General features: G+C 63.9%; 54 protein-coding genes (2 of these 54 cut by a window edge). All 54 read right to left on the bottom strand.

Annotated features, from left to right (window positions below; all coding sequences use genetic code 11):
* Positions 1–1,592: the 5' portion of a chemotaxis protein CheA gene (locus FFS60_RS08210; RefSeq protein WP_137821690.1), read on the bottom strand. 637 nt of this gene lie to the left of the window's left edge; only the first 1,592 of its 2,229 coding nucleotides appear in the window; it begins with the start codon at positions 1,590–1,592; its stop codon lies beyond the left edge, outside the window.
* Between the two features lie 11 nt (positions 1,593–1,603).
* Positions 1,604–2,392, bottom strand: a complete 789-nt coding sequence (locus tag FFS60_RS08205) for a protein phosphatase CheZ (RefSeq protein ID WP_028626566.1) — start codon at positions 2,390–2,392, stop codon at positions 1,604–1,606.
* 19 nt (positions 2,393–2,411) lie between these two features.
* Positions 2,412–2,786 carry a chemotaxis response regulator CheY gene (locus FFS60_RS08200; RefSeq protein ID WP_003083073.1) on the bottom strand — a complete coding sequence of 125 codons (375 nt, stop codon included), beginning with the start codon at positions 2,784–2,786 and terminating at the stop codon, positions 2,412–2,414.
* 83 nt (positions 2,787–2,869) lie between these two features.
* A complete protein-coding gene (fliA, locus tag FFS60_RS08195; protein ID WP_028626565.1) occupies positions 2,870–3,616 on the bottom strand; it encodes an RNA polymerase sigma factor FliA in 747 nt (248 codons plus the stop codon).
* The gene (gene fleN / locus FFS60_RS08190) at positions 3,613–4,446 is read right to left on the bottom strand and encodes a flagellar synthesis regulator FleN (RefSeq protein WP_028626564.1); all 834 of its coding nucleotides are present in this window, start codon (positions 4,444–4,446) and stop codon (positions 3,613–3,615) included. Before fleN ends, fliA begins: the two co-directional genes overlap by 4 nt.
* A gap of 70 nt (positions 4,447–4,516) precedes the next feature.
* Positions 4,517–5,866: a flagellar biosynthesis protein FlhF gene (gene flhF / locus FFS60_RS08185; protein WP_137821689.1), complete on the bottom strand. Its 1,350-nt coding sequence runs from the start codon at positions 5,864–5,866 to the stop codon at positions 4,517–4,519.
* Between the two features lie 15 nt (positions 5,867–5,881).
* Positions 5,882–8,005 (bottom strand): flagellar biosynthesis protein FlhA, encoded by a 2,124-nt coding sequence (flhA, locus tag FFS60_RS08180; RefSeq protein ID WP_028626562.1) that lies wholly within the window; start codon positions 8,003–8,005, stop codon positions 5,882–5,884.
* A 444-nt stretch (positions 8,006–8,449) separates the two neighbouring features.
* On the bottom strand, positions 8,450–9,586 hold the full coding sequence (flhB, locus tag FFS60_RS08175) for a flagellar biosynthesis protein FlhB (protein WP_137821688.1): 1,137 nt from the start codon (positions 9,584–9,586) through the stop codon (positions 8,450–8,452).
* Between the two features lie 81 nt (positions 9,587–9,667).
* Positions 9,668–10,444, bottom strand: coding sequence for a flagellar biosynthetic protein FliR (gene fliR, locus FFS60_RS08170; RefSeq protein ID WP_137821687.1), 777 nt, complete (start codon positions 10,442–10,444; stop codon positions 9,668–9,670).
* Positions 10,445–10,446: 2 nt separating this feature from the next.
* Positions 10,447–10,716 carry a flagellar biosynthesis protein FliQ gene (gene fliQ, locus FFS60_RS08165; protein ID WP_137821686.1) on the bottom strand — a complete coding sequence of 90 codons (270 nt, stop codon included), beginning with the start codon at positions 10,714–10,716 and terminating at the stop codon, positions 10,447–10,449.
* A 10-nt stretch (positions 10,717–10,726) separates the two neighbouring features.
* On the bottom strand, positions 10,727–11,482 hold the full coding sequence (gene fliP / locus FFS60_RS08160) for a flagellar type III secretion system pore protein FliP (protein ID WP_028626558.1): 756 nt from the start codon (positions 11,480–11,482) through the stop codon (positions 10,727–10,729).
* The gene (gene fliO / locus FFS60_RS08155; RefSeq protein ID WP_137821685.1) at positions 11,482–11,940 is read right to left on the bottom strand and encodes a flagellar biosynthetic protein FliO; all 459 of its coding nucleotides are present in this window, start codon (positions 11,938–11,940) and stop codon (positions 11,482–11,484) included. The genes fliP and fliO overlap by 1 nt, the downstream gene beginning before the upstream one ends.
* 4 nt (positions 11,941–11,944) lie before the next feature.
* Entirely contained in the window at positions 11,945–12,400 is a 456-nt protein-coding gene (gene fliN, locus FFS60_RS08150; RefSeq protein ID WP_371926388.1) for a flagellar motor switch protein FliN, read from the bottom strand.
* 54 nt (positions 12,401–12,454) lie between these two features.
* Positions 12,455–13,426, bottom strand: coding sequence for a flagellar motor switch protein FliM (gene fliM, locus FFS60_RS08145; protein ID WP_028626555.1), 972 nt, complete (start codon positions 13,424–13,426; stop codon positions 12,455–12,457).
* A gap of 13 nt (positions 13,427–13,439) precedes the next feature.
* On the bottom strand, positions 13,440–13,958 hold the full coding sequence (gene fliL / locus FFS60_RS08140) for a flagellar basal body-associated protein FliL (RefSeq protein ID WP_028626554.1): 519 nt from the start codon (positions 13,956–13,958) through the stop codon (positions 13,440–13,442).
* Positions 13,959–14,147: 189 nt separating this feature from the next.
* Positions 14,148–15,422: a flagellar hook-length control protein FliK gene (locus FFS60_RS08135; RefSeq protein ID WP_137821683.1), complete on the bottom strand. Its 1,275-nt coding sequence runs from the start codon at positions 15,420–15,422 to the stop codon at positions 14,148–14,150.
* Positions 15,423–15,505: 83 nt separating this feature from the next.
* A complete protein-coding gene (locus tag FFS60_RS08130; protein WP_028626552.1) occupies positions 15,506–15,859 on the bottom strand; it encodes an Hpt domain-containing protein in 354 nt (117 codons plus the stop codon).
* A 32-nt stretch (positions 15,860–15,891) separates the two neighbouring features.
* Entirely contained in the window at positions 15,892–17,586 is a 1,695-nt protein-coding gene (locus FFS60_RS08125; RefSeq protein ID WP_137821682.1) for a fused response regulator/phosphatase, read from the bottom strand.
* Positions 17,587–17,597: 11 nt separating this feature from the next.
* Positions 17,598–17,903, bottom strand: a complete 306-nt coding sequence (locus FFS60_RS08120; RefSeq protein WP_028626550.1) for an STAS domain-containing protein — start codon at positions 17,901–17,903, stop codon at positions 17,598–17,600.
* 216 nt (positions 17,904–18,119) lie between these two features.
* Positions 18,120–18,569 (bottom strand): flagellar export protein FliJ, encoded by a 450-nt coding sequence (gene fliJ / locus FFS60_RS08115; protein WP_137821681.1) that lies wholly within the window; start codon positions 18,567–18,569, stop codon positions 18,120–18,122.
* A 6-nt stretch (positions 18,570–18,575) separates the two neighbouring features.
* Positions 18,576–19,928, bottom strand: a complete 1,353-nt coding sequence (gene fliI / locus FFS60_RS08110; RefSeq protein WP_028626548.1) for a flagellar protein export ATPase FliI — start codon at positions 19,926–19,928, stop codon at positions 18,576–18,578.
* Positions 19,918–20,712 (bottom strand): flagellar assembly protein FliH, encoded by a 795-nt coding sequence (fliH, locus tag FFS60_RS08105; protein ID WP_137821680.1) that lies wholly within the window; start codon positions 20,710–20,712, stop codon positions 19,918–19,920. The genes fliI and fliH overlap by 11 nt, the downstream gene beginning before the upstream one ends.
* Positions 20,713–20,722: 10 nt before the next feature.
* A complete protein-coding gene (gene fliG / locus FFS60_RS08100) occupies positions 20,723–21,739 on the bottom strand; it encodes a flagellar motor switch protein FliG (RefSeq protein ID WP_028626546.1) in 1,017 nt (338 codons plus the stop codon).
* On the bottom strand, positions 21,732–23,510 hold the full coding sequence (gene fliF, locus FFS60_RS08095; protein WP_137821679.1) for a flagellar basal-body MS-ring/collar protein FliF: 1,779 nt from the start codon (positions 23,508–23,510) through the stop codon (positions 21,732–21,734). The genes fliG and fliF overlap by 8 nt, the downstream gene beginning before the upstream one ends.
* 14 nt (positions 23,511–23,524) lie before the next feature.
* Positions 23,525–23,857, bottom strand: a complete 333-nt coding sequence (fliE, locus tag FFS60_RS08090; protein WP_028626544.1) for a flagellar hook-basal body complex protein FliE — start codon at positions 23,855–23,857, stop codon at positions 23,525–23,527.
* Positions 23,858–24,155: 298 nt separating this feature from the next.
* Complete coding sequence (gene fleR / locus FFS60_RS08085) at positions 24,156–25,571, bottom strand: sigma-54-dependent response regulator transcription factor FleR (protein WP_137821678.1); 1,416 nt, start codon at positions 25,569–25,571, stop codon at positions 24,156–24,158.
* 6 nt (positions 25,572–25,577) lie between these two features.
* The gene (locus tag FFS60_RS08080) at positions 25,578–26,783 is read right to left on the bottom strand and encodes a PAS domain-containing sensor histidine kinase (RefSeq protein ID WP_137821677.1); all 1,206 of its coding nucleotides are present in this window, start codon (positions 26,781–26,783) and stop codon (positions 25,578–25,580) included.
* A gap of 110 nt (positions 26,784–26,893) precedes the next feature.
* Positions 26,894–28,366 (bottom strand): sigma-54 dependent transcriptional regulator, encoded by a 1,473-nt coding sequence (locus tag FFS60_RS08075; RefSeq protein WP_028626541.1) that lies wholly within the window; start codon positions 28,364–28,366, stop codon positions 26,894–26,896.
* Between the two features lie 218 nt (positions 28,367–28,584).
* Complete coding sequence (locus tag FFS60_RS08070) at positions 28,585–28,881, bottom strand: hypothetical protein (protein WP_028626540.1); 297 nt, start codon at positions 28,879–28,881, stop codon at positions 28,585–28,587.
* A gap of 28 nt (positions 28,882–28,909) precedes the next feature.
* Positions 28,910–29,290, bottom strand: coding sequence for a flagellar export chaperone FliS (gene fliS, locus FFS60_RS08065; protein WP_028626539.1), 381 nt, complete (start codon positions 29,288–29,290; stop codon positions 28,910–28,912).
* 84 nt (positions 29,291–29,374) lie between these two features.
* Positions 29,375–29,773, bottom strand: coding sequence for a flagellar export chaperone FliS (gene fliS / locus FFS60_RS08060; protein ID WP_137821676.1), 399 nt, complete (start codon positions 29,771–29,773; stop codon positions 29,375–29,377).
* Between the two features lie 3 nt (positions 29,774–29,776).
* Positions 29,777–31,216: a flagellar filament capping protein FliD gene (gene fliD / locus FFS60_RS08055; protein WP_137821675.1), complete on the bottom strand. Its 1,440-nt coding sequence runs from the start codon at positions 31,214–31,216 to the stop codon at positions 29,777–29,779.
* Positions 31,217–31,312: 96 nt separating this feature from the next.
* On the bottom strand, positions 31,313–31,678 hold the full coding sequence (locus FFS60_RS08050) for a flagellar protein FlaG (protein WP_137821674.1): 366 nt from the start codon (positions 31,676–31,678) through the stop codon (positions 31,313–31,315).
* A gap of 81 nt (positions 31,679–31,759) precedes the next feature.
* Positions 31,760–32,914, bottom strand: a complete 1,155-nt coding sequence (locus tag FFS60_RS08045) for a flagellin (protein WP_137821673.1) — start codon at positions 32,912–32,914, stop codon at positions 31,760–31,762.
* A gap of 295 nt (positions 32,915–33,209) precedes the next feature.
* Positions 33,210–38,372 carry a glycosyltransferase gene (locus tag FFS60_RS08040; RefSeq protein ID WP_137821672.1) on the bottom strand — a complete coding sequence of 1,721 codons (5,163 nt, stop codon included), beginning with the start codon at positions 38,370–38,372 and terminating at the stop codon, positions 33,210–33,212.
* Between the two features lie 65 nt (positions 38,373–38,437).
* The gene (locus tag FFS60_RS08035; protein ID WP_137821671.1) at positions 38,438–39,184 is read right to left on the bottom strand and encodes a cephalosporin hydroxylase family protein; all 747 of its coding nucleotides are present in this window, start codon (positions 39,182–39,184) and stop codon (positions 38,438–38,440) included.
* Positions 39,181–39,888, bottom strand: a complete 708-nt coding sequence (locus FFS60_RS08030; RefSeq protein ID WP_137821670.1) for a metallophosphoesterase — start codon at positions 39,886–39,888, stop codon at positions 39,181–39,183. Before FFS60_RS08030 ends, FFS60_RS08035 begins: the two co-directional genes overlap by 4 nt.
* Positions 39,885–40,871, bottom strand: coding sequence for an ATP-grasp domain-containing protein (locus tag FFS60_RS08025; RefSeq protein ID WP_137821669.1), 987 nt, complete (start codon positions 40,869–40,871; stop codon positions 39,885–39,887). Before FFS60_RS08025 ends, FFS60_RS08030 begins: the two co-directional genes overlap by 4 nt.
* Positions 40,861–41,724, bottom strand: coding sequence for an NAD(P)-dependent oxidoreductase (locus FFS60_RS08020; RefSeq protein WP_137821668.1), 864 nt, complete (start codon positions 41,722–41,724; stop codon positions 40,861–40,863). The genes FFS60_RS08025 and FFS60_RS08020 overlap by 11 nt, the downstream gene beginning before the upstream one ends.
* Positions 41,724–42,449, bottom strand: a complete 726-nt coding sequence (locus tag FFS60_RS08015; protein WP_137821667.1) for a bifunctional 2-polyprenyl-6-hydroxyphenol methylase/3-demethylubiquinol 3-O-methyltransferase UbiG — start codon at positions 42,447–42,449, stop codon at positions 41,724–41,726. The genes FFS60_RS08020 and FFS60_RS08015 overlap by 1 nt, the downstream gene beginning before the upstream one ends.
* Positions 42,446–43,174 (bottom strand): WbqC family protein, encoded by a 729-nt coding sequence (locus FFS60_RS08010; RefSeq protein WP_137821666.1) that lies wholly within the window; start codon positions 43,172–43,174, stop codon positions 42,446–42,448. Before FFS60_RS08010 ends, FFS60_RS08015 begins: the two co-directional genes overlap by 4 nt.
* Complete coding sequence (locus FFS60_RS08005; protein WP_137821665.1) at positions 43,171–44,295, bottom strand: DegT/DnrJ/EryC1/StrS aminotransferase family protein; 1,125 nt, start codon at positions 44,293–44,295, stop codon at positions 43,171–43,173. The genes FFS60_RS08010 and FFS60_RS08005 overlap by 4 nt, the downstream gene beginning before the upstream one ends.
* The gene (locus FFS60_RS08000; RefSeq protein WP_137821664.1) at positions 44,292–45,515 is read right to left on the bottom strand and encodes a class I SAM-dependent methyltransferase; all 1,224 of its coding nucleotides are present in this window, start codon (positions 45,513–45,515) and stop codon (positions 44,292–44,294) included. The genes FFS60_RS08005 and FFS60_RS08000 overlap by 4 nt, the downstream gene beginning before the upstream one ends.
* Positions 45,512–46,069 (bottom strand): dTDP-4-dehydrorhamnose 3,5-epimerase, encoded by a 558-nt coding sequence (rfbC, locus tag FFS60_RS07995; RefSeq protein WP_137821663.1) that lies wholly within the window; start codon positions 46,067–46,069, stop codon positions 45,512–45,514. The genes FFS60_RS08000 and rfbC overlap by 4 nt, the downstream gene beginning before the upstream one ends.
* Positions 46,060–47,136 (bottom strand): CDP-glucose 4,6-dehydratase, encoded by a 1,077-nt coding sequence (rfbG, locus tag FFS60_RS07990; protein WP_137821662.1) that lies wholly within the window; start codon positions 47,134–47,136, stop codon positions 46,060–46,062. Before rfbG ends, rfbC begins: the two co-directional genes overlap by 10 nt.
* Positions 47,136–47,903 (bottom strand): glucose-1-phosphate cytidylyltransferase, encoded by a 768-nt coding sequence (gene rfbF / locus FFS60_RS07985; protein WP_028626523.1) that lies wholly within the window; start codon positions 47,901–47,903, stop codon positions 47,136–47,138. Before rfbF ends, rfbG begins: the two co-directional genes overlap by 1 nt.
* Positions 47,904–48,053: 150 nt before the next feature.
* Positions 48,054–49,385, bottom strand: a complete 1,332-nt coding sequence (locus tag FFS60_RS07980) for a UDP-glucose/GDP-mannose dehydrogenase family protein (protein ID WP_028626522.1) — start codon at positions 49,383–49,385, stop codon at positions 48,054–48,056.
* Positions 49,386–49,417: 32 nt separating this feature from the next.
* Entirely contained in the window at positions 49,418–50,668 is a 1,251-nt protein-coding gene (gene flgL, locus FFS60_RS07975) for a flagellar hook-associated protein FlgL (protein WP_028626521.1), read from the bottom strand.
* Between the two features lie 11 nt (positions 50,669–50,679).
* Positions 50,680–52,734: a flagellar hook-associated protein FlgK gene (gene flgK / locus FFS60_RS07970; protein ID WP_137821661.1), complete on the bottom strand. Its 2,055-nt coding sequence runs from the start codon at positions 52,732–52,734 to the stop codon at positions 50,680–50,682.
* A gap of 9 nt (positions 52,735–52,743) precedes the next feature.
* A complete protein-coding gene (flgJ, locus tag FFS60_RS07965) occupies positions 52,744–53,904 on the bottom strand; it encodes a flagellar assembly peptidoglycan hydrolase FlgJ (RefSeq protein WP_137821660.1) in 1,161 nt (386 codons plus the stop codon).
* Positions 53,905–53,914: 10 nt separating this feature from the next.
* Positions 53,915–55,015 carry a flagellar basal body P-ring protein FlgI gene (locus FFS60_RS07960; protein ID WP_028626518.1) on the bottom strand — a complete coding sequence of 367 codons (1,101 nt, stop codon included), beginning with the start codon at positions 55,013–55,015 and terminating at the stop codon, positions 53,915–53,917.
* A gap of 11 nt (positions 55,016–55,026) precedes the next feature.
* Positions 55,027–55,740 (bottom strand): flagellar basal body L-ring protein FlgH, encoded by a 714-nt coding sequence (flgH, locus tag FFS60_RS07955; RefSeq protein WP_028626517.1) that lies wholly within the window; start codon positions 55,738–55,740, stop codon positions 55,027–55,029.
* A gap of 18 nt (positions 55,741–55,758) precedes the next feature.
* Positions 55,759–56,544, bottom strand: coding sequence for a flagellar basal-body rod protein FlgG (flgG, locus tag FFS60_RS07950; protein ID WP_028626516.1), 786 nt, complete (start codon positions 56,542–56,544; stop codon positions 55,759–55,761).
* Between the two features lie 45 nt (positions 56,545–56,589).
* Positions 56,590–57,092, bottom strand: partial view of a flagellar basal-body rod protein FlgF gene (flgF, locus tag FFS60_RS07945; protein ID WP_028626515.1) — the 3' portion only. The gene runs 241 nt beyond the window's last position; 503 of the gene's 744 nt are visible here — the last part of the coding sequence; its start codon lies off the right edge, out of view — the gene reads right to left on this strand; its stop codon occupies positions 56,590–56,592.

Here is a 57,092-nt window from a genome sequence, read left to right as displayed (position 1 = left end):
AGCCCCTTCTCCACCGCCTTGGCGCGCAGCACAGCCGCATCCATTCCCTTGCCGTCGTCGGTGATCATCAGGAGGATGTGGTCGCCTTCCTGCTCGGCGGAGAGTACCACCCGGCCGGTGCGCGACTTGCCAGCGGCCTCACGCTCCTCGGGAGACTCGATGCCGTGGTCGACGGCGTTGCGCACCAGGTGCACCAACGGGTCGGCCAGGGCTTCGACCAGGTTCTTGTCCAGGTCGGTTTCCTCGCCCACGAGTTCGAGGTTGATTTCCTTTTTCAGGTTGCGCGCCAGGTCGCGGACCAGGCGCGGGAAGCGGCCGAAGACTTTCTTGATCGGCTGCATCCGCGTCTTCATCACCGCGGTCTGCAGGTCGGCGGTCACCACATCCAGGTTGGACACGGCCTTGGCCATGGATTCGTCACCGCTGTTGGCGCCCAGGCGCACCAGGCGGTTACGCACCAGCACCAGCTCGCCGACCATGTTCATGATCTCGTCCAGGCGCGCGGTATCCACCCGTACGGTGGTTTCCGCTTCGCTGGCCACGGCCGGGCCGGCAGCGCCGTTGCCGCCAGCGGTCGCAGCCGGTTGGCGAGGTGCGGGCGCAGGCGCCGGTTCGGCCTTGGCCTTGACCGCGGGCTTGGGCACCGGTGCGGGAGCGGGAGCCGGGCGGCTCGCGGCAGGCGCGACAACCGATTCTTCGGCAGCGCCGTTGAACTTGCCCTTGCCGTGCAGCTGGTCGAGCAGCGCTTCGAATTCGTCGTCGGTGATGTTCTCGCCGCCGTTCGCGGCTGCGGCCGAAGCAGCAGGCGCGACTGGCGCGACCGGAGCACTCGCGGCCACGTCCGTGGCGCCGTTGAACTTGCCCTTGCCGTGCAGTTGGTCGAGCAGGTCCTCGAACTCATCGTCTGAGATTTCGTCACCCGCGCCGGCCATAGCCGGAACAGCCTTAGCGGCATGGGCGGCGACGGCGGCTTCCGGCTCCACGGCAGCGACGAACTTGCCCTTGCCATGCAGCTGGTCAAGCAGCGCTTCGAATTCGTCGTCGGTAATTTCATCAGCGGCAGCAGCGGCCGGTTCGGCGACGCCACCCGCGTTGTCACCCAGGGCGTCCAGCAGTTGCTCGAACTCGCTGTCGGTGATATCGGCGCTCGCTTCGACGGGAGCAGGCTCCTCGATCACCGGAGCGGGCGCAGGCTCGGCGCCAGCCGGCTCGGCCAGGCGCGACAGTGCAGCCAGCAACTCCGCGGTGGCTGGCGTCGGTTCGCTGCGCTCGCGCACTTCGGTGAACATTTCGTTGACCGTGTCCAGCGCCTGCAGCACCACATCCATCAGCTCGGCATCCACGCGGCGCTCGCCCTTGCGCAGAATGTCGAAGACGTTTTCGGCGATGTGGCAGCACTCCACCAGGGCGTTGAGCTGGAGGAAGCCAGCACCACCCTTCACGGTATGGAAACCACGGAAAATCGCGTTGAGCAGGTCCATGTCGTCCGGGCGGCTTTCCAGCTCGACCAGCTGCTCGGAGAGTTGCTCCAAAATTTCGCCGGCCTCTACCAGGAAGTCCTGGAGGATTTCTTCATCGGCGTCGAAGCTCATATGAGCGCTCCCTAAAAGCCTAGGCTGGATAGCAGATCGTCAACGTCGTCCTGTCCGGACACCACGTCTTCACGTATATCGGCATGGATCTGCGGACCTTCACCCCTGGAAGGACTTTTTTGTTGTTCCAGCTCGGCGCGCAGCGCGTTGTGGTCGTGCTCGATACCGGCATAGCGATCCACCTGGCTGGCCATCAGCACCAGCTTGACCAGGTTGCTTTCCACCTCGGTCACCAGTTGGGTCACGCGCTTGATCACCTGGCCGGTCAGGTCCTGGTAATCCTGGGCGAGCAGGATTTCGTTGAGCTTGCCGGACAGCGCATCGGTGTCGCGCTGGCTGCGGGCGAGGAACTGTTCGATACGGCGAGCCAGCTCTCGGAAACCGTCCGCGCCGATTTCCCGGCGCATGAAGCGACCCCACTCATCCCCCAGTTGCTGGGCTTCATCGCTCAGGCCGTTGAGCAGCGGCGCGCTTTCCTCCACCAGATCCATGGTCCGGTTGGCGGCCTTCTCGGTCATCTTCACGACATAGGAAAGTCGGTCGGTCGCATCGGCGATCTGCGACATTTCCTGGGAGTGCGGCAGGTGCGGGTCGATCTGGAAGTTGACGATGGCGTTGTGCAGTTCGCGCGTCAGCTTGCCAACTTCCTGGTAAAGGCCACGGTCACGGACCTGATTGAGTTCGTGGATGAGTTGCACGGCGTCAGTGAAATTGCCCTTCTCGAGGCTATCTACCAATTCTCGCGCGCGGGTTTTCAGGGTCGACTCGAAGTCTCCCAGCAGGTGTTCGTTCTGGTCCATGGTGCCCTCGCGGCTGACATCAGCCGTTGACCCGCTCGAAGATCTTCTCGATTTTTTCTTTCAGGACCTGGGCAGTGAAAGGCTTGACCACATAGCCGTTCACCCCGGCCTGGGCCGCCTCGATGATCTGGTCGCGCTTGGCCTCGGCGGTCACCATCAGCACCGGCAGGTGTTTCAGGCGCTCATCTGCACGCACCGCGCGCAGCAGGTCGATGCCGGTCATGCCGGGCATGTTCCAGTCGGTCACGAGGAAATCGAAGTTGCCGCTGTGCAGCATCGGCAGAGCCGTGGTGCCGTCGTCGGCTTCGGCGGTATTGGTGAAACCCAAGTCGCGCAAGAGGTTCTTGATGATGCGTCTCATCGTCGAGAAATCGTCAACGATGAGGATTTTCATGTTCTTGTCCAAGTCGACCTCCGTACAGTCTCAAACGCCCCTCTTGCCGGGTGCGCCGTTCAAATCTGGCAGTGGTGTGCCGTTCAGCGCGCGCGCCATTCACCGAGCCGTGCGCGCAGGCGTGCCGCACACTGGCTATGCAATTGGCTGACTCGCGATTCGCTGACCCCCAGCACCTCACCGATTTCCTTCAAGTTCAGTTCTTCGTCGTAATACAGCGCCAGCACCAGGCGCTCACGCTCCGGCAGGTTCGCGATGGCATCAGCCAGCGCGGCCTGGAAGCGGTCTTCTTCCAGATCATGGGAAGGTGAGAATTGGGTGACACCGGCGTCCTCGTGCACGCCGCCCTGCTCGCCGTCCTGCAACAGGTCGTCGAAGCTGAACAGGCGGCTGCCCAAGGTGTCGCTCAGGATGCCGTAGTAGTCTTCGAGACTCAATCCAAGTTCGGCAGCAACTTCCTGATCTTTAGCGTCGCGTCCTGTTCTGGCTTCGATCGTACGGATTGCGTCGCTCACCATACGGGTATTGCGGTGCACCGAACGCGGTGCCCAGTCGCCCTTGCGGACCTCGTCGAGCATGGCCCCGCGAATGCGGATGCCGGCGTAGGTCTCGAAACTGGCACCCTTGCTGCCGTCGTATTTCTTCGAGGCTTCGAGCAAGCCGATCATCCCGGACTGCATCAGGTCTTCCACCTGCACGCTAGCCGGCAGGCGCGCGAGCAGGTGATACGCGATTCGCTTGACCAGGGGCGCATAGCGCTCGATCAGCTGATGCTGCGAATCCCTTGCCTGAGCCTTGCCGTACATACGCAGTCCAGTGGCGGGTGTCATACAGGGCTATCCGCGGAGGGCTGTTTGACCAGCCGCTCGACGAAGAACTCCAGGTGGCCCCGCGGGTTGGCCGGCAGCGGCCAGCTGTCGACCTTCTGTGCGATGGCCTTGAAGGCCAGCGAGCACTTCGAGCGCGGGAAGGCTTCATAGACCGCACGCTGTTTCTGTACGGCCTTGCGCACCGACTCGTCATAGGGAACGGCGCCCACGTACTGCAGCGCGACGTCGAGGAAACGGTCGGTGACCTTGGTCAGTTTGGCGAACAGGTTGCGCCCTTCCTGCGGGCTGTGGGCCATGTTGGCCAGCACGCGGAAGCGGCTCATGCCGTAATCGCGGTTGAGCAACTTGATCAGCGCGTAGGCGTCGGTGATGGAAGTCGGCTCGTCGCAAACCACCACGATCACCTCCTGGGCCGCGCGAACGAAGCTGACCACCGAATCACCGATGCCGGCGGCGGTATCGATCACCAGCACGTCGAGGTTGTCGCTGATATCGCTGAATGCCTGGATCAGGCCGGCGTGCTGCATGGGCGAAAGCTGCACCATGCTCTGGGTGCCGGAGGCGGCCGGGACGATGCGGATGCCCCCCGGTCCCTGCAACAGCACGTCGCGCAGGTCACATTCGCCATTGATCACATCGGCCAGGGTGCGCTTGGCGGTGAGGCCCAGCAGGACGTCGACATTGGCCAGGCCAAGGTCGGCGTCCAACAACATGACGCGACGGCCGAGTTCGGCCAGGGCCAGTGAAAGGTTCACCGACACGTTGGTCTTACCGACGCCGCCCTTGCCGCCGGTCACCGCGATCACCTGTACGGGATGAATACTACCCATTTCAAATACCTTGCCTTAGGGGCCATTTGGCGGTCCAGCACCGCCCCTCGGAGGGGCGGTTCACAATTCTTCAACCGGCGCGACGCGCCGGATTCTGGTAGAGGCCGGCGAACAGATCGGCCATTGCCTCTTCACTCGGATCTTCAGGCGCCTGGAGGCTGACCGCGCGGCTCACCAGTTGATGGCTGCGGGGAACCTGCAGATCATCCGGAATTCGCGGGCCGTCGGCCAGATAGGCTACCGGGAGATGCTGGCCGATAGCCAGCCCCAAAACCTCGCCCAGGCTGGCCGCTTCGTCTGCCTTGGTAATGACGCAACCGACCAGGCCGCAACGTTTGTAGCTGTGATAGGCCGCCTTGAGCACCTGGCTCTGGCTGGTGGCAGCCATCACCAGGTAATTCTTCGCGTTTATCGCCCGGCTGGCCAGGGCTTCGAGCTGCATGGCCAGGGCCGGATCGTTGCCCGGCAGACCGGCGGTATCGATCAGCACCACGCGCTTGCGGACCAGCGGGGCCAAGGCCTGGGTCAGAGACTGACCCGGATCGACCAGGGTCACCGGCACATTGAGGATGCGGCCAAGGGTCTTGATCTGCTCCTGGGCGCCGATGCGGAAGCTGTCCATGCTCACCAGGGCGACGCTCTGGGCGCCGTACTTGAGTACGTAGCGGGCGGCCAGCTTGGCCAGGGTGGTGGTCTTACCCATGCCGGCAGGGCCGACCAGCGCAATCACACCGCCCTCTTCCATCGGTTCGATCTGCGGCGTGCGAATGGCATGGGCCAGGTGTGCCAGCAGCATGCGCCAGGCCTGACGCGGTTCGTTGACCTTGGCCACCTTGTCCAGCAGGGCGCGGGCCAGTTCAGCCGGCAACCCCATGCGCTGCAGGCGGCGCCAGAGGCTGGCCTGTTGCGGACGACGGCTCTGCATCTGGCCCCAGGCGATGGAACCCAGCTGCACTTCGATCAGTTCACGCAGGCCACTCAACTCGAAACGCATGGCGTCCAGGGCAGACTGGTCCACCGCGGCGGATCTGGGCGCACTGACCGGTTCCACCGGGCGGGCCACCGGGCGTGGGCGGCTCATGGCAGCGGCCAGGGCGGCTTCTGGCAATTCCGACTCGATGGCGGTCAGGGGCTGGCCGGCGAACAATTGACGGTCCTTGCCAGCGTCAGCCTGGGCGCGGGTGGTCAGTTCGGCCTGCGCCTCGGCGATGCGTGCCTGAGTCTTGCGCAACTCGGCCTCGAGCGCGGGGTTGGGCTTGCTCGGGGCCGGTGCGGGCATCGGGTAGTCCAGCGCCGCGGTCAGTTCGACACCGCCGGCGACCCGGCGATTACCGATGATGGCGGCATCCGCGCCCAGTTCATCACGCACCAACTTCATGGCTTGACGCATATCGGCGGCGAAGAAGCGTTTGACCTGCATGGTCTTTGACCTCGGTTAGTTCTGCCCCACAGTCGCGACTATGGTGACCTGCTTGTTGTCCGGTATTTCCTGGTAGGCCAGTACGTGCATGGTCGGCACGGCGAGCCTTGCGAAGCGCGACATCATCGCCCGGATCGGCCCGGCCACCAGCAGGATCGCCTGCTTGCCGAGCATTTCCTGGCGCTGCGCCGCTTCCACCAGGGAACGTTGCAGCTTCTCGGCCATTCCGGGTTCGAGGAGAACGCCATCTTCCGAACCTTGTCCGGCCTTCTGCAGACTATTGAGCAATATCTGTTCCAACCTGGGTTCCAGAGTAATCACAGGCAGCTCCGGCTCTAGTCCCACAATGCTTTGCACGATTGCGCGGGCCAGCGACACACGAACCGCCGCCACCAGAGCGGCGGGATCTTGACTCTTGGGCGCCACATTGGCGATGGCTTCGGCGATGGTGCGGATGTCGCGTACCGGCACCTGTTCCTGCAGCAGGGCCTGGAGCACCTTCAGCAAGGTCGACAGCGAAATCATGCCCGGCACCAGCTCTTCGGCGAGGCGCGGCGAACTCTTGGCCAGGTTCTGCATCAGTTGCTGGACTTCTTCATGGCCCAGCAACTCGTGAGCGTGCTTATGCAGCACCTGGTTCAGGTGCGTAGCGACCACGGTGCTCGCATCAACCACCGTGTAGCCGAGGGATTGCGCCTGGTCGCGCTGGCTGGCGTCGATCCATACCGCTTCCAGCCCGAACGCCGGATCCTTGGCGGCGACGCCATTGAGGGTGCCGAACACCTGGCCGGGGTTGATCGCCAGCTCGCGGTCCGGGTAGACCTCCGCCTCGGCCACGCTGACGCCCATCAGGGTCAGGCGATAGGCGTTGGGCAGCAGGTCGAGGTTGTCGCGGATATGCACCGAAGGCATCAGGAAGCCCATCTCCTGGGACAGCTTCTTGCGAACCCCCTTGATCCGCGCCAGCAGTTGACCTCCCTGGTTACGGTCTACCAACGGAATCAGCCGGTAGCCGACTTCCAGGCCTACCAGGTCAACCGGGATCACGTCATCCCAACCCAGTTCCTTGGTTTCCTGTGCGCGCTGGGCGGGCAACAGTTCCTGCTGGCGCTTTTCTTCCTGGACAGCCTCTTCCGTGACCTTCTTCTGCTTCTGCCAGATCCACCAGGCGCCACCGGCAGCCACCAGGCCCAGGCCGATGAAGGACACATGGGGCATGCCGGGCACCAAGCCCATGGCGATAAGGATCGCAGCGGACACCGCCAGGGCCTTGGGCGAGGCGAACATCTGGCGGTTGACCTGCTGGCCCATGTCCTCGGAGGAAGACACGCGGGTCACCATGATCGCTGCAGCGGTGGACAGCAACAGCGAAGGAATCTGCGCCACCAGGCCGTCACCGATGGTCAGCAGGGAATAGATACGGCCGGCGTCGCTGAAGCTCAGGCCATGCTGCAGCATGCCGATGGCCACACCGCCGATGAGGTTGATGAAGAGAATCAGCAGGCCAGCGATGGCGTCACCGCGCACGAACTTGCTCGCACCGTCCATGGAGCCGTAGAAGTCCGCTTCCTGGGAAACCTCGGAGCGGCGCTTCTTGGCCTCAGCCTGGTCGATCAGACCGGCGTTGAGGTCGGCGTCAATTGCCATCTGCTTGCCGGGCATCGCATCCAGGGTGAAACGCGCACTCACCTCGGAGATACGCCCGGCACCCTTGGTGACCACCACGAAGTTGATGATCATCAGGATCGCGAAGACCACAGCACCAACCACGTAGTTGCCGCCTACCACGACATCGCCGAAGGCCTGGATCACCTTGCCTGCAGCGTCATGGCCGTCCTGGCCGTGGAGCAGCACCACGCGGGTGGACGCTACGTTCAGCGCCAGGCGCAAGAGAGTGGCGACCAGCAGGATGGTCGGGAAGACGGCGAAATCCAGGGGGCGCAGGGCGTACACGCTGACCAGCAGCACCACGATCGACAGGGCAATGTTGAAGGTGAAGAAGACGTCCAGCAGGAACGGCGGCACCGGCAGGGTCATCATGCCCAGCATCACCAGGACCAGCAGCGGCACACCGAGGTTGCCACGCCCCATGCCCACCAGGTTGTTGCGGACATTGCCGATCAGTTGCGTACGATCCACTGGTACTCCCCTACCCCTTTCGCGAAGCCTGGCTCCGCACATCCAATCTTTTGACGCGAGAAAGCGCCCTGCCCCGCCTGCTGCAAGAAGCTTTCCAACTTCGTTAAGAGATTGATTAGACGGAAGAAAAATCCGGGAATGAAACGAGGTGGGTCAATGACTTGTGGGGGCGAATTCATTCGCCAAGGGCAGCGCAGCTGCCCCAATGCTGGCGCGTGGGGCAGACCTTCGGCCTGCTTGGCGAATGAATTGGCTATGTCTGCACTTCGTGTTGCAGGCAGCTGCATTGCCCGTAGGAGCTGGCTTGCCAGCGAATGGCCCCGTTTCGCTGGCAAGCCAGCTCCTACAAGGCATTTGGCCGGATGGTAAATCTCTAGCAACAGCTAACGCAGACATAGCGAATGAATTCGCCCCCACAGAAAAACGAGCAGACCAGGGCTGGCGTCACTCGTCGCGCCGCAAATCCGGCGGAATCGGCAGGTTGTTCAGCGGCGCCGGGCGTTTGCCGCGGCCGGAGCGGAACTGCTTGAGCTGATAGACGTAGGCCAGCACCTGGGCCACGGCCAGGTAGAGGCCGGCGGGGATTTCCTGATCCAGCTCGGTGGAGTAGTAGACCGCCCGCGCCAGGGCCGGGGACTCCAGCACCATTACCTGGCTCTCCTGGGCGATCTCGCGGATCTTCAACGCGGTGAAATCATTGCCCTTGGCCAGCAACACCGGCGCACCACCTTTATCGGCGTCGTACTTCAGGGCCACGGCGAAGTGGGTCGGGTTGGTGATGACCACGTCAGCCTGCGGCACGGCGGCCATCATTCGGCGCTCGGCCATTTCCCGCTGCAGACGGCGGATGCGCGACTTGACCTCAGGCTTGCCCTCGGTGTCCTTGTACTCGTCGCGCACCTCCTGCTTGGTCATCATCAACTTCTGCTTGTTGTCCCAGAGCTGGAACGGCACGTCCACGGCAGCGATCAGGATCAGGCCACAAGCCAGCCAAACCGCGCTCCAGCCCACCACCTGGACGCTGTGGAGGATGGCCATGTCCAGGGGTTCATGGGCGATAGCCAGAAGATCGTCGCGGTCCGAGCTGAGCACCGCCAGCGCCACCAGCAGGATCAGCACGAACTTGGCCAGTGCCTTGAGCAGCTCAGCCAGCGCGTGCAGGGAGAACATCCGCTTGAGCCCGGACAACGGATTCATCCGGCTGAACTTGGGCATCAGGGCTTCGGTGGAGAACAGCCAACCGCCGAGGGAAACAGGACCGGCAATGGACACCACGAGCAGGGTGATCAGCAACGGCAGCAAGGCATCCAGCGCCATCTTGCCGGACATCAGCAGCCAGATGCCCATGCTTCGCTCATCCATCAACACCGCTCGCGGCAGGTCGAAGTTGGACTGCATCAGCTTCATCATCATGTCTGCCAGGCCACCGCCGCTGGCCAGCAGGCCACCCGCCCCGGCCAGGGTCACAGCGAGGGTATTGAGCTCGCGGGAACGGGCGATCTGGCCCTTGTCGCGGGCCTCCTGCAACCGTTTCCCTGTGGGTTCCTCGCTCTTGTCCGCCCCGCTCTCACTCTCCGCCATGGAAAACTACCTGCGTTGCCAATGCTGCGTTGAGGACGGCCTCAACCTGCTCATTTACAGTCGTAAACCGAGACGACGTGTTCATCGCGCCCTCGCCAGCTCGCGCATGAGCTGCAGGGCGTCGCTGGCCAGGACCTGGTACTGGGTGAGGATGTCGGCCAGGCCGATCCAGACGATCACCAGCCCCAACGCCAGGGTCAGGGGAAAACCAATGGAGAAGATGTTCAGTTGCGGCGCCGCGCGGGTCATCACGCCGAAGGCCAGGTTCACCACCAGCAGCGCGGTGACCGCCGGCAAGGACAACAGCAGGCCCGCGCCCATGACCCAGCCGAGCTTGCCGGCGACTTCCCAGTGATGGTTGGTCAGCAATCCGCCGCCCACCGGCAGGGTGACGAAGCTTTCGGCCAATATCTCGAAGACCACCAGGTGACCGTTCATGGACAGGAACAGCAAGGTCACCAACATCAGGTAGAACTGGCCGAGCACCGGCACCGAAACGCCATTGGTGGGATCGACCATGGACGCGAAACCCAGGCCCATCTGCATGGAAATGATCTGACCGGCCACCACGAACGCGTGGAAGAACAGTTGCAGCATGAAGCCGAGCAAGGCGCCGACCAGTATCTGCTCGCCAATCAGCAGGATGTTGCCCAGGTTGATGGCGTCCACCTGCGGCATCGGCGGCAGCGTTGGCACCAGCACCACGGCAATGGCCAGCGCGAGGTACAGGCGGACCCTCGTCGGCACCAGTTGGGTACCGATGATCGGCATGGTCATCAGCAGCGCGGCGATGCGGAACAGCGGGAGCAGGAAGCTGCCGACCCAGCCACCGATCTGTGCGTCGCTGAGTTCGAGCATGGTCAGCCGATCAACATCGGGATGTTCTGATAGAGCGTCTGGATGTACTCCATCAGTTGGCGGGTCATCCAGGGGCCGGCCCAGATCAGGGTGAGCAACATCACCAACAGGCGCGGCAGGAAGCTCAGGGTCTGCTCGTTGATCTGGGTGGCCGCCTGGAACATGGCGACGATGAGGCCCACTAGCAGGCTCGGCACCACCAGGATGGCGACGATCAGACAGGTCAGCCAGAGCGCCTCACGGAACAGGTCGACCGCAACTTCAGGGGTCATCGCGAGCCTCCTATACGCCGCCGAAACTGCCGGCAAGGGTGCCGATGATCAATGCCCAGCCATCCACCAGGACGAAGAGCATGATCTTGAACGGCAGGGAGATGATCAGCGGCGAGAGCATCATCATGCCCATCGCCATGAGCACGCTGGCGACCACCAGGTCGATGATCAGGAACGGGATGAAGATCATGAAGCCGATCTGGAATGCCGTCTTCAGCTCGGAGGTGACGAAGGCCGGGACCAGGATGGTCAGCGGCGCCTCATCCGCGCTGGCGATGTCGGTGCGCTTGGACAGACGCATGAACAGGTCCAGGTCGCTGGCGCGGGTCTGCGCCAACATGAAGTTCTTGATCGGCACTTGTGCCTTGGCCACTGCGTCCTGTGCCGTCATCTGCTCGTTGAGATAGGGCTGCAGGGCATCGCGATTCACCTGGTCGAACACCGGCGCCATGATGAACATGGTCAGGAACAGCGCCAGGCCGACGAGGATCTGGTTCGACGGCGTCTGCTGCAGGCCCAGCGCCTGGCGCAGGATGGAGAAGACAATGATGATCCGCGTGAAGCTGGTCATCAGCATGACGAACGCCGGGATGAAACTCAGCGCCGTCATGATCAGCAGGATCTGCAGGCTTACCGAGTATTCCTGCTGGCCTTCCGGATTGGTGGACAGCGTAATGGCGGGCACCGACAAGGGGTTGTCAGCGCCCAGGGCCAGCGGCGCGGCCAGCACCAGCAGCAGCGCGATGAGGAGGCGGTGCAGGGGCATCAATGCTTGTCCTTGCCGAGCAGTTCCATCAGACGTTGGGCGAATTCCGGGCTGGCGACTTCGGCGTCAGCCTGGGGCACGGGCTCCTTCAGCACATGCAGCGGCGTGATACGCCCGGCGCTGAGGCCCAGCAGAATCTGTTCGCCCCCCACCTGGACCAGCACCAGCCGATCTCGCGGACCCAGCGCCTGGCTGGCCACCAACTTGATCACCTGGCCGCCACGCGGCCCAAGTTGCTGTACCCGACGCAGCAGCCAGGCGAGCAGGAAGATCAGCCCCACCACCAGCAACAGACCGAGCGCCAGTTGCCCGAGCTGGGCGGCCATGCCAGTGCCGGCCTGAGCCGCAGCGGCGGCGGGCGCCGGAGCGGTCGCTGCGGTTTCGGCGGTTTCGGCGGTTTCGACGGCGAAGCCGGTCATGGGGAAGAGAAACAGCCCCGCGAGCAGAAAACGGCGCATGGCTTCAGCGCAGCTTCTTGATGCGTTCGCTTGGGCTGATCACGTCAGTCAGCCGGATACCGAACTTCTCGTTGACCACCACCACTTCGCCATGGGCGATCAGGGTGCCGTTGACCAGCACGTCCAGCGGCTCGCCAGCCAGGCGGTCGAGCTCGATCACCGAACCCTGGTTGAGCTGCAGCAGGTTGCGGATGGTGATATCGGTGTTGCCCACTTCCATGGAAATGGACACCGGGATATCCAGGATCACGTCCAGGTTGGGGCCGTCCAGGCTCACCGGACCGTTGGCCTTGGGTACGCTGCCGAACTCCTCCATGGGGGCACGCGGCGAACTGGGGGCGCTGCCGGCACCCTGGTTCATCAGCGCGTCGATATCGTCCTGGGACGCGTCGCCGGCTTCGGCCAGGGCGGCAGCCCATTCGTCGGCCAGGGCCTGCTCTTCGGGAGTGGTAGTGTCCATGTCGTTTGCCATCGCTTGACCTCGGCTGGCTCTGAATTCGTGGGTAGCGCGCAATCAGCGCTGGCGTTCGATCGGTTCGAGGATCTGCAGCGACAGGTTGCCCTTGTGCGACCCCAGCTTGGCCTTGAAGGCCGGCACGCCATTGGCGCGCATGATCATGTGTTCGGGCAGCTCCACCGGAATCACGTCGCCCGGCTGCATGTGCAGGATGTCCCGCAGCTTGAGCTGGCGACGCACCACGGTGGCACCCACCGGCACGCTGACGTCGAGGATGTCTTCGCGCAGGGCCTTGATCCAGCGTTCGTCCTGGTCATCGACATCGGACTGGAAGCCGGCGTCGAGCATCTCCCGGATCGGCTCGATCATCGAATAGGGCATGGTGATGTGCAGGTCGCCACCGCCGCCGTCCAGTTCGATATGGAAGGTGGAAACCACCACCACTTCGCTCGGGCTGACGATGTTGGCCAGGGCCGGGTTCACTTCCGAGTTGATGTACTCGAAGTTCACGTCCATCACGGCGTGCCAGGCTTCGGCCAGGTCGACGAAGGCCTGGTCCAGCACCATGCGGACCACGCGCAGCTCGGTTGGGGTGAACTCGCGCCCCTCGATCTTGGCGTGGCGACCGTCGCCGCCAAAGAAGTTGTCCACCAGCTTGAACACCAGCTTGGCGTCGAGGATGAACAGCGAGGTGCCGCGCAGTGGCTTCATCTTCACCAGGTTGAGGCTGGTAGGGACATAGAGCGAGTGCACGTACTCGCCGAACTTCATCACCTGCACGCCGCCTACCGCCACGTCGGCGGAACGACGCAGCAGGTTGAACATGCTGATGCGGGTGTAGCGGGCGAAGCGCTCGTTGATCATTTCCAGGGTCGGCATGCGCCCCCGGACGATGCGGTCCTGGCTGGTCAGGTCATAGCTTTTGACGCTGGTCGGGTCCGCATCGGTTTCGGTTTCAACCAGGCCGTCGTCGACGCCGTGCAACAGCGCGTCGATTTCGTCCTGGGACAGCAGGTCTTGAACAGCCATGGTTGTACCTTGCCTACTGCAATACGAAGTTGGTGAAGAGCACTTGTTCGACGGTCACCGCGCCCGTTTCCTGCTTGGCCAGCTCCTGCACGGTGGCGGTGGCCTGCTGGCGCAGCATCTCCTTGCCCACCGGCGTGGCCAGGGCTTCGAAGTTCTGGCTGGAGAACAGCATGACCAGCTTGTTGCGCAGCACCGGCATATGCACCTTGAGGGCGTCCATCTGAGCCTGGTCGCGGGTCATTAGCGCAACGCTCACCTGCATGTATCGCTGGCGACCGTTCTGGTTGAAGTTCACCACGAAGGCGGGGGCCAGCTCCTGGTAGATGGCTGGCTGTTTGGCCGGCGCACTGGTGGCTTCCTCTTCGGCCGGTTCGGCGCCTTTATCGCCACCGCTGAGGAAAAACCAGGTAGCGCCCACCGACAGGCCGATTGCCAGCAACAGCGCAGCCACGCCCAGAATGATGAGCTTCAGCTTGCTCTTACCGCCTGCTGCCCCACCCTCTGCCGGGGCCTTCGCTTCTTTCTTCGCCATGCCAATAATCCGTCGCCGAACGGGGCAAGCCCGCCTTTTCCTGGGGAATGAGCAAGTGTTATGCCAGCTCGCCAGCCAATCGGCAGCTCGGGCAATTGCTTTCAGGGCTGCGGATATACCAGTGTCGGGGGGCGGCTGTCACGGGGTTCCCTCTCCCCCTGAAGAGGAGAGGGACCGGGGGAGAGGGCGTCAGGCGTAGAAATCCACCAATCCCCGCCCACCACTTGTCGAGGCCGGGCGGATCTCGCTATGGCTCACCGAGATGTCTTCGTCACTGCCCCCGCCGAAGTCGGCACGGCCGCCGGCAGATCGGCGTTCGCCGTCACCGCCCTGCCCTTGCCAGCCACGGCTCAGGGATTGGTCGGAAACGTTCACGTCGAGCTGGTTCATGCCCTGCTGGGCGAACATATCGCGCAAGCGATGCATCTGCCCTTCCAGCGCATCGCGCACGTTGGCATTGGGACTGGCGAAGGTCACCTGGGTCTGGTCCTGGGTCATGTTCACCCGTACTTCGAGGCGGCCCAGCTCTTGAGGATCAAGCTGGATCTCGGCGGACTTGAGGTTCTGGCTGGACAACCACATGACCCGATCCACCACCGCTTCGCTCCAGCCCCCCTGCTGCATGGCCACCGGTTGTCCCGGCACTAGGGCCGGCGTGCGCTGGGCCTGGGCGGTCTGCTGGCTGATGGCCTGGCTCAAGGCATTGAGACGGTTGGCGAGCAGTTCGTTACGCACCTCCCCCTTGTTCTCGCCAAGCCCATCGGCCAACTCAACTGAAAGTTCGGAGGACGACAGCGCCTTGTCCAGCTCGCCCTCACCGGCTTCCAGCGGTTCATCGGCGAAGGCTGCCAGGGCACTGGCGAAGTCCTGGTCCGCGCCAGGCGCAGCCTGAGCCGCGTTCTGCACCTGCTGGGCTGCTGCCTGAGCCGCCTGGTCCTGGGTCATCTTCACTGCCGGCAAGCCGTTGAGCTGATCGAGGTCCGGGTCGAGGGCGGCTTCGCTCAGGGTGGCCGGCGCCGAGCTGTTCACGGGCGGCGCAACGGGCAGGGCCGACAGTGCGTCGGCGGCGCCATCCGCCTCGACCGGTGCGGCATCGGCGGGCAGTTGGCCAGTCATTCCCATGAGCAGCAACGGGTCCATCACAGGCTCGTCGGGGGCCTCCTTGGCGCCGCCTTCTTCGGCCGGCAAGGGCTTGCCGCTATCGGCAACAACCGGCTGGCTGGCGGCAGGATCGGTCGCAGGCTCGTCCTGGCTTGCCGTCTCATCCGACTTCGTGCTGGCCTGTTTGGCCGCCGCTTCATTGCGTTCAGCGGCCTTGGCCTGACGTTCTTTCGCGTACATCTGGGCGAAGCTGGAAGCCTCGCCCTTACTGGTTTCCGCCGGTTTCTCCGGGGCTTTTGCGGCCGGTGCTTTCGGCTTCACCTCAGGCCTGGCCTGAAGAAGCAGATCGGGGGCAACGGGCATGGGCACTCTCCGCTCGGGTTGGTTCGTGCCAAGGGAAGTGCAAAGGATGGGCCAACATGCTGGCCGAAAGCTGGGGGTGCAGATCAGTGCGCCAGGCCGCGACGTTCTTCCTGCAGCAGGTCGCGGACGATGAGGAACTCCTGCTCGATCTGCGGGATGACGGCAGCCGCATCGGCAAGTTGCTCGCGCCGGGCAATGTCTTCCAGTTGCTTGCACAGCCCCGCCAGCACGGGAGCGCCCATGTTGCTGCAACTGCCCTTGAAGCTATGGGCCGCTAGGCGCAAGGCCTGGCTGTCGTGCACAGTATTCGCCTGCTGGATCTGCCGCAGGCGCTCCGCTGAGTCCGCCAGGAAGGTATCCAGCAGCACTGGAAACTCGTCCTCCATGACTTCCCGCAGGGAAGACAGCACAGAATGGTCGAGATGGATATTGGACAAACCCGTCACTCCCTGTACTGAACGTCGGAAAATTATGCCCGAGTGGGCCAACGGAACTCCACGTGTATGCCCTTGCCGTCTTCAGCGGGCTCGCAACGTGCCGTCAGCTGACTGATCAGGGTGAGGCCTCGACCACAGAGGCTGTCCGTCGACGGCTGCTGAGCCAGGACCGTGCCCACGTCGAAGCCTTTGCCGCTGTCTTCGACATGGATCAGCAACCGCCCTCCCCGGCCTTCCGGGATCAGTTGCAGATGAAAACGCACGTAGCCCTCCTCCAGCCCGGCCAGGCGCTCGCTGCGCTCCCGATAGTAGCGGGCGAAACCTTCAGCGTTACGCTTGAGCGACGAATCCAACCCCAGCACGCCGTGCTCCAGGGCGTTGGAGTAAAGCTCGGCGAGCACCGTGTAGAGGGCGCCCCCCTGATCGCGCAGCCCCTGGACCTCCAACAGCAGTTGCAGCAGAAAAGGCAGCGGATTGAAGCGTTTCAACGTCTGGGCACGGAACTCGAAGGACGCGGACCAGTCCAGGGGGCTGGCCTGGCCACTGTCAGTGAAGGCCAGCTTGGCACGCTCGGTGGACTCTTCGAGCATGCGCACCTCGATCATGCTCACATCGTCCTGGGCATGGCCGCGAAAGGCGCTCAGGGCCAGTTGGATCTCGTCGAACAGACGACTGCCGTCACCGCTGGCGTCGAGCACGGCGCGCAACCGCTCGTCGCCAAAGGTTTCTTCATTGTCATTGCGGGTTTCCAGCACACCGTCGGACACCAGGAGGATGCGGTCACCGGTCTCGATGGGGTAGGACTCGAAATGCGCGTTGAAGCTGCCCTGGTCGAGCACCCCCAACGGCAGGTGGCGCGACACCAGCGGCACCAGTTCGCCGTTGCCGGCGCGACGCAGGTAGCCATCGGGCAGGCCGCCATTCCACACCTCGACCAGGTGTCGCTGGAAGCTCAGGTTGAGGAACGTGGCACAGCAGAACACCCCCACCGGCAGGATGCGTTTCAGCTTGGCGTTCATCTCGCGCAGGATGTCGGCCATGGCATAGCCCTTGGCGGTCATGCCGTAGAACACTTCGGCCAGGGGCATGGCACCGATGGCCGCCGGCAGGCCGTGGCCGGTGAAGTCGCCGAGCAGCACGTGCATGCCACCCGAGGGCTTGTAGGCCGCCAACAGCAGGTCACCATTGAACAGCGCGTACGGCGATTGCAGGTAACGAATGTTCGGAGCGCTGAGGCAACCGGAGTGCGCCACCTTGTCGAACACGGCCTTGGCCACCCGCTGTTCGGTCACCAGGTGCTCATTGTGGCGAGCGATCAGGTCGCGCTGCTGCAACACGGTGTCCTGCAGGCGACGCAGTCGGTCCAGGGCCTTGATCTTGGCTTCGAGGATGACCCGGTTGTAGGGCTTGGCGAGAAAGTCATCGCCGCCCGCCTCCAGGCAGCGCACCAGCGCTTCGTTTTCCGTCAGAGACGTGAGGAAGATGATCGGCACCAGGGCTTCGCCGGCCAGTTGCTTGATCTGGCGGGCAGCCTCGAAGCCGTCCATCACCGGCATCAGGGCATCCATCAGCACCAGTTGCGGCTGTTCCTGCTGGAACAGCGCCACGGCCTCACGACCGTTGGCGGCGGTCAGGGCGCGATGGCCCTGGCGGTTGACGATGGTGGACAGCAGCAGCCTGTCCGCCGCGTTGTCCTCGGCAATCAGGATCGTCAGCGGCGACGGCATGGCAGCGGGCCTCAGGCGATCTGGAACAATTGTTCGAAGTTGGAAATGGCGAGGATCTTGCGGACGTCGGGGTTGCAGTTGGCGAGGCGAATCTGCGCCCGCTCGCCACCGGCGTGATCACGCAGCAGGAGCAGCATGCCGAGAGCGGAGCTGTCGAGGTAGGTGGTGCCCTTGAGGTCTACGACGTAGCGCTTGGGGGTGAAGTTGACGCGCTCGTAGGCGTCGCGAAATTCCTGGTGGGCGCCGAAATCGAATCGTCCCTGGATGGTGATGGTCAGCTCCTGCCCATCGTCTGAGGGCATCGAGGTAATGGCCATGCAAAGCTCCTTGTTCAAGTTCGGAATACGCGTGGTGAAGATTTAGCACCCACCCTTGAGGCAGGGCAACTGGAAAGCGGCGCCGAGGAAGAATTTATGGTTCTGAGATGACGCATTGAAGAACAGATTGTGGACCGTAGGATGGGTAGAGCGGAGCGAAACCCATCAATGCCCGCTGATGGGTTTCGCAAGCTCTACCCATCCTACCGACGCACCCTACTCCTCACCCCTGGCCGGCCGGCGCTGGACCAGCTCGTCCAGCAGCTTCTGCTCGCGCTTGTCCTCGACCGCACGTGCTTCGTCGAGGTAGCGCTGCACGAGTTTGCGTAGCCCCTCGAGTCGCGCGTAGCGCTGTTGCCACGCCGCACGCGCCTTGTCGAGGTTGTCGCGGTGCCATTTGAGGCTCTGCATCTGCTGGCCGATGGCGGACTCGAGCTGGGACAGAAAGCGCTGGTAGTTCATGAGCCATTGGCCGGAAACGCCGCGTCGGCCTTCCTCGATCCACTGCTGCTGGTAATCGGAGCGGTAGCGCTCCAGTTCACCCAGCTTCATCTCGGCCTGGGTCACCTGGCCCTGGCAACGACCCAGCATGCGTGCCGCATCGCGCTCGGCACGTTCGGCCATTTCGACGACCGGCGCCAGGCGCGCCGCGCGACTGCGGGACATGCGCTATCAGCCCTGGATGCCCAGGGAGGCAGCCAGCCGCTGGGCGCTCTGGGCCAGGCTCTCGCTCTCGTCGAGCCCCTGGCGCAGGAAGGCGCTCATGGTCGGCTGGCGAGCAATGGCCAGATCGGTGTCAGGATCGCCGCCGGCGACATAGGCGCCCACGCTGATCAGGTCGCGGCTCTGCTGGTAGCGCGACCAGAGCTGCTTGAAGCGTTGGGCCATTTTCATGTGCTCCGGGCTGACCACCTGGGGCATTACCCGGCTGATGGAGGCCTCGATGTCGATGGCTGGGTAGTGACCTTCCTCGGCCAGACGACGGGATAGCACGAAGTGACCGTCGAGCACCCCCCGCGCGGAGTCGGCGATGGGGTCCTGCTGGTCGTCGCCTTCGGAAAGGACCGTGTAGAAGGCGGTAATGGAACCGCCGCCCTGCTCCGCATTACCGGCTCGCTCCACCAGCTTCGGCAGTTTTGCGAACACCGATGGCGGATAGCCTTTGGTCGCCGGCGGCTCGCCGATGGCCAGGGCGATTTCGCGCTGGGCCTGGGCGAAGCGGGTCAGGGAATCCATCAGCAGCAGGACATTCTTGCCCTTGTCGCGGAAGTATTCGGCGATGCGCGTGCAGTACATGGCCGCACGCAGGCGCATCAGCGGCGCGTCGTCCGCCGGGGACGCGACCACGACGGAGCGCTTGAGGCCTTCCTCGCCGAGGATGTGCTCGATGAATTCCTTCACCTCGCGACCCCGCTCACCGATCAGGCCGACGACGATGATTTCCGCCTCGGTGAAGCGGGTCATCATGCCGAGCAGCACGCTCTTGCCCACGCCGGTACCGGCGAACAGGCCGAGGCGCTGGCCGCGACCGACCGTGAGCAGGGAATTGATGGAGCGAATTCCGACGTCCAGGGGTTCGCTGATGGGGTGGCGCTTCAACGGGTTGATGGTGGGACCATCCATCGGCACCCAGTCCTCGGCCCTCATGCCGCCCTTACCGTCCAAGGCGCGGCCGGCGCCATCGAGCACACGGCCCAGCATGGACATGCCCATGGGCAGGCGGCCGGTATCCGGCAGCGGCACCACGCGGGCGCCAGGCGCGATACCGGAGAGGCTGCCCACTGGCATCAGGTAGATCTTGCTGCCGGAAAAGCCCATCACCTCGGCTTCCACCTGCACGGGGTGGTAGCTGTCATCGTTGATCACCAGGCAACGACTGCCCACCGGCGCACGCAAGCCTTCGGCCTCCAGGGTGAGACCCACCATGCGCAGCAGGCGGCCTTCCACCAGGGGTTGCGAAGGCAGATCGATCACATCGTTGTAACCCGCCAGACGCTTGGCGAAGCTGGCGCGCTCAATACGCATGGTCGAGGCTGTCCGGGGAATCCAGGTCCATGACCAGATCGGCTGATGGCGGATGGACCTTCTGTTCGCGCTGCTGCTCGAAGAGTTGCTTCATGGCCTGGCTCAAGCGCGTCTCGATGCTGGCATCGATACGCGAATGCTCGGTCTCGACCCGGCAACCGCCCGGCTCCAGCGATTCGTCTTCGAGGATACGCCAGGTTTCTTCATGCCGTTCACGCAGCGCCTTCACCTGCTCGAAGTCCTGCGGATTGATGTGGATGCGCAGGTTGTTGGCGCCCATGGGCAGCAACTTCAGGGCCTCACGCAGGACATGGCGGATCTGGCTGGAATCCACGCGCAGCTCGCGCTGGATCACCTGGCGGGTGATCAGGCTGGTGAGATGCACCAGGGACTCCTCGATCTGCCGGTCCTGCTCGGCGATGGGGTCGAGCAACTGCGCCATCAGCGTGTCGAGTTGCGCGAGCCGGGCATTCACAGCGACCTCGGCCTCCTGCCGGGCCTTGAGCTGGCCGGCGTGGAAACCGTCCCGCTCACCGGTGGCGAAGCCTTCGTTGTAGGCGTCCTGGCGGATGGCCTCAAGCTCGTCCAGCGTCAGCGGCTTGACGTCTTCGACCGGCACTTCCTCGATCTGCGGTTCGGGCTCAGGCTCGGGCGCCGCAGCCAACGGCTCTTCTGGTACCGCCGGCTCGGGAGCGTCCGGGTCGAAGCTGGGCAACGACCAGCGGTCAAAGACGTTGACGTCCTTGGCGCGGATCAGTTCGCTTGCCTGTTCCTTGCTGGCCATGGTCGCCGCCTCAGATCATTTCTTCGCCGCCCTTGCCACCGAGGACGATTTCCCCGGCTTCGGCCATGCGGCGGGCGATGGTAAGGATTTCCTTCTGCGCCGATTCCACGTCACTGACGCGGACCGGGCCCTTGGCCTCCAGGTCGTCGCGCAGCAGTTCAGCGGCACGTTTGGACATGTTCTTGAAGACCTTTTCCTTGATGGCTTCATCCGAGCCCTTGAGGGCCAGCACCAGCACATCGGACGAAACCTCGCGCAGCAGTGCCTGGATACCGCGGTCGTCGACATCGGCCAGGTTGTCGAAGACGAACATCAGGTCTTCGATCTGGGTCGAGAGGTCTTCGTCCACTTCGCGGATGGAATCCATCAGTTGGCCTTCGACCGAGCTGTCGAGGAAGTTCATGATGTCCGCCGCGCGCTTCACGCCGCCCATGGTGGTACGGGTGGTGCTGGCGTTGCCGGCGAACTGCTTCTCGAGGATCAGGTTCAGTTCCTTGAGTGCCGAAGGTTGTACGGTGTTCAGCGACGACACGCGCAGGACGATATCCAGGCGCACCTTGTGGTCGAAATGGCTGAGCACCTCGGCGGCCTGGTCCGGGTCCAGGTAGGCGACGACGATGGCCTGGATCTGCGGGTGTTCGTAGCGGATCACGTCAGCCACGGCACGCGGTTCCATCCACTTCAGGCTGTCCAGGCCGCTGGTGCTGCCGCCCAGCAGGATGCGGTCGATCAGGTTGTTGGCCTTGTCCTCACCCAGGGCCTGGGTGAGCATCTTGCGGATGTAGCCGTCGGCACCGACGCCCAAGCTGGTCTGGTCGCCGACGATCTCGACGAACTCACTCATCACCTGCTCCACCTGCTCACGGTGGATGTTGCGCATCTGGGCCATGGCGACGCCAACCCGTTGCACTTCCTTCGGCCCCATGTGCCGGAGCACCTGGGCAGCGTCAGTCTCGCCCAGGGACAGCAGCAGAATGGCGGCCTTGTCGACCTTGTTCAGCTTTGCAGGGGCGCGATTATCACTCATCGGCGTTGATCCATTCTTTGACTACCAGGGCCACGCGGCCAGGATCTTCGGCCACCAGGTTCTTGATGGCATTGAGCTGCGCATCATACCCGTCGCTCGGACTGGGCAGGAGGATGCTTTGCGGTCCGCCAAGGCTGACGCGGTCATCCGACAGCTCGCCGGACAGCCCCATCTCGCCCAGGTCGGCATCGCCGTTGCGGCCGCCTTCAAGATCCTTGCCCTTGCCGCCGCTGATGTTGTTCAGCACCGGACGCAGCACGCCGAACACCAGCACCAGGATGAAGAGCACACCCAGCACCTGCTTCACCACATCCCAGAACCAGGGCTGGGTGTAGAACGGAATGTCGATGACTTCTTCGGCGCCGTCGGCGATGAACGCGGTGTTGATCACGCTGACACTGTCGCCCCGGCTGGCGTCGTAACCCACCGAGTCCTGGACCAGACGGGTGAAGCGGGTGATCTCGTCGGCAGTCCAGGGCACCCGGGTGGCTTCGCCGGTTTGCGGGTCGACCTTGACCTGGTCGTCCAGCACCACCGCGACGGAAAGCCGACGCAGGCGGCCCTGCTGCTGCTTGGTGTAGCTGATGGAGCGGTCCAGTTCGAAGTTGCGCGTGGTCTGGTCGCGCTTGTCGGTGGGATACGGCGCGAGCATCGGCTTGCCGGTGGTCGGGTCGATGATCTGCTGGCCGTTGTCATCCAGCAGCGGTTGGCCCGGCTGCACGCCGGCGGCTGCGGCGCCCGTGGCCTGCTGCGGCGCGGCGCCGGGTGCCGGGGGCTGGTTCGACAGGGCGCCGGGGACGCCCTGCGGGCCGCCATTGTTCTGCCGCTCTTCAGCAAGCTTCTGCTCGCTGCGCAGGGCTGGCTGGTCCGGGTTGAACATCTCGGAGGTGGATTCGACGGCGCTGAAATCGACGTCGGCCGAGACCTCCGCCTTGTAACGACCGCTGCCCAGCACAGGCTGCAGGATGCTGTGCACGCGCTGGGTGTAAAGGGTTTCCATGCGACGGGTGTAGTCGAACTGCTTGCCGGCCATGGTCAGCTCGGACAACTCCTGCTGGTCGGACAGCAAGTTGCCCTTCTGGTCGACGACGGTGACCTGGGACTTCTCCAGTTCCGGCACGCTGGTCGCCACCAGGTTGACGATCGCCATCACCTGGCTCGGCTCCAGGCTGCGGCCGGGGTAGAGCTCAACCAGTACGGAGGCCGTGGGTTTGCGTTCGTCACGCACGAACACCGAGCTCTTCGGAATGGCCAGGTGCACACGCGCACCCTTGACGTTGTTCAGGCTGGAGATGGTGCGCGCCAGCTCGCCTTCCAGGCCGCGGCGGTAGCGGGTGGCTTCCATGAACTGGCTGGTGCCGAGGCCCTGCTCCTTGTCGAGAATCTCGAAGCCAACGGTATTGTCGCTCGGTGCTACGCCGGCGGCGGCAAGCTTCATGCGAGCACGGGCGAGGTCGTCGGCCTTCACCAGCAGGGCGCCGGAGTTGGGCTCGATCTTGTAGGGGATGTCGGCGGCGCCCAGGGCTTCGACCACCTGGTTGGCATCCATCCCCGACAGGCTGCCGTACAACGGACGATAGTCCGGCTGCTGCGACCAGAGCACCACGGCAAAACCGATGGCGACGCTGGCGGCCAGACCGACCAACAGGCCGACCTGACGCAGCATGCTCATCTGCGAAAGGTTATCCAGGAAAGACAGGCCAAAAAGCGGCTTCTTCTCTTCCGGTGCATCTGCCTTGGCGGGGACCTTTGCAACAGCTGCTTCAGCCATTTCTCAATCCGTCCTCAAACCGGCATCTGCATGATGTCTTGGTAGGCCTGGACCAGCTTGTTCCGCACCTGGGTCATGGCCTCGAAGGAAACGCTGGCCTTCTGCGACGCGATCATGACGTCAGTGAGGTCAACGCCCTTCTGCCCGACCTCGAACGCGGTGGCCATTTCGGTGGAGACCTTCTGGGTATCCGCGACCTTGTTGACCGCCTGGCCGAGCATGTCGGCAAAACTCGGCGCTCCGGCCTCCGGCGCTGCCACGGGGGCAGGCTTGGCACGGGCCATCGCGTCCATCTGCATGGAGCGCATTTCCAACATCAGGCGATTGAATTCAACACCCTGGCTCATCACATTCCTCCAACTGCCGCGATTTTTTGACGCTACGCGGTCTGATGAAAGGGTATCTGCAACAAGGGTGCCAAAAGCTCAGGAACGGGTGTTACGGGGAAGCCGCAAGGGTGGATCACGCTTCACCGATCCACCATTCGCCCCCCGGCATCGCGCCGCTGGTGGATGGAAAAGCGCCGCAGGATAGCTTCAAACGTAGGATGGGTAGAGCCTGCGAAACCCATCGGTTCGGGATGATGGGTTTCGCCTCGCTCGCGGAATGCCATCCACCTCTTCCGACGAGAGCTGGCTTCCGCCGTCAACTGGCGTAGAGGTAAGCCTCGACGTCCATGCCGGCATCGCGCATCTGCGCGAGCTTGTAGCGCAGGGTGCGTGGGCTGATGCCCAGGCGCTCGGCGGCTTCCTTGCGACGGCCGCGTTCGGAACGCAGGGTGTCGATGATCATCTGGAACTCGTGGCGGCGCAGGTCATCCCCCAGGGCACTGGGCGCTTCGGCGGGCGCGGCAGCCACCGGCAACGGCACCACGGGCGCGGAAACAGTGACCGGAGCGACTGCCGGCGCGGCGGGCGCAATAGCCATGCCGATGGGGGCGGTCAGGCACAGGTCGTGAGGCTGCACCACCCCTCCCTGCTGCAGGATCAGCGCGCGCTGCACGGCGTTGTCCAACTCGCGCACGTTGCCCGGCCAAGCGTGGGCCAGCAGCGCTGCCCGGGCTTCGCTGGAGAAGCGCACGGCGGAGTGATTCATTTTTTTGACGTGCTTGGCCAGCAGACGCTCGGCCAGCGGCAGAATGTCCGCCGGACGCTCCCGCAGCGGGCGCCAAGCCAGGGGGAACACGGAAAGACGGTAGTAAAGGTCTTCCCGGAAACGCCCAGCCGCCACTTCGCCGGCGAGGTCACGGTTAGTGGTGGCGAGCACGCGGATATCCAGGCTGATCGGCCGGCGCGCGCCCACTCGCTCCACCTCACGCTCCTGCAGTACACGCAGCAACTTGGCCTGCAGGCCCAGCGGCATTTCGGAAATTTCATCAAGCAGGATGGTGCCGCCGTCTGCCAGTTCGAACTTGCCCGGCGCGCTGGCGATGGCACCGGTGAAGGCGCCCTTCTCATGACCGAACAGGGTGGCTTCCAGCATGTTGTCCGGAATGGCTGCACAGTTGATGGCGATGAAGGGACCGTTGGCCCGGGTGGACTGCTGGTGGATGTACTGCGCCAACACCTCCTTGCCGGTGCCGGACTCACCCGAGATCAGCACAGTGGAATCGCTGCGTGCCACGCGCGCGGCCAGTTCGAGCAACTGGCGGCTGGCTGGCTCCAGGGCTACGGGGCCGTCGCTGATGGCCTGACTCACACGCCCCAAGGCATGCCGCGCCACAAGATCCAACAGGGTATTGGGTTCGAAGGGTTTCACCAGGTAATCGGCGGCGCCCTGGCGCATGGCATCCACCGCGCGCTCCACGGCGCCGAAGGCGGTCATCAGCAACACCGGCAACTGCGGGTAGCGCTGACGGACGATGGCCAGAAGTTGGTGGCCGTCCATGCCGGGCATGTTGACGTCGCTGACCATCAGCCCGAAGGACTCCTCACCCAGCGCCACCAGGGCAGCCTCGGCGCAGTCCACCGCACGGTAGTCGTAGCCGCCGATCAGCAAGGTGTCCGCCAGGGCTTCACGCAGGGCGCGGTCGTCTTCGACCAGCAGAATTTTGGCAGTCATCGTCCTTTACTCCTGAAAAACCGAATGTGCCGCGGGAATCAGCGGCAGTACCAGGGTGGCGCAAGTACCGCGACCGGGACGCGAGCGCAGCCGCAGCTCGCCCTGGTGGGCACGCGCCACCGCCTTGACCACGGCCAGCCCGAGTCCGGTGCCGGTGGTCTTGGTGGTGAAGAAGGGTTCGCCCAGGCGCGCCAGGGTGGCGGCGTCGATACCGGGGCCGTTGTCACTGATGGTCAGGTGCAGATCGCCACAGCGCCGGTAGAGGTGGACCTTGAGGCGCAGTTCGCGACCGGCGGCCTGGTTGGCGTTCTCGATCAGGTTGAGCATCGCACCGACCAGGGTGTCGCGATTACACAGCAGTTCGCCCTCGGCGAGGTCGCACTGCCAACGCACGTCCTTGCCTTGCACATGGGACTCGGCCGACGCGCGCAGGGCGGAGAATAGCGCCGACGGCGCCAGGCGGTCCGGTAGCGGCAGCTCGCCACGGGCGAACACCAGCATGTCGCGAACCTGGTGCTCCAACTCATGCAGCCGCTCCTTGAGACGACCAGCAAAGCGCTGCTGCTGATCCGTTGGCAGCACCTGCTGGGTCAGGTGGCTGGCATAGAGCAAGGCCGCAGACAGCGGCGTGCGGATCTGGTGAGCCAGGGAGGCGACCATGCGCCCCAGGGCAGAAAGGCGTTCGTGGCGGGAAAGCTGGTCCTGCAGGCGACGGGTTTCCGTCAGATCGGTGAGCAGAACCAGTTGGCCAGGCTCGGCATTCAGGGAGCGGGTGGCGATGGAAAGACGGCGTCCATCCTTGAGGGAGATTTCATGGCCATCGTCTTCGCGCGGGGCGAAGTTACGCGCGATCACTTCGCGCCAGAGCATGCCCACCAGGGGTTGGCCGAGCAGGTTGCGCGCCACGGGATTGGCTTCGCGCACCACGCCCTGCCCATCGATCACGATGACGCCGCCGGGCAGCAGGTCCAACAGGCTCTGCAGGCGGTTGGCGAGCCGTTCCTTTTCCGCCAGCTCCTGCATGCGCTGGGCACTGACCAGGGCCAACTGGCCCTTCAGCTCGGTGACCCGCGCTTCCAACAGGCTGTAGGACTCGCTGAGCTGGGTCGACATCTGGTTGAACAGCGCAAAGGCTTGTTCAAGACCCGCGCGACTGGCCTGTTCGACGGGGGCGGTTTCCGGATTCTGTGCGGGCGTAACGGCGTGGCTCATGCTCTTCTCTCGCTCCATCGACCGTCAGCAGACGGTCGGTCGAGGGAGATATAGCAATACCCGTGCCTAAAATTTAGTCCTTTAAAAACAACGACTTGGAAAAAGCGGAATTATTCTTCCGCCAATTCCTCGTCGCGACGGCTCATGCCGTACTTGCGCATCTTCTCCACCAGGGTGGTACGGCGAATGCGCAGACGCTCGGCGGCACGGGCCACGACCCCGGAGGCGTCGTCCAGTGCTTGCTGGATCAGGCCCTGCTCCAGGTTGCCGAGGTAATCCTTGAGATCCAGGCCTTCGGGCGGCAGCAGCGCTGGCGCGGCAACACCCGGAAGACCGGCGCCGATGGCTGAACGCTCTTCGATCTCTTCGCGCAGGCTGGCCTTGAGTTGCTCGTCCTCATCATCCACATGGCGGAATTTCTTCGGCAACTCGCTAACGCCGATGACGCCGTAGGGATGCATGATCGCCATGCGCTCAACCAGGTTGGCCAATTCACGGACGTTGCCCGGCCAGTCGTGGTTGCACAGCGACATGATGGCGGCGGAGTTGAAACGGATGGAGCCGCGCTTCTCGTGCTCCATCCGCGAGATGAGTTCGTTGATCAGCAGCGGGATGTCTTCCACACGCTCGCGCAACGGCGCCATCTCGATGGGGAAGACGTTGAGGCGGTAATAGAGGTCTTCGCGGAAGCTGCCCGCCTCGATCATCTGTTCGAGGTTCTTGTGGGTGGCCGCGATGATGCGCACGTCGACGTTCTGGGTCTTGTTGCTACCCACGCGCTCGAAGGTGCGTTCCTGCAGCACACGCAACAACTTGACCTGCATCGGCAGCGGCATGTCGCCGATCTCGTCGAGGAACAGGGTGCCGCCGTTGGCCAACTCGAAGCGCCCTGCCCGGCTGGTGATGGCGCCAGTGAAAGCACCCTTCTCGTGGCCGAAGAGTTCGCTTTCCAGCAGCTCCGCCGGGATGGCGCCGCAGTTGACCGGTACGAATGGCGCTTCGCGACGCTTGGAATGGTAGTGAAGGTTACGCGCCACCACTTCCTTGCCGGTACCGGACTCGCCCAGGATCAGCACGCTGGCGTCAGTGTCGGCCACCTGCTGCATCATCTGGCGGACCTGCTGGATGGCACGACTGGTGCCCACCAGGCTACGGAACAGGTTGGGTTCGCGCTGGCGGCCACGCTCGCGGGCGTGGTCGTACATTTCGCGGTAGACCTGGGCGCGATGCAGGGAGTCGAGCAGCTTGTTGTAGCTGGGCGGCGTCTCCAGGCTGGCCAGCAGGCGACGGCGAAGGTCTTCAGGCCAGTCGGCCTGGACCTGGTCACCGATCAGCAGGACCGGCAGGAACTCATCCCAGGCCAGCAACTGCTTGATCAGTTCGAGCGCACCGCCCTTGGCACCAACCTCGCCCAGCATGACGCACAAGACGTCGCGGCTGGAGCTCAAGGGTCCCGTCACGTCGCGCCAGTCATCACTGCCGCAGTCCAGGTACTCTTCACCGAGGAAATTCAGGATCACCGCGAAGTCGCGGCGGCGATCGCTATTGTCGTCGATCAGCAGAATCTTGGTTTCACGCCACATTGTCTGGTTCTTGCTTTTAGGGCTGAACGCCGTTTTCCACGGCGCATGGGCAGACGGTGCATCTCGAAAGGAGGATCGACCGGCAATTGGCCACTAGTAAAGTGAAAAACCCTTGCCGAGTCAATTTTATGGCGTGCTTTTTTTGGTTCAGCCGACGGAATGGCTAAGCGGTTGTCGGAGCAGTATCGAACTAGTGGCAGATGGGAATCGCAGCGCCATCAGCCGAACAGCTTGTAGACCTTGGCGCCCTGTTGGGCCTGATTGAGCTGGACCAGCTCACCCGCAATACGTTGCTGCTCCGACTGACAGATGGAAACCAGCTCGCGATAAAGGCCAAGCAGTTCTTGCAGGCGACTGCCGAGCGCCTCGACATCATCTACCGCATCGACCATGGCGTCATCGACCACCTGACGGCAGAGCTGGTCCAGCTCACCGATGGCTGCCCAGTCCTGACGAGCCAGCGCATCACGCAGAGCGCTGCCGGTTGCTTCAAGACGCTGGACTGATGCATTCATTGGAATTCTCCTGCCAACCCGGACGGCATCACTGGGCGATGCCATCCCATCCGGTTTTCACGTTACGCAACAACCCTGCTACTTCATCCACCAGCGCAGCGTCGCTTTTCAGGTTCGCTTCGAGCAGGCGGGACACCATGTACTCGTAGAGTGCATCGAGGTTGGCCGCGATATCGCCGCCCTGCTCGAAGTTCAGGCCATCACGCAGACCGCCAATGATAGCGATTGCCTTGCCGATCAGCTCGCCTTTTTGTGCGAGCTGACCACGCTCGATGGCACCGCGAGCCTGGGCCAGTCGGGTAAGGCCGCCCTCCATGAGCATCTGGATCAGCCGATGGGGGCTGGCATCCACGGCCTGGGCCTGGGTGTTCACGGACTGGTACTGCTTGAGGGCCGCCATCGCGTTCATGTTCGCTCTCGCTCGTGTGTCGGGCTTGGATACCTAATGTATCGGCAGCACCCGCGAGAGCTTTAGCCCGCAGCTTTGCGGATATCAGGAAATTTCCGCAGCGACCGGTGCTTCCACTTCCGGACCGATGGAATCCCACGCCTGCTTGATCTCCAGCAGAAGCGCCTCGACCTCTTCGAGAGGGCGCGGCGAGCTGTCCAGGGCTACCTGGGACAACCGGCGGGTCATGTAGTCGTAGAGGGCATCGAGATTCTCGGCGATTTCGCCACCGAGCTGCTTGTCCAGGCTGGCCTGGAGCACACCGATGATGCTGAGGGTCGAGCCGACCGCCATGCCACGCACTTCCGGATTACCGGTCTCCAGGCCGTGACGAGCAAGGGACAGGCGCTCCAGCGCGCCATCCAGCAAGAGCTGCACCGCACGGTAGGGAGTAACTTCCTGGCTGGTCTTGACCTGCTTGTAGGTATCGATTGGATTGGCCATCACTTAGCTCTGCTTGACTACGCCGGGAAGGTTGGAAAGAGCCTGGCTCAGCCGGTCACTGGTCTGGGTCAGGCTGGCGATCAGGGAGTCCATGGCGTTGTACTGGGCGTACAGGCGGGTCTGGACCTTGGCGATGCGCTCATCGAGTTTGGTGCGCTGCTCCTTCACCGAACTGAGGGTGTCCTGCAGGCCGTCCTGGCGCTGGGACAGAATGCCGCCCGTTTCGGTGTAGACGTCCAGCTTGCCGTTCAGACGGGAAGTCAGCCCGTTCTCTCCGGTGAAGAAGCCGGCCACGGACTCGTACTGGGTGCTGAGGACCTTGTCGAGTTTGGTGTCATCGATCTTCAGGGTGCCGTCCTTCTGGGTGGTGATACCCAGGTCCGACAGAATCGAGAGGCCATCCTTCTGGCCGGACGGGTTCACCAGCTCGTTGCGCACTGTGGACATCAGCGAACGTACCGAAGCATCACCCACCAGGGCTCCGGTTACCGGAGCGCTATCGCCGACAGCGGTCACCGATGTCAGGGTCTTGGTGACCCCGACCATCTTGTTGTAGGCATCGACGAACTTCTTGATGTTGCCCTTCACGGTCGACGTGTCCTGGTCGACCGTTACGGTGAACTTCTTGCCGGCCTCCGCGCTCACCAGGTTGAGGGTGACCTCGGAGATTGCATCGGAAACCGTGTTACTGGAACTGCGCAGCGACAGGCCATCGACGGTGAACTCCGCATCCTGGGCCTGGGCGATGTATCCGCTGCTGGCAGCATTGGTGCCGTCGAGCGCGGACAGCGCCCCCGAGGGGCTGGAGGCCGGATTGTTGTCGGCGAAGCTGCCGATACGGAAGGCTTCGAGCCCGGCCGAGGCCTGGACATAGATGTCCTTGCCCGCGCCGGTGGTATTGGAACTGAGCACCAGGCGCGATGAGCCATCCGCCGGGTTGCTGACGATGTTGGCGCTGACGCCCTTGTCCTTGAGCGCAGTATTCAGGCTGTCACGGATTTCGGCGAGGGTCGCGCCGGCGGCGACTTGCACATCGACGCCGCGATCGCTGGGCCCTAGCTTGACGGTGAGGGTTCCGGATGCCGCAGCGGTGGCGTCCTTGGCGAAGGTCGCAGTGCCGACCTTGCTCGCAGTAGCGAGCTTGTCGACAGTGACCTGATAGGTCCCCGAACTCGCTTTATTGGTGGCGGAAACGGTCGCCAGGTCGGTGTTGCTCGACTTGGCCGAACGCTTGGCAAACAGGTCGCTGGAGTTGAGGTCCTTCAGCGCGGTCTGGAACTCGCTGATGGCATTCTTGAGCTGGCCGACCGCGGAGAACTTCGATGTAGCGGTCTTCTCCACTCGGGTCAGCTGGGCTTCCTTGGGCGCTCTTTCCGCGTCCACAAGGGCCTTCACGATGCTGTCGATGTCGATGTTCGAACCGAGTCCGGTTATGCCAGCCATTTTTCCGTTACCTCGCCAATCGTCTGACGCCTGCTCCAATGTTCGATAAGGCAGTCAAGAAACGTGCCATGTCGCACGCAAGTACCAGCCGATGTATCAGGCCTCGGCCTTGAACAGCAGGCTGCGCATTTCCGACAAGCTTTCCGCCAGTTTCAGTGCATCTTCCGAAGGGATCTGGCGAATGACGTCACCCGATTCCGAATCGGTCACCTGCACCACGACCCGGCCGCTGCTGTCGTCCACGTCGAAGTTCAGGTTGCGGCGAATGCTCTGGACGAATTCCTGGATGCTGGAGGCCGCTGCCGCCACCGGCTCGCGGTCTTCCTCGGTCTCGGATTTCTGCCGGACCAGCTCAGCCACCTTCTCAGGGGTTTCCTTCGCCGCCGGACCACGGAGCGGACCATTACCGGCGGGAGTCGCGCTTGCGCCCTTGCTCGTCAGGTTGACTATTCCGATATCCATTGTGCTCACCTCACAAATGGCAAGAAGGGGGGAAGCGCCAAGCACTTCCCCCCGCGTTCAACGCCTTGCCTCGCCCAGGCCTTAGCCCAGGAGGCTGAGGACTGCCTGCGGCAGCTGGTTGGCCTGGGCCAGGATCGAGGTACCTGCCTGCTGCAGGATCTGGTTCTTGGTCAGGTTAGCGGTTTCCGCGGCGAAGTCGGTGTCCTGGATACGACCGCGGGCTGCCGACACGTTCTCCGAGATGTTCTGCAGGTTGCCGATGGTGTTCTCGAAGCGGTTCTGCACCGCACCGAGGTCCGCGCGCTGGGAGTCGATCATCTTGATCGCCTGGTCGATGACCAGCACGGCTTCCTGAGAGTTCTGCACGCTGCTGACGTCGATGTCGGAGATCTTGTCTTCGGTCACGGCGGTAGCGGCAGTGTAGGTACCAGCGGTCACACCGGCCGGCACGCCACTGAAGGTCAGGGCGGTCAGTTCGTTGGCGCCGTCCTTGTCCTGGGAAACGACCTGCATCGCGCCAGTGTCGTCCACGAAGGCACCCACGCCGAGGTTGGCGTCGTTGATCGCTGCGCCCAGGGCACGGGAAACTTCGATACCGGTCGCGCCGCTGGCGATGGTGGTTTCGATGGTGACGGATTTGCCGTCGACGGTCATGGACACGGAAGCGGTGCCGGAAGCGGTGGCGGTACCGGAGGCGGCGGTGATGCTGCCTTCGTAGTACTTGCCGGTCAGCGAGTCGGTGCTCATCTCATCGATGTTGACGCTGATGGTTTCGTTCGCGGCGCTGCCCACCTGGAAGGTGGTGGTGCCGAAGGTGCCGTCCAGCAGCTTCTTGCCACCGAAGGTGGTGGTGTTGGAGATACGGTTCAGCTCTTTCTTCAGCTCGGTCACTTCGGCGTTCAGGGCCTTGCGCTCGTCGTCGCTGTTGGAACCGTTGGCCGACTGCAGGGACAGGTCACGCATACGCTGCAGGATGCTGGTGGACTGCTGCAGGGCGCCTTCAGCGGTCTGCGCCATGGAGATGCCGTCGTTGGAGTTCTTCACCGCAACGCCCAGGCCGTTGATCTGGCTGCTCAGGCGGTTGGATATCTGCAGACCTGCTGCGTCGTCCTTGGCGCTGTTGATGCGCGAACCGGTGGACAGACGTTGCAGGGAAGTATCCAGCGCACGGGAGGAGGTATTCAGGTTGCGCTGAGTATTGAGGGAAGCAATGTTCGTGTTGACGGTCAAAGCCATGGTCGTGTCCTCCAAGGACTGCGTGTTTGCCTGAGCTTGCGACCTTGGGTGGGCATCGCCCAGGCACCCATAAAGTTCGCATTCGTACTTCGTATCGGCGGGGTCCCGGGAAGCTTTAGGGAGAGTGGAAGAATTTTTTCCGTCCCGTGTTTTCCCGCAACAACGCCCACATTCCCTCCTGTTGTCGACCGGTTCCGGAAAAACTGAAGGCTGGCCGTTGCATGCTTTTCCATAAATGAAAACAAAAAGGCCCCGTCGAATGACGGGGCCTTTTCGGTGCGCTGGCGTGACGCGGTCAACGTGACCCGGGTGTCCAGGCCTGGCGCCACAGCTCAAGGTTACGGCCTTCCAGCATCCAGTCGCGATGCACGACCGCCTGCAACTCGTCACCCAAACGCGCAGCAGCATCGAGGTCGGCCAGGTGCATGCGGATGGCTTCCACCCAATCCTTGAAGCGGTTCTTGACGCGGGTAACCGGCAGGTCGCCCTGGTAGCAGCGAATATCGCTGCAGATTACCGGGAACCCACAGGCGCCATACTCCAGCAGGCGCAGATTGCTCTTGCACTCGTTGAACAGGTTTTGTTCCACCGGCGCCAGGGCCAGGTCCAGGTTCAACCGGGCCAGGGCTGCCGGGTACTGCTCGATCGCAACGCCACCGTAGTACTCGTGGATGTAGGGGCGCAGCTTATCCGGGCACATGCCGAAGAAGACCCACTCCACCTCGTTCGCCAACTCCTTGATGACATCGGCGATCAGCTCCAGGTCGCCTGTGTGGCTGGCACCACCCGCCCAACCCACACGCGGTTTGGCCTTGGTACGGCGTAGGCCCTGAACCCCCTTCCACCAGCCCACGGGCAAGCGGTTCTCGACCACGTGGATATCCTCGTGCATACCAGCGAACGCCTCGGCCAGCGCATCGGTGGAGACCACGAAGCGATCCACATAGCTCAGCCCGCGCCGGAAGGACTTGACGATGTCCTTCGGCATATTTTCCCGGTGCACACTCTTGATCGGCAGGTTGGGCAGGTAGTCGTCCAGCTCGTAGATCTTGAAGGCACCGGATAGCGCCTTCATCCGGCGCATGGCCTCCAGGCGCTCATCGCCGATCTGCCGCTGCAGGATGATGGTGTCCGGCTCGTAGCGCTCGAGATCGGTCACGTGCATCAGCCCCACGGACAGGGCGCCGTCCACCAGCCCGGTCTGCTGCAGCGCACTGAAAGGCTGCATCACCCGATAGTGGCCGCAACCGTAGAAGTCCGCCGGATGGGCCAGCACGGTGGGTAGCGGCTTCCACGACGACAGCGGGCGCCAGGAAATCGCGGTATCCGCCAGCTTGAAACCGCCCGGCTGGGCCAGGGAGAAGTTCGGGTTGTAGGCCGGGTCACGGGCCAGCACTGGCAGCCACTTGCCGAAGACCACATCCTGCTCGGCAGCGCCTGCCGCAGTCGGTGCTTCCTCGGGATCCAGCATCAGACGCGCGTTGTTGGCCCAGACACTCAGGAAGCCTGCCTGCCTGGCTCGCAGACACAGGTCCAGGTCCAGGAAATGGTCGGTGACATCGTCAGCCACTCCGCCCAGCTCCAGGTAGAGTTCGCGGGGGATCATCAGGCAGTCACGGCTGACGGCGCTGTAGTCCACATCGACCTGCAGGCGCTGCATATAGCCGGGCGCATCCAGCGCCTCGCCAACGAAGGGACGACCCACCGGACCTTCCAGTCCCAGGACGAGGCCGGCATGGCGCACCTTGCCGTCGGCCCCCAGCAGGCATCCGCCGACGACACCGACTTCCGGCCGCTGGGCATGGTTGACCAGTTCGTCCAGCCAGTCGCCATCGACCACGGCGGTGTCTGGCGAAAGCAACAGCAGGTAGTCCCCGGACGCCTTGGACGCTGCGAGGTTCATCGCCGCAGGCAGGGTGGAACAGGACACCGATGGCCATATCGGCCGCAGGCGCGGCTCACCCATGCCTTCAAGCGCCTTCAGCCAGTCACGAACGTCCACAGCCGCCTGGTCGCTCTCTACCAGCAGCAGTTCGTAGCGCGGATAGCGGGTACTTTCCAGCACGCTCTCCACGCAGCGCTGCAGGCGCGCCAGGTTGCCGCCAGCCATGACCAGGATGGACACCATCGGCTGCTGCGGGTGCCCGTAGCGAATCCGGTACCGGCCCGGCTTGTTCGACGTCACCTGCGGACGCTGGTAGCCGCGCTCGCGCAGGTGCTGGAGGATGGCCTGTTTCTCGCTCTCGAGGTCCGCGAGTGCCGGAGCGTCGGTGATCAACAGCGTCTCGGCCACATGACCCAGCCCGGCCAGGCCGCCCTGGCTGATCAGGCGAAGGATCAGTTCGAATTCCGGCGAGTCGCTGTGCTCCGCGTCGAAGCCGCCGACGTCCAGCAGGACATCGCGGCGGAACAGCCAGTGATGCGCCATACCCGCCGGGAAGCTCAGCAGGTAGTCCAGGTTGAGCGCCGGACGGAAAGCGGCCCCCAGGCTGCCATCAGCCTGGCGGTACATCTCGTCGCAGTAGATGGCGCGGCAATCAGGCGCGTTGAGCAACTCCAGGCAAGCCATGAGCAGGCCGTTGGCGGTGAGTTCGTCACCGGCGCCCACCAGGGTCAGCCAGTCGAAGCCCGCCTTGCCCAGCGCCTCGTTGAGGGGGGCAACCCAATCGTCAGCGGCCACATTGACTACCTGGCCGGCAAAACCTTCCACCGGTTCGGCGGCCACCGTCAGCAACAGCGGCTGAATGTTGCGATAGGTCAGGCGCGACGGTTCGAGAGACGCCAGAGTGGCGGCCAAGGCCGCCTTGTCGCCCTTGAGGTCGAGCACCACGATCCCGACGGAAGGTCCCTGCCCGTGCTGGGCCAGGCGCTCGTCCACCAGGCGCTGCTGGGCGGCGGTCAGCGAACGCTTCGCCAGCCAGTCGTGAAAACGAACGCCCGAACCCGATCCCCCCATCCGACGCAGCATCTCGTCCCGACCCGCACGCACCGCGTCGCTACCGCCGTCGGAATGGCGCGAATAGAGCTCGCGGTACAGCGCCGGATAGTCCTTGAGCGCCTGCTCCGAGCGCCGTGCAGGCTCTACCTGGCGCATCCGCACTTCAACCGTTTCCGCAGGAACATGGTGGAACTCTGCCCGAGCAGCGAGCCGCATCAGGAAGTCCCAGTCCTCCAGGCCGGACAAACTCTCGTCGAATCCGCCGACGCCCGCGATCAGCTCACGCGGACCCGCGAAGGTATTGACCGGGATGTAGTTGTTGACGAACAGGCGATCCCTGGAAAACGCGTCATGGGGATATCGCTGCTCACGAGCAAGCTCGATACGCTCGCCGTTCTCGATGGACTCGGTGATGAACACCGCATCGCTGTACACCACCGAGTCAGGCTGCGACACGAGCGCCTCGGCCAGCACCTGGAAGTGGTCGGGGAGAAACACGTCGTCATCGTCGAGGAAAACGACATACCTGCCTTTCGCCAGCTTGAGCGCGGCGTTTCGCGCCGCCGCGGGGCCCTGGTTGCGCCCCTGGTAGAGGTAGGTGATGGGGAAATCGTAGGCTTGCAGCAGCGACTCCACCGGATCGCCATGGTCGTTCGCCAGGATGACCTCGAAGTCGCGCAGGGTCTGGCGACCGACGCTGGCAAGTGCATCCTTGAGCAATTCAGGGCGGTTGTAGGTGGTCATGATGACGGAGAGCAGCGGCTCGTAGCGCGGGCCGGCAAGCTTCTCCAGCTCGGCCAGGGCCTCGGCGTCGTAATGGCCGAGCGCACAGGCCTTGTGAGCCATGCGCAGCGCAGGTCCGAACTCGCCGAGCTGGCGCAGGGTATTGGCCACGCGCCAGCACGCAGCGCCCTGCCCCGCCTGGTCGTCAGCGAGGTCGGGGAACAGGCGGCTGACGGGATAACGGGCGAAGGCATCCAGTACCACCTTGCCTTCGAAGGCACGGGTCTTGGCGCTGGACAAGCTCTCGCCGTGCTGGCGCCAGTGACAGAGAACCGTCTCCACCTTCTTGAAGTTGGCCGTGTCGGCCAGTCGGGTCCAGATCTGGTAGTCGTGGCAGCGGGTGAACGCCGTGTCGTATTCGCCATGACGCTGGTACAGCGAGCGGCGCACCGCAGTGCCGGGGTTGGGCAGGCAGTTGGCCTGGATCAGCATCGGCAACAGCGACTTGCCCTGGTAATCCGCATAGCGAGTGTGGTGCACCTGGCCGGGGAATCGCTCGTCGAAGATCTCCAGGTCGCCGTAGAACACATCGGCATCCGGGTTCTGCGAGATGCTCCGGCGCAAGGCCGCCAGGGCGCCTTTGGCCTGGAGGTCGTCACTGTCGATCCATACCACGAACGCCCCGCGCGCAGCCGCAAGCCCCGTGTTACGCGCCGAGGCACCGCCACCGTGGTGGTTGTGGAGCAAGCGCACGCGGGGGTCCTGGATCGAACGGATGATCTGCACCGAGCGGTCGGTAGAGCCGTCGTCAACCACCACCAGTTCGAAGTCGGCATCGTCCTGGGCCAGCACCGATTCGATGGCCTGGCGCACATAGCGTTCGCGGTTGTAGACCGGCATGACGACGCTGAAGAAGGGAGCAGGCCCTTCATTCGACGGGGTGACCGTTTGGGCTTCCGGCTTCGGAGTGACACTGGAAAACAGCGCGAAGCGCTTGTCCATCCAGGCCAGCACCTCTTTCACCAGCACCGGTTTGGCTTCGGCACCGAGACTGCGGTGCGAGCAGATGCTCTCGGTGAACAGGGAAGCCAATTCGTGATAGCGCGGCGCAACCTTCTTGCCAGTCATGCGCTCCATGGCCGAGCTGGTGCGGTTGCTGATCTCGCGGCGCAGGTAGAGAGGCTTCTCGACGCGAGCGAACGGACCGTGAGCGGCAAGGTGACAGAGGAACGCCAGGTCGGCGCTCACCACTGGCCGGAACGCCATGTCGATGCAGTCGCGACGAATCAGCTGGTTGACCGCCTCGCAGCGATCCAGGGCATGCAACACGCGAAGGTATCGCTCATCCGCCGCCAGGGGTTCGTCGAACACGTAGTTGCCGCCATTGGTCCGCCCCAGCGCCTGTCCCTGCTCGTCGATCCATTGCGTCTGGGTGTAGGTCAGGCTGATGCGCTCGTCGGCTTCCATCAGCGTCAACGTTTCGGCGAGGAACTCAGGGGCAAGCACGTCATGGCCGCCCAACCACATGAAGTACTCCGAATCGGTCTGCTCGAAGCAGAAGCGGAAATTCGCAGACGCGCCGAGGTTTTCCTCATGGCGGACGTAATGGAAGCGCGGGTCGGCGGCGCAGAACGCCTGGCAGATGCGGCCGGTGTCGTCACTGGAGGCGTTGTCCGCCACCAGTGCCTGGAAATCGACATGAGTCTGGGCGGCCAGCGACTTCAGCGTCTCGAGGACATAAGGGCCCTCGTTGTAGACCGGCAAGCTGACCACAACCCTGCTTTGAAGCTTTTGCATGCAAACCTCGCATTGGAAATCTTGTAGTGACCGACGCTCTTCCCGAGTGCCTGGGTCGCCCAGCGTCAAACCCGCTTCAGGTAACCTTCCGGCGCAACGCTGATTAGCAATTTATGATCCATCCGCTCATCCACCTGGAACTCCGGGTGGCGGCTCAGATACTCGCGAACCGCCGACTTCGGGCTGTTCCCACGTCCCCAGGGACGGCCGTTCTGGAGCTCGTCGGGGGTGTCCTCGACTACGGTATCGAACACCACGCAGTAACTGCCCGGCGTGACCAGGGGCGCGTAAGCCTCAAGCTCCGCCAGCACATGGTCATGGGTGTGGTTGCTATCCAGGGACAACAGCACGCGCTTGCCCTGGGCCTGCCGACGCACCTGTTCGATGACCTCAGGGGCGATGCTGGAACCCTGGATCATGTCGATGCGCCGCGACATCGGATGGGCCTCGATGGCCTCTCGGTTATGGGCACGGATATCGATGTCGATGCCGAGTACCCGCGCATCGGTTGGCCCGCCGCAAGCAGCGTTGAGTTCCAGCAGCGAGGCAAACAGAATCAGCGAGCCGCCATGAGCGATACCGGTCTCGATGATCAGCTCCGGCTGGATGGCCCAGACCAGCTCTTGCAACGCCACGATGTCCTGCGGGTACTGGATGATCGGCCGGCCGAGCCAGGTGAAATTGTAGGAATAACGGTATTTGCCGCCCGCCTCCAGCATCCAGTCCAGGGAGCGCGCCTTCAGTCCCTCGTCCTGACCTGCGGCCTCGATGTTGCGTTGCACTTCGGCTTGGAACTCTTCGTTTGCGCTCACTTTGCGTTCTCTCGCTCGATGATTTCGACTTTGTCGATGCGCCCGCCAATCTGGGCGCCAATGTAGAGGTTTTCCCACAAACGGGGCTCGTCATAGCCCGCCCGCCGCATGGCCTGGACCGTCTCGTCGACGTCATAGGCCACGCGTTGCAGGCGGATCTTTGAACCGTCGAAGACTGCGAATGCCGCACGCGGGTCGCCGTCGCGCGGCTGCCCGACCGAACCGGGATTGCAATACGTCTTCGCGCCCAGGGTCGCCAGCACTTGCACATGGGTGTGGCCGGAAAAATAGAAACGCCAATCGCCGGTGAGCTTTTCCTCGGAAACCCGGTAAAGGTATTGGTCACGCGGATCTTCCCAGCCACCGTGGACGAAGCAGGCATCGCCTTCCTCGTATAGGGATGAAAGGCTCGCCAACAGCGCCAACTGGTCCGCCCGGACCACCCGCGCCTGGTGTTCCAGCAGCGAAGACACCAGACGTGAACGGGGACATCCCGTCCCTTCCGTCAAATAGCCGTCATGGTTGCCGAGCAGCTGGATAGCATCGCGGGCCACCAGAAGATCGATACATTTTTCGGGTTCGGCGTAGTAACCAGTGACGTCGCCGAGGGAAATCACCCGGCTGCAACCGAGCCGATCCGCCTCCGCGAGTACCGCGCGCAGGGCCGGGAAATTGCCATGGACGTCCGAAATCACAGCGATCATAGGTACTCGATATGGTCTTCGATGTAGCGAGTGCAGCGCGCCGGTCGCCAGGATTCAGCGTCCGGCCGCTTCCCGCGGCAGTAGTAGTCGATGCTCATCGCCGCCTCGTTGAAGCCCAGCGCCGCCCGTAGCGACACCGATGCTGACAGGCGCGGATTGATCTCCAGCAGCCAGGCACGTCCCTCTGCCTTGCGGAACTGGTAGTTGGTTGGCCCCACCGGCCGGAAATAGGCAGTCAGCTCCTCGCAAGCGCCTTCGATCAGCGGATCGAAGGCGATGCTTTGCGCCCGCCAGGTAGCGCCTCCCGGCCCCAGGGTGCGGCGCAGGATGGCCGGCCGGCTTGAATGGCCGTCGCCGTAACCGAACAGCCCGACGGTGTACTCCTCATCGGCGCTGCCGATCAGGCGCTGCAACATGAAATTGTCACCGTGCTTGCGCGCCAGGTAGGACATGTCGTCTTCGTCCTCTACCAGGGCCTGGCCACGCCCACCAGAACCCCGGCGCGGCTTGCACAGCAGCGGCGCCGGCCCAAGCTGCTCCAGGGCCTGTCGCCAATCCGGCTCGATACGGGATGGAATGGCTGGAATGCCGGCTTCCAGCAGCGCCTCATGCATCCGCCACTTGTCGCGCGCCAGTTGGATCAGACGGCTGTCGTTGAGTGCCACGGCGGCTCGGGACGCCGCGAACAGCTCCCGATTGTCGTCGAAATAGAACACGTCCTGCTCGATTCCCGGCAGGACCAGGTCGATCGCCTCGCGTTCCAACAGGTCCAGCAGGAAGCGACCATAGGCGGGATCGGCTTCCGACAGCGCCGGCTTGCAGATGAACACATCGCAGGCATGTCGGCCGAAAGCACCGGGGTCGCGGTCCAGGCCAACGACCTGGACGCCCGGCAACAGGCGCAACGACTTGACGATACCCTGGCCGATGATGGCGCCGACGCCCGTCACCAGGACACGCATGGCACGGGACTCAGTGGACATCGAAGACCTCGAAGCGCTGGGCATGGCCACCGTCGCGAATACCGCGCAGACCTTCCAGCAGGCTGGTGAAACGCAGGCTTGAGAACTCCGGCGAGAGTGCCGGAAATAACGTGTGGTGGAACGGCACCTTCTCAGGTGCGATGACCACTTCACCGCCACTGCCGAACACCTCGCAAGCCTGGCGTGCGATGGAAAGGTAGCTATGGCCCTGGGGATGGCAAAGGTCCGTGACCCCACGCAGCCCCTGGTCCGCAGCTAGAACCAGGGCGGCCACGGCATCTCGCACGTGGACGAAGTTGCGCAGGGCATCGCCCGGGGGCAAACGCAACGTGCGGCCGGTGCGCGCGTAGCTGACGATGCGACCGAACCAGCGCTGATGGTTCACGCACTCACCGCGCTCGTCGTAGAGCTGGGCCAGGCGCAAACTGGCGAAACCGAGCCCTTCCCGCTCCAGACCCCACGCGAGTATCTGCTCTGCACGCGCCTTGGATGCACCGTAGGAGCCAAGATCCGGCGCTTGCGCAGTAGAGGACACGCTGCCGGCGTATATCACCTGCCGACAACCCGCCGCTCGGGCCAAGGCCAGAACCTGATGGCTGCCCAGAACATTGACCCGCTCGTTGAGCCAGGCACCCTCGGGCGAGTCATCGCCGAATGCGGAGGCACAATGGAACAGCACATCGGCCTTCAGCACGGGGTAGTCCAGGCACAACTCCGCGCCGCCGAGATCCAGATATACGTCGCATTCGGCACGCCGGCCGACGCCAAGGACGTCCCAGCCGAGCTCACGCAAGCGCTCGCTCAATCGGCTGCCAAGCATCGAGTTGGGCCCCACCACCAGCGCACGCGGCATCAGGACACCTGCACTTCCATCAGCAGACCGACGCAGAGGTCAGGAAAATCCACACCGACCTCGCACATGGCACGCAAGTTTTCTTCGAACTCCGGCATCGTCTGCATGTAGCCGAGCGGCAGCGGTTTGAGGTAGATGCCCTCTTCCCAAGTAACCTGGTAGCCCTCTTCGTGCAGCAGCGCTTTCAGGGTGTCGCGGCAAAACTGACGCTGGTGTCCCAGGGCATGGTCGTTGGCATTGAGCTCGTAGATATCACCGATCTTGCCCATTGCCAGGCCCAGACGACGGTTCAACGACTTGGCATTGGGTACCGCGACATAGAGCCGGCCACCGGGCCGCAGGTGCTTGCGGAAGCGACGCAGGATCAGGCCGGGGTCATCCACATGCTCGAGGATGAAGCCCATCATCACCACGTCGAACTGCTCGTCGCTGCTGAAATGCTCGAAGTAGCCTTCCACCAGCTCGATGGTCAGATCGGGATAGTTCTGGCGGAACAGGTCGATGACCACCGACGCCCCTTCCACCACCACGTGACGCGTGAAATGGCGATTGAACAGCGCGGTGGTATAGCCGTGCCCAAGCCCCAGCTCCAGCAGCGAGCGGTACCCCATGCCGTCGAGGCGGCCAAGGATGCGCGGCGGATACCAGTTGAGGATCAGCTCGTTCTCCAGGGAGGTCACTGCCCCGGGTTTGTACTGCGAGGTCACTTCGTTGAGATTGCTCATGCTCGATCCCGTTCAGCCATTACCGCCCGCCAAGGCGTCACATCCGATTCAATGACAAGCCGCCCATCCCGCCCACAGTTGGCCACCAGGTCGAGGACGGTGACGTAGGGGGTGAACGGCGCAAATTTCTGCGGGTACTCGCGCTTGCGGTAGTCCATGTAGCAAACCTCGATGCCGCCCCGTTCACAGGCTTCGTGATCGAGGTAATTCAAAGCGCCCATGCCGGTCACATAGCGGTCGCCGCCCAGGCGGGTTACCAGTCCCTGGATCAGCTCGCTCTTGCGCCCCGGCACCTCGAGCTGCGAAGAACGGTGCAGCCGCTTGCCTTCCAGCAGGTCGAAGTAGCCAGCGACGGCCTGCATGCCTTCGATCAGCAGGTCGCAGAAACTCAGCTCGCGGCGCAGCAGCACCGACTCAGCGAGGCCCATGGCGTCCTGCAGGTACGGCGTTCCCGCCAGTGACAGCGCCAGGCTGCGCAGATGCTTGTCGCGCCAACCGCCCTCTTCCGAGCATTCCAGGTCGCAGATGCGCGCATCGCGGCTGTGCTGGCGCAGCGGGACGGTCAGCCAACTGCTGCCGGTCGGCGTCTTGTACTGCACGCGATTGATGAAGCCACGGGCGAACTGCACGTCATCGAAGAACACGAAGTCATCGGCCAGCCGCCATTGCTCGAACAACCCCACCCAGGGGAAGTACATCGGCTGGGAAATCACCACGGTGCTCACCGGCCAGCCTCGCGGTGCAGGGACTCGATGACCGCGCAAACCCGATCGATCTCCTCCTCGGACATGTCGTGGAAGCTGGGCAGGTTGACGGCCCGTGCAGCGATGCTGGCCGCATTGCCGCCGTCGGGTTTCCGGTAGCCCTCGAACATCGGCAGGTCCGACAGCGGGTAGAAGAACACCCGCGCGTCGATATTGTCCTCGGCGAAGCGCGCCAGTAGCCGTTCGCGCGAGACACCAAGCTCGGCGGCGAACACCACGGTGGGCATCCAGGCGCCGATGCGGGTTCCGGCTGGCTCCGGGTTGAGGCTGAGGCCGGCGAGACCTTCAAGGCGGTGTCGATAGGCCGTGAGAATCCCGCGCTTGCGCTCGATCAGTTCGTCGATCCGCTCGACCTGGGCACACCCCAGGGCCGCCTGCAGGTTGGAAATCTTGTACTTGAAGCCCAGCAAGTCGGGCCAGAACTGGCGCGTCTGGCCACGCACACGGCCGTGGTTGGACAGGCTCAGCACACGCTCGTACAGCTCATCATCATTAGTGACGAACATGCCGCCTTCGCCGGTCGTCATGGTCTTTGTGCCATGGAAGGAGAACGCCCCGAAACGCCCCAGGCTGCCGGCACGATGCCCCAGGTATTGGGCGCCGATGGCCTCGGCCGCGTCCTCCACCACCGGGATGCCGTGGCGCTCACCGAGGGCCAGCAGCGCTTCCATGTCACAAAGGTTGCCGTACAGGTGCACGGCAACGATCGCCTTGGTTCGCGGCGTGATGGCAGCTTCGACTCGAGCCGGATCCAGGCACCAGGAGTCCTCCAGGATGTCGACGAATACCGGCGTCGCCCCCAGGTGCACGACCGGCGCGACTGAGGCGATCCAGTTGGTATCCGCCAGGATCACCTCGTCGCCGGCACCGACACCCAGCGCCGCCAGCCCCATGTGCAGGGCGCCAGTGCAGCTCGACGTGGCGATGGCATGCTTCACGCCCAAGTGAGATTTGAAGGCAGCCTCGAAGCGCTCGATGTACTCGTAGCAGCGCGGCCCCCAGCCATTGCGGGCAGCATCGGTCACGTACTGCACCTCCAACTCGGAGATGGACGGCCGGGTGTACTGGATACGCGGGTTCATTTGACCTCCAATGTCGGGACGGCCGTGACGAAACGCCCGCCCCACTGGCGAATGCGTTCGTTCTGCCGCATCACCTCATCCGCGATGTTCCACGGCAGGATCAACAGCAGGTCGGGCCGCACGTCGTCCAGCTCCTCTGGGGAGCGGATCGGCACATGGCTGCCTGGCAGGTACTTGCCCTGCTTCGACGGCGCAGCGTCGAACACCCAGGGCAGCAGGTCGGGCTTGACCCCGGCGTAGTTGAGGATGGTGTTGCCCTTGGCTGCGGCACCATAGGCGGCGACTCGTCGCCCTGCCCGCTTCTGCTCCAGCAGGAAGCCGAGCAGATCGTCCTTCACCCGATCCGCCCTGGCCTGGAAACCGCTGTAGATCGCCAGGTCACGCAAGCCGGCGCTCGCCTCTGCCCGCAGTACGGCATCCACTGCCGCCGAGCAGGGGCGCTCGTCGTCCTGGTGGCAGGCGAAAATTCGCAGGCTGCCGCCATGGGTGGCCAACGCCTCGACGTCGCGTACTCGCAGGCCAGCGGCCGTCAGGATGCGCTCGACGCTGTAGAGCGACAGGTAGGAGAAATGTTCGTGGTAGACGGTGTCGAACTGCACCAGTTCGACCAGCCGCAACAGGTGCGGAAACTCCAGGGTCAGGGTGCCACCGGGCTTGAGCACGGCCTTGAGGCCACGGGAGAAATCGTTGATGTCCGGCACGTGGGCGAACACGTTGTTGCCGATCAGCAGGTCCGCCTGACGACCGTCCTCCGCCAGGCGCCGGCCCAGGGCCTCGCCGAAGAATTCGCGCAGCACCGGAATGCCGAGACGTTCGGCCGCGTCAGCGGTGCTCGCAGTGGGCTCGACACCCAGACAGGGAATGCCCGCCGCAACGAAGTTCTTCAACAGGTAGCCGTCATTGGAAGCGACCTCGATCACCAGGCTGTCCGCGCCCAGTCCGAGACTTTCATGCATACGCTCGGCATAGCGGCGTGCGTGCTCCAGCCAACTGCTGGAGGTGGAGGAGAAATAGGCGTACTCGGCATCGAACAGCTCGCCGGCCTCGGCATAGTCTTCGGTCTGCACCAGCCAGCACTGGTCGCAGACCCACAGGCGCAACGGGAAATAGCGCTCGGGCCGGGCAAGGTCGGCAGCGGTCAGGTAGGCATTGGACGGCGGCGCATGACCAAGGTCCAGAAATGGGTGCTGCAGCGCGGTATGGCAATGCCGACAGTTCATGGGGCCAGTCCGATGAAGTCCGGGGTGAGGAAAGGATGTTGGCGATCACGTTGCGACAGGTCGCGCGCCTCCAACGGCCAGGCGATCGCCAGTGCGGGGTCATCGTGGCGCAGACCGCCCTCGGCGTCGGGGCGGTAGAACTCGGTGTGCAGATACAGCAGCTCGCTGTCGGTCTCCAGTACCTGGAAGCCGTGGGCACACCCTTCCGGAATCACCAGCATGCGCTGGTTCTCAGCGCTCAGTTCCTCCGCATGCCAGCGCAGGAAGCTGGGCGACCCACGGCGCAGATCGACGACCACGTCCCACACTCGGCCGCGCGTACAGCGCACCAGCTTCATCTCGGCATGGGGAAAATGCTGGAAATGCAACCCACGCACGGCACCGACGGCGCAGGTGCGGGACTGGTTGATCTGAACGATGCGTCGCTCGCCCAGCAAGGGCGCCAGGCTGTCAGCACAGAACAGGCGGGTGAAGGCGCCACGCTCATCACGATGCGAAGGACAGTCGACGCGCACCAGGCCGTCGATGGGCGTAGTGGCCAGGTTCAAGCCCATACACACTCCGCCTGGCGCGCCGCCTCGCCGAAGCGTTTCAGTTGTTCGAAAGTGGCTGGCCCCTCGCCGGCGAGGTCGCGGCGATACCAGTCAGCGGTTATTTCCAGGGCAGTCTCCAGCGCCCAGACCGGCGTCCAGCGCAGGCGCGCCCGCGCCTTGGCGCTGTCCAGGTAGAGCAGTTGAGCCTCGTGCAGGCCATCACTGGACGTGGCACGCCAACCCAAGGCCGGCCAGTGCCGCTGCAGCGCATCGAGCACTTGCGCCACCGGTCGGTTGGCCTCGGGTGAAGGACCGAAGTTCCAGGCCTCGGCGCAGGCACGATCACCCTCCAGCAGGCGCTGGCCGAGCAAGAGGTAGCCGGAGAGACACTCCAGCACGTGCTGCCAGGGCCGGGTAGCCGAGGGGGAACGGATTTCCAGCTCGCGGCCCGCCTGAACGGCACGAACCAGATCGGGAATCAGGCGATCTTCCGCCCAGTCACCGCCCCCGATGACGTTGCCGGCCCGCGCGGTGGCCAGCAGCGGGCCCCGTTCCTGCCAGAAGGACTTGCGGTAGCTGTCGCAGAGCAACTCCGTAGCAGCCTTGGAGGCGCTGTAGGGATCATGCCCGGCAAGCCCGTCAGACTCGCGATAGCCCCAGGACCATTCATGGTTCTCGTAGACCTTGTCGGTGGTCACTACCAGCACGGCCTCGACGCCTTCTACCTGGCGGCAGGCTTCCAGCACGTTGGCGGTCCCCATGACGTTGCTGGACCAGGCCAGCAGCGGGTCGCGGTAGGACGGCCGGACCAAGGACTGGGCAGCCAGGTGAAACACGATTTCGGGACGCTGGGCCGCGACTACTCCGCGCAGGAATTCGGCGTCGCGGATGTCGCCGCGCAGGTCTGTTACCGGCAGTTGCAGCGCTGTCCAGTGGCGGGCGTCGCCATCAGCCTCCACAGGCAGGGATACGCCAGTCACCTCGGCCCCCAGTTCGACCAGCCAGGCGGTCAGCCAACTGCCCTTGAAGCCGGTATGCCCGGTAACCAGGACCCGGCGCCCGCGATAACGCTCGGCGAATTGGCCCATTACCAGACCTTCCAGGGCGCGCGGCCGCCGTACCAGAGGTCGTTCAACTGATTCTTGTCGCGCAAGGTATCCATGGCCTGCCAGAAGCCGCGATGGCGGAATGCCATGAGCTTGTCATCGGCCGCCAGCTGCATCAAGGGCGCCCCTTCCCAACTGCTCTGGTCGCCGTCGATATAGTCGATGACCGAGGGATCGAGCACGAAGAAGCCACCATTGATCCAGGAGCCATCACCGGCAGGCTTCTCCTGGAAGCTGCCGACCCGCTCCTCATCCAGGCCCAGCGCGCCGTAACGCCCCGGCGGCTGGATGGCGGTCACGGTGGCCGGCTTGCCGTGGGAATGATGGAAATCCACCAGCGCGCCAATGTCGATGTCCGCCACGCCGTCGCCGTAGGTGAAGCAGAACGGCTCGTCGCCGAGATGCTCGCGGACGCGACGCAGGCGGCCACCAGTCAGGGTCTCTTCCCCGGTGTCGACCAGCGTCACCCGCCAGGGCTCGACGTAGCGCTGATGGACTTCCATGGTGTTCTTCGACATGTCGAAGGTGACATCGGACATGTGCAGGAAGTAGTTGGCGAAGTACTCCTTGATCACGTAGCCCTTGTAGCCCAGGCAGATGACGAAATCCTGGATGCCGTAATGGGAGTAGATCTTCATGATGTGCCAGAGGATTGGCTTGCCGCCGATCTCGATCATCGGCTTGGGCTTGAGGTGGGACTCCTCGCTGATGCGAGTGCCCAGGCCTCCGGCAAGAATGACCGCCTTCATCACTACCCCCTTGGGGCCAGGGGAGCGTGCTCTCCCTGGCGTACCGACCTGTCAATTAGTCGGCATGCTGTTGTTCGATGCCCAGGTTCTGCAATAAGCAGGCCACCCGGCCGAGAGGCTTTGGCCGGAGTGAATATCCTGGGGGATCGATCAGGCCGGGAGACGACCGATAGAGTGGTAGCGCAGGCCGTAGCGCTGCATCACGCGGGGATCGTAGAGGTTGCGCCCGTCGAAGATCAGGGCGTCTCTGAGGGTATTGCGGATCAGGTCGAAATCCGGCGCCTTGAAGCTCTGCCAGTCGGTGACGATGGCCAGCGCATCGGCCCCTTCAAGCGCTTCTTCCTTGCTGTCCAGCAAGACCAGGTCAGGCCGCTCGCCGTAGAGGCGACGGCATTCCGGCATTGCCTCCGGGTCGTAGGCGCGAACCTGCGCGCCGGCCCGCCAGAGCTGCTCCAGCAAGGTCCGGCTCGGCGCTTCGCGCATATCCCCGGTGTTGGCCTTGAAGGCAAGGCCCCACAGGGCAATGACCCGGCCGCGCAGATCGCCGCCGTAGTAGTGGTGAATGCTTTCGCCGACCTTGCGTTTCTGCCGCTCGTTGACCGTGGCCACCGCATGCAGGATCGCTGGCTCGTGGCCGGCGGTTTTTGCCGATGCCTTCAGCGCGCTCACATCCTTCGGGAAGCAGGCGCCGCCGTAGCCGCAGCCAGGGTAGATGAAGTCGTAGCCGATGCGCGGATCGGCGCCAATGCCACGGCGCACCGCTTCGATATCGGCACCGAAGAGTTCGGAAAGCCCCGCCATCTCATTCATGAAAGAGATCTTGGTGGCCAGGAAGCAGTTGGCCGCGTACTTGGTCAGCTCGGCGCTGCGCCGATCCATGACCATGATCTTCTCGCGATTGCGGTTGAACGGGTTGTAGAGCTCCTGGAGCAGTTCGATGCTGGCGGGCTCGCTGGAACCGATGATGATCCGGTCAGGCCGCTGGCAATCGCTCACCGCCGCGCCCTGCTTGAGGAACTCGGGATTGGACACCACGTCGATGTGCAGTTCGCGACGACCACGCTCGGCAAGGACCTGGCTCATCAAGGCCTGCAGTTCGTCGGCGGTGCCCACCGGCACGGTGGACTTGTTGATGACGACCTGGTCGTTTCCGGTGACGCTGGCAATGCCCCTGGCCACCTCGAACACCTGGCTGAGGTCCGCCTGCCCTTCGGCATCGGATGGCGTGCCGACGGCGATGAACTGCACCCGGGCATGGCGAACGGCGTCCTCCAGCGAGCCGGAGAAGCGCAGGCGCCCCGCCTGGACATTGGACTGCACCATACCCGTCAGGCCGGGCTCGAAGATCGGCACCTCGCCACGCTCGAGCATCGCCCGCTTGCCGGCGTCGCTTTCAATGCACAGCACGTTGTGGCCAACGTTGGCCAGCACGGCAGCCTGCACCAGGCCGACGTAACCCGCCCCGAAAACACCGATATTCATTCCCGCTCCCCAAGGCTTCGGCGGCGTGCCAATCAGCCCAGCTTATTGAACAGCGTCAGCGACGCGATCTTCACGTAACTCTGCTGCGACGCTTCCAGGATGATCGACTGGAACGACAGCCGCGACAGGGCCTCGGCATAGTCCAGCTCGCGCAGGTCAGCCTGCACGGCCTTGTTCACCAGGGTCACGTCTTCGTTGTCAGTCAGGGTGGACTCCACCACGTTCAGGCGTGCGCCGATGCCACCGCGCACCGAGTCGACCACGGTCATGCCGTTGTCCAGGTTGGTCAGGGCCTCAGCCACGGAATCCCGGACCTGCAGGCTGCCGGCCGGTGTGTCGGGGGCGTTGTCCAGGGTCATGCGCAGGTTCGCGATGGTGTCGAGGATGCCCTGTTTCTGCTGGCTGGCCTGGGGAGTGACTTCGATGGTTTCCCCGCCAACCGGCAGGCCGTCGAACTTGATATTGACGCCCCGGAACACCACCTGGTCGGCGGTGGTGTCATCACTGTCGATGGCACCGCTGCCGAGCACCGGGGTGGTCGTACCCAGTTCGAAAATCTCGTAGCTGTTGGCGTCCGGGTTGCCGAACACGATCTCCACACCCGCATTGGGAAATGGCGGATTGCCGGAAAACGCGACCTCGTCCTGCACCAACGGCGCCGAGGGGCTCAGGGTGGAGCCGGCAGGGCTGTTGGTCAGGGCGCTGTCCAGGCGGCCGGCGTTGATCACGTTCTCGAAGATGGCCTTGCCGTTGTCACTGATGGCCACTTGCAGCGAGCTGGCGATCTGCAGCTTGCGCTGGCCTTCGTCGCCCTCATAGCTGTAGCTGCCATCGGCGTTGCGCACGAAGGGTTGGGTCTTGCCCTGGAAGCCGGAGAAGATGTACTCGCCGCGTGCGTTGCGGGTGTTCATCAGGCTCAGCAACTCATCTTCCCGTTCGCGCAGTTCAGCGGCGATGGACTTGCGGTCCGCAGCGCTGAGGGCGCCATTGCCCGCCTCCCCGGCCAGCTCGCGCACGCGCTGGAGCACCGTGTTGACCGACTCCAGGGTGGCCTCCTCCTGGGTCAGGCTGTTCTTGGCCGCCGTCAGGTTGGAGCTGTACTGCTCGAGGATGCCCTGCTGCTGGTCGAGCTGCAGCAGGCGCACCGACGCCACCGGGTCATCCGCGGGGGTCAGGATGCGATTGCCGGTGCTGATCTGCTCTTGGGTACGGGTCACATTGGCGTAGTTCCGCTGCAGCCCCATCACGCCGTTATTGAATTGCTGGATGGTAGAAATTCGCATGGCCGGGTCCGTCAGCGGAAGGTGTTCATCAGGGTATCGAACAGGCTGCGCGCAACTTGAATCACCTGCGACGAAGCGTTGTAGTACTGCTCGAACTTGATCAGATTGCCCGCCTCTTCATCGAGGCTGACAGCGGACAGGGAATCCCGGTTGTCGGTGGCCTGTTTGAGGATCGCCGCACTGGCTTCGCTGTCGACCCGCGCCTGGGCGGTGAGGGTGCCAACGCGCTCGACCAGGTCGCCGTAGCCGTCGGTGAAGCTCGAACCGGTGCCATTGACCAGGGCATCGACACCAACGGCAGCCTTGGTCTGCAGGTCCGCCAGCTTCAGCGCGTTGCGGTTGTCGGAGACGCCATTGGCGCTGACGGCAAGGCTGAAGCTGTCGCCAGTCTCTGCCCGACCGCTGAAGCTCTGCTTGATCTCGAACGACTGGGTCGTCGGCGGCGTGCCGGTGGTCACCGAAACCGTGTAGCTCAGTTCGTTGGTCTGCCCCGGCGTCACGTTCAGGGTTCCGGAAGCCGGCTGGCTGATGGTCACCCCAGCCGGCAGGCCGGAAAACGACAGGGTGCCGCTGGGCGAGCCTGCGGTGTAGTCCAGGGTGATCGAGGAAATCGCCGCCAGGTGTGCCTGGCTCATGGGCTTGAGCACGTTGTTAATGGACGGCTGACCAATGGCGCCGGTGCCCTTGTTCTGCAGGTTGGCTTCCGAATGCAGCGGCGCAGCGAAGGCCAACTGGTCCGCCTGGTCCAGCACGGCCTTCATGTCCAGCGCACCGGAGCGGGTCGGCTGGAGGATGAACTTGTCGCCGGTGGTGGGCGGCGGCGTGCCCAGGGCAATCTGGAAGCCCTGATCGCGTCCCGCGCTGTCCTTGATGGTCAGCGTGCCGGACGGAGTGCTGTCGGTAACCACCATCTCCTGGTTGTCGCTCAGGCGGCGCACCGTGTAGGGCGGCGTGGCCGTGGCGTCGTATTCCATCTGGTAGTCGCTGGTGGAAAGCAGACTGGTGTTGGTGATGTTCAAGGCCGGCTGGGCATTGCTGTTGCCGGAGAACGCCTTGACCCGCAGCGCCGCCAACGCCGGATCGTTGTAGTCACCGAACAGCGCCGTACCCACTTGCCCTTTCAGGTCCAGGCCTTGGCCCAGTTGGGTGTTGACCTGTTCGGTGATGGCGAGGGCCAGGCGGCCCACCGAGTTGAGACTGGCGTCGAGGGTCTCCTCGCGGTAGCGGACCAGGCCACCCAACTCGCCGCCGCTGAGCAAGGTGGTGACGCCCTGGCGCGAGTCGCCGCTGACGAATTCCAGCTCGAAACGGGTCGGGTCGCCTTTGCCGGGGACGGCCTCCAGGCGGTTCGCCGTGCTACCCACCACCAGAGGCTGACCGGTACCGACGAAGATGCTCTGGGTGCCGTCGCTTTGCGGCACCACGCTGACGCCCACATAGGTGGACAGCTGGCGGATGGCTTCCTCGCGGGCGTCCATCAGGTCGTTCGGTTCCTTGCCGTTGGCCGAGGCGACGGCAATCGCGTCGTTCAGGCTGGCGATGGACCCGGCCAGGCGGTTGACCTGGTCAGTGACGGAAGACAGTTGCTTGTTCAGCGATTCGTTCTGCGCCGCCAGCCTGTCGTAGATGGTGTTGAAACGTCGCGCCAGGCCCTCGGCCTCGGACAGCACCAACTGCCGCGCCGGAATGTTCGCAGGGTCCTCCGCTGCCGTCTGCATGGCGGCGAAAAAGCTCTTCAGCGACGGGCTGATGCCGGTGGTCGTACCGGACAGCAGCGAATCGAGCTGGTCGATCTGACTCTTGTAGGCATCCACGTCACTGCTGAGTGAGGTGGTGTTGCGCAGCTGCGCGGTGAGGAATTCGCTGTAGCTGCGACGGATATCCGTCAGGCTCACGCCACTGCCGATGTAGCCCGAACCGGAGAACTGCGGCAGCGTGGTCGCCTGGGCCGCACTCTGGCGCGTGAAACCGGGGGTGTTGACGTTGGCGATGTTGTGACCGGTGACGGTCAACTGGCTCTGGCTGACGCGCAGCCCGGACAAGCCAATGTTCAGTAAGTCAGCCATGACTCAGCCTCATATCCTGGTGGTCGTGCCGTCGACGGCGGCAACGGCCTGGTAGATCTGCATGCCGCGAGCGATCTGGGTGATCTTGCGGGCGTACTGGGGGTCGGTGGCGTAGCCGGCCTTCTGCAGCTCGCGCACGAACTGCTCCGGCTTCTCCGCGGAATCCAGCGCTTGCTGGTAGCGGTCGTTGTTCTGCAGGAAGCTCACATAGTCGTTGAAGCTCTGCTCGAAGGAGTTGTAGGAGCGGAACGACGCCGCTTCCTTCACCGCCTTGCCGCCTTTGTACTCGGTGGTCATGACCCGCGCCGACTCGCCGTCCCAGCTCTTGTGGGCCTTGATGCCGAACAGGTTGTGACTGCTGGTGCCATCGCCCTCGCGGATGATCGACTTGCCCCAGCCGGTTTCCAGCGCGGCCTGTGCCACCAGGTAGCGGGGGTCGACGCCGATGCGCTCGGCGGCCTTCTCGGCCATCGGCAGCAGCGTTTCAATGAACTCGTTGCGCGAGGCGAACACACGCTTGCCGGCGGATTTGGTGGAATCGACGCCGGCCACCGACTCGCGCTCCGGCGCGGCGTAGGTCTTGGCCGGGGTCCAATCCTTGCCGGCCAGCGATGTACCAGCGACCTGCTCGGGCGACGGCACGATGCCGGCCACCTGACGGTCACTCAGCCTGCTCGGCAGAGATAGCCGACGCTGGTTGAGCAGCCTGGAGTCATCACGCGCGGGGGCGCTGGTCTCTTCGGTCTTCGCCACCGGCTTGCTGCCCTGTGCCGGCCAGTTGGCCTGAACACCGGACTGGACCTGGGCGAAGGGGTTCGGACGATCCGAGTGGCGGGTCTTGGACAACTGACGGGTCAGCACATCGGCCAGGCCCACACCGCCCTGCTTGGACAGGGTCACGGCCAACTGCTGGTCGTGCATCTCCTGGTAGGTCTTGGTCTCGTTGCTGTTCAGGTAGTTGCCTTCGGAGAAGGCCTCACCGGCCTGACGCATGGACTTCATCATTTCGTTGAGGAACAGCGACTCAAACTCCTGGGCCACCTTGCGGATGTTGCCCTCGCTGTCGCGATCCTTGCCGGTCTTGAGTTGGCTGAGCCGGTTCAGGTCGGTGTAGGCGCCGCTGTCCAGCCTGGAGCCGGTGGCGAGACCTGCGGAGAGTTTCGAGTTCATCGCCATGCCCTTAAATCACGATCAGGTCGGCTTGCAGGGCACCGGCCTGCTTGAGCGCTTCGAGGATGGCCATCAGGTCGGACGGTGCCGCCCCCACCTGGTTGACCGCACGCACGATCTCGTCGAGCGTGGTACCGGGGCCGAACTTGAACATCGGCTTGGCCTCTTCCTCGGCATTGACCCTGGACCGCGGCACGACCGCGGTCTGGCCGCCGGAGAAGGCTTCCGGCTGGCTGACGATGGGGTCTTCGGTGATGGTGACGGTGAGGCTGCCGTGGGTCACGGCGGCCGGCTGAACCCGCACGTTCTGGCCAATGACGATGGTGCCGGTGCGCGAATTGATGATGACCTTGGCCACGGCCTGGCCGGCCTCGACCTCCAGGTTCTCGATCACCGAGAGGTAGTCCACGCGCTGGCTCGGGTCCAGCGGCGCACTGACGCGCACGGAGCCGCCATCGATGGCCTGGGCTACGCCTGGGCCAAGCAGTTCGTTGAGCTTGTCGACGATGTTCTTCGCGGTGGTGAAGTCCGGGCGATTGAGGTTCAGGGTCAGGGTATTGCCCTGCTCGAAACCGCTCGGCACCGGGCGCTCGACGGTGGCGCCGGAGGGAATGCGGCCGGACGAGGGAACGTTGACCGTAATCTTCGAACCGTCGCTGCCTTCGGCGTCGAACCCGCCCACCACCAGGTTGCCCTGGGCGATGGCGTAGACATTGCCGTCGATGCCCTTGAGGGGGGCCATCAACAGGCTGCCGCCACGCAGGCTCTTGGCGTTGCCGATGGAGGAAATGGTGACGTCGATGGTCTGGCCCGGTTTGGCGAAGGGCGGCAGGTCGGCGTGGATGGACACCGCCGCGACGTTCTTCAGCTGTACGTTGCCGACGTTGGCCGGCACCTTGATGCCGAATTGCGCCAGCATGTTGTTGAAGGTCTGCAGGGTGAAGGGCGTCTGGGTGGTCTGGTCACCCGTGCCATTCAGGCCCACCACCAGGCCGTAGCCGATGAGCTGGTTGTTACGCACGCCCTGGATGCTCGCCAGGTCCTTCAGGCGTTCGGCCTGAACGGTGCCGGCGGCAATCAGCAGGCAGAGGGCTGATATCAGTCGCTTCATGGTCAGCCTCATCAGAACGGGAACAGCGGGCTGATGAAGAACCGATCGAACCAGCCGGGCTGACTGGCATCAGCGAAGGCGCCAGTGCCGGAATAGGTGATACGCGCATCCGCCACGCGGTTGGACGGCACGGTGTTATCGGTACCGATATCGTCGGCGCGGACCATCCCGGCGATGCGCACCAGTTCGTCTCCGGTGTTCAGGGTCAACCACTTCTCGCCGCGTACCGCGAGGATGCCGTTGGGCAGCACTTCCGAGACGGTGACGGTGATGGAGCCGGACAGGCTGTTGCTCTGCCCTGCCTTGGAGTCACCCTTGGTATCGCGGGTGGCGTTGTACTCCGCGTCCAGGGACAGGCGCGCGGCGTCCAGCGGATTGAGGCCGCCATTGGGGTTATTCACCGAGACGCCGCCGCCGAACAGGGACGTCAGGCCGATGTTGGCGTTGCTGTCCTTCTGGATCTGCGAGTTGGCGTTCTTGCTGGCCTGGGTGCGCTCGTTGAGGGTGATGGTGATGATGTCACCCACGCGGTAGGCCTTGCGGTCGTCGTAGAGGTTGGTCTCGAAGCCGGCCTGGTAGATGGCGCCGTTGGTCTGCGCCGCCGGCAATGGCGTGCGCGGCAGTACGGGCGCGTAGTACGGATCGTTCGGCCGCGGAGCCGGCTGCACACAGCCCTGGATAAAGGCGATACCGAGCAGCGGGAGAAGAATGATCAGCCGGTTCATGGCGACTACCTCAAGGCGTTACAGGTTCTGCGTGACGAAAGCGAGCATCTGGTCAGCGGTGGAGATGACCTTGGAGTTCATCTCGTAGGCGCGCTGGGTGGTGATCATGTTCACCAGCTCCTCGACCACGCTGACGTTGGAGTTTTCCAGGGTGTTCTGCTGCACGGTCCCGAGACCGGTGAGGCCCGGAGTGCCGACCTGCGGCGCGCCGCTGGAAGCGGTCTCCAGGAACAGGTTGTTGCCGATGGCCTGGAGGCCGGCCGGATTGACGAAGTCGGCGGTCTGGATGTTGCCGATCACCTGGGCGGCAGGGTTGCCGGCGGTGGTGACGGAAACGGTGCCGTCCTCACCCACGGTGAAGGTCTGCACATCGGTGGGGAGCACGATGGCCGGCTCCAGGGCAAACCCCTGGGAGGTGACCAGCTGGCCGTCGGAGTTCAGGTGGAAGCTGCCGTCGCGGGTGTAGCCGACGGTACCGTCCGGCATCAGGATCTGAAAGAAGCCGCGCCCGTTGACCGCCATGTCCAAGGGTTGTTCGGTGGTTTGCAGGCTGCCCTGGGTAAAGATCTTCTGGGTGCCGGCGATGCGCACACCCGTACCCAGTTGCAGACCGGTAGGCAGCTCGCTGTCCTGGCTGGTCTGGCCGCCCGGCTGGCGACGGATCTGGTACAGCAGGTCCTCGAACTCGGCGCGGTCGCGTTTGAACCCCGTGGTCGACACGTTCGCCAGGTTGTTGGAAATGGTGGTCATGTTCATGTCCTGGGCGGACAGGCCGGTCTTGCTGACCCAGAGTGCCGGAAGCATCTATCTCTCCTCGGGCGCCGGAATCATGGCGCCGCGTACTGGTGATTAGCTGAACTGCAAGACCCGCGCCATCGCCGAGGCATTCTCCTCGGCGGTACGCATCATCTTCACGGAAAGCTCGAACTGGCGGGACAGCGAGAGGATCGCCGTCATCTCTTCCACGGCATTGACGTTGCTGGCTTCGAGGAAGCCGGAGGTCACCTGCACATTGGCATCCGCCTGCACCAACTGCTGCGGGTCCTTGACCCGGATCATGCCGTCGCTGCCTTTCTCCAGCTGCTTGGGATCGGGATTGACCAGCTTGATGCGGTCCACCTCCGCCACCACGTTGGGACTCTCGCCCAGGGCGCGGATGCTGATGGTGCCGTCCTGGCCGATCTCGACTTTCTGCTCCGGCGGAATGGCAATGGGACCGGCATTGCCCATGACCGGCAAACCATTGCCGGTGCGCAGTTGGCCGAGGGCATCGATCTGCAGGCTGGCGGTACGCACGTAGGCTTCGCTGCCGTCCGGGGACTGGACCGCGATCCAGCCCTCTCCTTCGATGG

The sequence above is a fragment of the Pseudomonas sp. D(2018) genome (assembly GCF_005502555.1).
Classification (GTDB): Bacteria; Pseudomonadota; Gammaproteobacteria; order Pseudomonadales; family Pseudomonadaceae; genus Metapseudomonas; species Metapseudomonas resinovorans.
This window is presented reverse-complemented; position numbering and strand designations above follow the sequence as displayed.

Bases quoted from the DNA above. Each gene is read 5' to 3' on its own strand.
- FFS60_RS08015 (WP_137821667.1), bottom strand. From the start codon at position 42,449: ATGAGCAATCTCAACGAAGTGACCTCGCAGTACAAACCCGGGGCAGTG.
- fliJ (WP_137821681.1), bottom strand. From the start codon at position 18,569: ATGTCCCGCAGTCGCGCGGCGCGCCTGGCGCCGGTCGTCGAAATGGCC.
- FFS60_RS08075 (WP_028626541.1), bottom strand. From the start codon at position 28,366: ATGTGGCGTGAAACCAAGATTCTGCTGATCGACGACAATAGCGATCGC.
- rfbG (WP_137821662.1), bottom strand. From the start codon at position 47,136: ATGGGCCAATTCGCCGAGCGTTATCGCGGGCGCCGGGTCCTGGTTACC.
- FFS60_RS08080 (WP_137821677.1), bottom strand. From the start codon at position 26,783: ATGAGCCACGCCGTTACGCCCGCACAGAATCCGGAAACCGCCCCCGTC.
- fliH (WP_137821680.1), bottom strand. From the start codon at position 20,712: ATGGCCAGCAAGGAACAGGCAAGCGAACTGATCCGCGCCAAGGACGTC.
- FFS60_RS08005 (WP_137821665.1), bottom strand. From the start codon at position 44,295: ATGAACCCGCGTATCCAGTACACCCGGCCGTCCATCTCCGAGTTGGAG.
- fleR (WP_137821678.1), bottom strand. From the start codon at position 25,571: ATGACTGCCAAAATTCTGCTGGTCGAAGACGACCGCGCCCTGCGTGAA.
- fleN (WP_028626564.1), bottom strand. From the start codon at position 4,446: ATGGGTAGTATTCATCCCGTACAGGTGATCGCGGTGACCGGCGGCAAG.
- FFS60_RS08120 (WP_028626550.1), bottom strand. From the start codon at position 17,903: ATGGCCATTACCTCGATGCCCTCAGACGATGGGCAGGAGCTGACCATC.
- FFS60_RS08020 (WP_137821668.1), bottom strand. From the start codon at position 41,724: ATGCCGCGTGCGCTGGTGGTGGGGCCCAACTCGATGCTTGGCAGCCGA.
- FFS60_RS08040 (WP_137821672.1), bottom strand. From the start codon at position 38,372: ATGCAAAAGCTTCAAAGCAGGGTTGTGGTCAGCTTGCCGGTCTACAAC.
- FFS60_RS08135 (WP_137821683.1), bottom strand. From the start codon at position 15,422: ATGCCCGTTGCCCCCGATCTGCTTCTTCAGGCCAGGCCTGAGGTGAAG.
- FFS60_RS08050 (WP_137821674.1), bottom strand. From the start codon at position 31,678: ATGGATATCGGAATAGTCAACCTGACGAGCAAGGGCGCAAGCGCGACT.
- FFS60_RS08200 (WP_003083073.1), bottom strand. From the start codon at position 2,786: ATGAAAATCCTCATCGTTGACGATTTCTCGACGATGAGACGCATCATC.
- rfbF (WP_028626523.1), bottom strand. From the start codon at position 47,903: ATGAAGGCGGTCATTCTTGCCGGAGGCCTGGGCACTCGCATCAGCGAG.
- flgH (WP_028626517.1), bottom strand. From the start codon at position 55,740: ATGAACCGGCTGATCATTCTTCTCCCGCTGCTCGGTATCGCCTTTATC.
- flhF (WP_137821689.1), bottom strand. From the start codon at position 5,866: ATGCAGGTCAAACGCTTCTTCGCCGCCGATATGCGTCAAGCCATGAAG.
- FFS60_RS08125 (WP_137821682.1), bottom strand. From the start codon at position 17,586: ATGCCGTCGCCGCTGACGATCCTGATTGCCGAGGACAACGCGGCGGAC.
- FFS60_RS08070 (WP_028626540.1), bottom strand. From the start codon at position 28,881: ATGAATGCATCAGTCCAGCGTCTTGAAGCAACCGGCAGCGCTCTGCGT.
- FFS60_RS08025 (WP_137821669.1), bottom strand. From the start codon at position 40,871: ATGTCCACTGAGTCCCGTGCCATGCGTGTCCTGGTGACGGGCGTCGGC.
- rfbC (WP_137821663.1), bottom strand. From the start codon at position 46,069: ATGGGCTTGAACCTGGCCACTACGCCCATCGACGGCCTGGTGCGCGTC.
- FFS60_RS07960 (WP_028626518.1), bottom strand. From the start codon at position 55,015: ATGAAGCGACTGATATCAGCCCTCTGCCTGCTGATTGCCGCCGGCACC.
- fliI (WP_028626548.1), bottom strand. From the start codon at position 19,928: ATGCGTATTGAGCGCGCCAGCTTCGCCAAGCGTCTGGCGGGTTACAAC.
- FFS60_RS08045 (WP_137821673.1), bottom strand. From the start codon at position 32,914: ATGGCTTTGACCGTCAACACGAACATTGCTTCCCTCAATACTCAGCGC.
- flgL (WP_028626521.1), bottom strand. From the start codon at position 50,668: ATGCGAATTTCTACCATCCAGCAATTCAATAACGGCGTGATGGGGCTG.
- fliE (WP_028626544.1), bottom strand. From the start codon at position 23,857: ATGAGCCAGGGTGTTGAATTCAATCGCCTGATGTTGGAAATGCGCTCC.
- fliP (WP_028626558.1), bottom strand. From the start codon at position 11,482: ATGCCCCTGCACCGCCTCCTCATCGCGCTGCTGCTGGTGCTGGCCGCG.
- fliM (WP_028626555.1), bottom strand. From the start codon at position 13,426: ATGGCTGTTCAAGACCTGCTGTCCCAGGACGAAATCGACGCGCTGTTG.
- fliQ (WP_137821686.1), bottom strand. From the start codon at position 10,716: ATGACCCCTGAAGTTGCGGTCGACCTGTTCCGTGAGGCGCTCTGGCTG.
- fliG (WP_028626546.1), bottom strand. From the start codon at position 21,739: ATGAGTGATAATCGCGCCCCTGCAAAGCTGAACAAGGTCGACAAGGCC.
- fliD (WP_137821675.1), bottom strand. From the start codon at position 31,216: ATGGCTGGCATAACCGGACTCGGTTCGAACATCGACATCGACAGCATC.
- fliL (WP_028626554.1), bottom strand. From the start codon at position 13,958: ATGGCGAAGAAAGAAGCGAAGGCCCCGGCAGAGGGTGGGGCAGCAGGC.
- flhB (WP_137821688.1), bottom strand. From the start codon at position 9,586: ATGGCGGAGAGTGAGAGCGGGGCGGACAAGAGCGAGGAACCCACAGGG.
- flgG (WP_028626516.1), bottom strand. From the start codon at position 56,544: ATGCTTCCGGCACTCTGGGTCAGCAAGACCGGCCTGTCCGCCCAGGAC.
- fliR (WP_137821687.1), bottom strand. From the start codon at position 10,444: ATGCTCGAACTCAGCGACGCACAGATCGGTGGCTGGGTCGGCAGCTTC.
- fliA (WP_028626565.1), bottom strand. From the start codon at position 3,616: ATGACACCCGCCACTGGACTGCGTATGTACGGCAAGGCTCAGGCAAGG.
- fliS (WP_137821676.1), bottom strand. From the start codon at position 29,773: ATGGCCAATCCAATCGATACCTACAAGCAGGTCAAGACCAGCCAGGAA.
- FFS60_RS08030 (WP_137821670.1), bottom strand. From the start codon at position 39,888: ATGATCGCTGTGATTTCGGACGTCCATGGCAATTTCCCGGCCCTGCGC.
- flgK (WP_137821661.1), bottom strand. From the start codon at position 52,734: ATGGCTGACTTACTGAACATTGGCTTGTCCGGGCTGCGCGTCAGCCAG.
- FFS60_RS07980 (WP_028626522.1), bottom strand. From the start codon at position 49,385: ATGAATATCGGTGTTTTCGGGGCGGGTTACGTCGGCCTGGTGCAGGCT.
- fliS (WP_028626539.1), bottom strand. From the start codon at position 29,290: ATGAACGCGATGGCGGCCCTCAAGCAGTACCAGTCCGTGAACACCCAG.
- FFS60_RS08205 (WP_028626566.1), bottom strand. From the start codon at position 2,392: ATGGACCAGAACGAACACCTGCTGGGAGACTTCGAGTCGACCCTGAAA.
- fliF (WP_137821679.1), bottom strand. From the start codon at position 23,510: ATGGCTGAAGCAGCTGTTGCAAAGGTCCCCGCCAAGGCAGATGCACCG.
- flgJ (WP_137821660.1), bottom strand. From the start codon at position 53,904: ATGAACTCGAAACTCTCCGCAGGTCTCGCCACCGGCTCCAGGCTGGAC.
- fliO (WP_137821685.1), bottom strand. From the start codon at position 11,940: ATGCGCCGTTTTCTGCTCGCGGGGCTGTTTCTCTTCCCCATGACCGGC.
- fliN (WP_371926388.1), bottom strand. From the start codon at position 12,400: ATGGACACTACCACTCCCGAAGAGCAGGCCCTGGCCGACGAATGGGCT.
- FFS60_RS08000 (WP_137821664.1), bottom strand. From the start codon at position 45,515: ATGAACTGTCGGCATTGCCATACCGCGCTGCAGCACCCATTTCTGGAC.